The 57,671-nt window shown below is 39.9% G+C and carries 52 protein-coding genes (1 of these 52 running past the window's edge); 26 read left to right on the forward strand and 26 right to left on the reverse strand.

Features of this window, described 5'->3' with window-relative positions:
- Positions 1-157 precede the first annotated feature (157 nt).
- The 5 genes from VXK47_RS13320 (at position 158) to VXK47_RS13340 (ending at position 6,732) form a co-directional block, all read left to right on the forward strand.
- Positions 158-358, forward strand: coding sequence for a hypothetical protein (locus VXK47_RS13320; protein WP_435549275.1), 201 nt, complete (start codon positions 158-160; stop codon positions 356-358).
- Positions 359-446: 88 nt separating this feature from the next.
- A complete protein-coding gene (gene hrpA / locus VXK47_RS13325) occupies positions 447-4,421 on the forward strand; it encodes an ATP-dependent RNA helicase HrpA (protein WP_435549276.1) in 3,975 nt (1,324 codons plus the stop codon).
- An 8-nt stretch (positions 4,422-4,429) separates the two neighbouring features.
- The gene (gene miaA / locus VXK47_RS13330) at positions 4,430-5,374 is read left to right on the forward strand and encodes a tRNA (adenosine(37)-N6)-dimethylallyltransferase MiaA (protein ID WP_435549277.1); all 945 of its coding nucleotides are present in this window, start codon (positions 4,430-4,432) and stop codon (positions 5,372-5,374) included.
- Positions 5,371-5,895, forward strand: a complete 525-nt coding sequence (locus VXK47_RS13335; RefSeq protein WP_435549278.1) for a class I SAM-dependent methyltransferase — start codon at positions 5,371-5,373, stop codon at positions 5,893-5,895. The genes miaA and VXK47_RS13335 overlap by 4 nt, the downstream gene beginning before the upstream one ends.
- Positions 5,896-5,991: 96 nt before the next feature.
- On the forward strand, positions 5,992-6,732 hold the full coding sequence (locus tag VXK47_RS13340) for an RluA family pseudouridine synthase (protein ID WP_435549279.1): 741 nt from the start codon (positions 5,992-5,994) through the stop codon (positions 6,730-6,732).
- 346 nt (positions 6,733-7,078) lie between these two features.
- On the opposite strand, the gene VXK47_RS13345 is transcribed toward VXK47_RS13340, so the two are convergent.
- The 22 genes from VXK47_RS13345 to VXK47_RS13450 form a co-directional block, all read right to left on the reverse strand.
- A complete protein-coding gene (locus VXK47_RS13345) occupies positions 7,079-7,639 on the reverse strand; it encodes a MotE family protein (protein WP_435549280.1) in 561 nt (186 codons plus the stop codon).
- Positions 7,636-8,082: a flagellar export protein FliJ gene (gene fliJ, locus VXK47_RS13350; protein WP_435549281.1), complete on the reverse strand. Its 447-nt coding sequence runs from the start codon at positions 8,080-8,082 to the stop codon at positions 7,636-7,638. Before fliJ ends, VXK47_RS13345 begins: the two co-directional genes overlap by 4 nt.
- A 1-nt stretch (position 8,083) precedes the next feature.
- Positions 8,084-9,442: a FliI/YscN family ATPase gene (locus VXK47_RS13355; protein ID WP_435549282.1), complete on the reverse strand. Its 1,359-nt coding sequence runs from the start codon at positions 9,440-9,442 to the stop codon at positions 8,084-8,086.
- Positions 9,408-10,112, reverse strand: a complete 705-nt coding sequence (locus VXK47_RS13360) for a FliH/SctL family protein (RefSeq protein WP_435549283.1) — start codon at positions 10,110-10,112, stop codon at positions 9,408-9,410. The genes VXK47_RS13355 and VXK47_RS13360 overlap by 35 nt, the downstream gene beginning before the upstream one ends.
- 102 nt (positions 10,113-10,214) lie before the next feature.
- Positions 10,215-11,237 carry a flagellar motor switch protein FliG gene (gene fliG / locus VXK47_RS13365; RefSeq protein WP_435549284.1) on the reverse strand — a complete coding sequence of 341 codons (1,023 nt, stop codon included), beginning with the start codon at positions 11,235-11,237 and terminating at the stop codon, positions 10,215-10,217.
- A gap of 3 nt (positions 11,238-11,240) precedes the next feature.
- Positions 11,241-12,803 carry a flagellar M-ring protein FliF gene (fliF, locus tag VXK47_RS13370; protein WP_435549285.1) on the reverse strand — a complete coding sequence of 521 codons (1,563 nt, stop codon included), beginning with the start codon at positions 12,801-12,803 and terminating at the stop codon, positions 11,241-11,243.
- A gap of 37 nt (positions 12,804-12,840) precedes the next feature.
- Complete coding sequence (gene fliE / locus VXK47_RS13375; RefSeq protein ID WP_435549286.1) at positions 12,841-13,131, reverse strand: flagellar hook-basal body complex protein FliE; 291 nt, start codon at positions 13,129-13,131, stop codon at positions 12,841-12,843.
- Between the two features lie 3 nt (positions 13,132-13,134).
- Positions 13,135-13,557, reverse strand: a complete 423-nt coding sequence (gene flgC, locus VXK47_RS13380) for a flagellar basal body rod protein FlgC (RefSeq protein ID WP_435549287.1) — start codon at positions 13,555-13,557, stop codon at positions 13,135-13,137.
- A gap of 1 nt (position 13,558) precedes the next feature.
- Positions 13,559-13,966, reverse strand: a complete 408-nt coding sequence (gene flgB, locus VXK47_RS13385; RefSeq protein ID WP_435549288.1) for a flagellar basal body rod protein FlgB — start codon at positions 13,964-13,966, stop codon at positions 13,559-13,561.
- A 133-nt stretch (positions 13,967-14,099) separates the two neighbouring features.
- A complete protein-coding gene (locus tag VXK47_RS13390) occupies positions 14,100-15,449 on the reverse strand; it encodes a sigma-54-dependent transcriptional regulator (protein ID WP_435549289.1) in 1,350 nt (449 codons plus the stop codon).
- A 22-nt stretch (positions 15,450-15,471) separates the two neighbouring features.
- Entirely contained in the window at positions 15,472-18,120 is a 2,649-nt protein-coding gene (locus tag VXK47_RS13395) for a tetratricopeptide repeat protein (protein ID WP_435549290.1), read from the reverse strand.
- 197 nt (positions 18,121-18,317) lie between these two features.
- Positions 18,318-19,703, reverse strand: a complete 1,386-nt coding sequence (locus VXK47_RS13400; protein WP_435549291.1) for a sigma-54-dependent transcriptional regulator — start codon at positions 19,701-19,703, stop codon at positions 18,318-18,320.
- Between the two features lie 221 nt (positions 19,704-19,924).
- A complete protein-coding gene (locus VXK47_RS13405) occupies positions 19,925-20,323 on the reverse strand; it encodes a hypothetical protein (protein ID WP_435549292.1) in 399 nt (132 codons plus the stop codon).
- Between the two features lie 122 nt (positions 20,324-20,445).
- Positions 20,446-20,820, reverse strand: a complete 375-nt coding sequence (locus VXK47_RS13410; RefSeq protein WP_435549293.1) for a chemotaxis response regulator CheY — start codon at positions 20,818-20,820, stop codon at positions 20,446-20,448.
- A gap of 63 nt (positions 20,821-20,883) precedes the next feature.
- Positions 20,884-21,669, reverse strand: coding sequence for a protein phosphatase CheZ (locus tag VXK47_RS13415; RefSeq protein WP_435549294.1), 786 nt, complete (start codon positions 21,667-21,669; stop codon positions 20,884-20,886).
- 24 nt (positions 21,670-21,693) lie between these two features.
- Positions 21,694-22,743 carry a protein-glutamate methylesterase/protein-glutamine glutaminase gene (locus VXK47_RS13420; protein ID WP_435549295.1) on the reverse strand — a complete coding sequence of 350 codons (1,050 nt, stop codon included), beginning with the start codon at positions 22,741-22,743 and terminating at the stop codon, positions 21,694-21,696.
- Between the two features lie 12 nt (positions 22,744-22,755).
- Positions 22,756-23,235, reverse strand: a complete 480-nt coding sequence (locus VXK47_RS13425) for a chemotaxis protein CheX (RefSeq protein ID WP_435549296.1) — start codon at positions 23,233-23,235, stop codon at positions 22,756-22,758.
- Entirely contained in the window at positions 23,192-23,620 is a 429-nt protein-coding gene (locus tag VXK47_RS13430; protein ID WP_435549297.1) for a response regulator, read from the reverse strand. The genes VXK47_RS13425 and VXK47_RS13430 overlap by 44 nt, the downstream gene beginning before the upstream one ends.
- A 2-nt stretch (positions 23,621-23,622) precedes the next feature.
- On the reverse strand, positions 23,623-24,480 hold the full coding sequence (locus tag VXK47_RS13435) for an HDOD domain-containing protein (protein WP_435549298.1): 858 nt from the start codon (positions 24,478-24,480) through the stop codon (positions 23,623-23,625).
- Entirely contained in the window at positions 24,471-24,959 is a 489-nt protein-coding gene (locus VXK47_RS13440) for a chemotaxis protein CheD (protein ID WP_435549299.1), read from the reverse strand. Before VXK47_RS13440 ends, VXK47_RS13435 begins: the two co-directional genes overlap by 10 nt.
- Positions 24,959-27,169, reverse strand: a complete 2,211-nt coding sequence (locus VXK47_RS13445) for a chemotaxis protein CheA (RefSeq protein ID WP_435549300.1) — start codon at positions 27,167-27,169, stop codon at positions 24,959-24,961. Before VXK47_RS13445 ends, VXK47_RS13440 begins: the two co-directional genes overlap by 1 nt.
- A gap of 151 nt (positions 27,170-27,320) precedes the next feature.
- Positions 27,321-27,923, reverse strand: coding sequence for a PilZ domain-containing protein (locus VXK47_RS13450; protein WP_435549301.1), 603 nt, complete (start codon positions 27,921-27,923; stop codon positions 27,321-27,323).
- Between the two features lie 741 nt (positions 27,924-28,664).
- On the opposite strand from VXK47_RS13450, the gene VXK47_RS13455 reads away from it, so the two are divergent.
- From VXK47_RS13455 to VXK47_RS13465, 3 genes are all read left to right on the forward strand, one after another.
- Positions 28,665-29,441 carry a CheR family methyltransferase gene (locus tag VXK47_RS13455; RefSeq protein ID WP_435549302.1) on the forward strand — a complete coding sequence of 259 codons (777 nt, stop codon included), beginning with the start codon at positions 28,665-28,667 and terminating at the stop codon, positions 29,439-29,441.
- 164 nt (positions 29,442-29,605) lie between these two features.
- Positions 29,606-30,118: a chemotaxis protein CheW gene (locus VXK47_RS13460; RefSeq protein WP_435549303.1), complete on the forward strand. Its 513-nt coding sequence runs from the start codon at positions 29,606-29,608 to the stop codon at positions 30,116-30,118.
- Between the two features lie 65 nt (positions 30,119-30,183).
- Positions 30,184-31,902, forward strand: coding sequence for a methyl-accepting chemotaxis protein (locus tag VXK47_RS13465; protein ID WP_435549304.1), 1,719 nt, complete (start codon positions 30,184-30,186; stop codon positions 31,900-31,902).
- A 422-nt stretch (positions 31,903-32,324) separates the two neighbouring features.
- Here the strand turns inward: VXK47_RS13465 and flgM are convergent, their stop codons facing one another.
- Together flgM and VXK47_RS13475 are read right to left on the reverse strand one after the other, a co-directional pair.
- Positions 32,325-32,645, reverse strand: coding sequence for a flagellar biosynthesis anti-sigma factor FlgM (gene flgM, locus VXK47_RS13470; RefSeq protein ID WP_435549305.1), 321 nt, complete (start codon positions 32,643-32,645; stop codon positions 32,325-32,327).
- A 23-nt stretch (positions 32,646-32,668) separates the two neighbouring features.
- Complete coding sequence (locus VXK47_RS13475; protein WP_435549306.1) at positions 32,669-33,046, reverse strand: DVU0524 family FlgM-associated protein; 378 nt, start codon at positions 33,044-33,046, stop codon at positions 32,669-32,671.
- A 413-nt stretch (positions 33,047-33,459) separates the two neighbouring features.
- Between VXK47_RS13475 and pseB the strand changes: the two genes are divergently transcribed.
- From pseB to VXK47_RS13535, 12 genes are all read left to right on the forward strand, one after another.
- Complete coding sequence (gene pseB / locus VXK47_RS13480; RefSeq protein ID WP_435549307.1) at positions 33,460-34,554, forward strand: UDP-N-acetylglucosamine 4,6-dehydratase (inverting); 1,095 nt, start codon at positions 33,460-33,462, stop codon at positions 34,552-34,554.
- Positions 34,555-34,584: 30 nt separating this feature from the next.
- Entirely contained in the window at positions 34,585-35,724 is a 1,140-nt protein-coding gene (gene pseC, locus VXK47_RS13485; protein ID WP_435549308.1) for a UDP-4-amino-4,6-dideoxy-N-acetyl-beta-L-altrosamine transaminase, read from the forward strand.
- Positions 35,721-36,611, forward strand: a complete 891-nt coding sequence (locus VXK47_RS13490; RefSeq protein ID WP_435549309.1) for an aldo/keto reductase — start codon at positions 35,721-35,723, stop codon at positions 36,609-36,611. The genes pseC and VXK47_RS13490 overlap by 4 nt, the downstream gene beginning before the upstream one ends.
- A gap of 58 nt (positions 36,612-36,669) precedes the next feature.
- Positions 36,670-38,754: an aminotransferase class III-fold pyridoxal phosphate-dependent enzyme gene (locus VXK47_RS13495; RefSeq protein WP_435549310.1), complete on the forward strand. Its 2,085-nt coding sequence runs from the start codon at positions 36,670-36,672 to the stop codon at positions 38,752-38,754.
- Entirely contained in the window at positions 38,754-39,815 is a 1,062-nt protein-coding gene (gene pseG, locus VXK47_RS13500) for a PseG/SpsG family protein (RefSeq protein WP_435549311.1), read from the forward strand. Before VXK47_RS13495 ends, pseG begins: the two co-directional genes overlap by 1 nt.
- Complete coding sequence (locus tag VXK47_RS13505) at positions 39,805-40,254, forward strand: MaoC family dehydratase (protein WP_435549312.1); 450 nt, start codon at positions 39,805-39,807, stop codon at positions 40,252-40,254. The genes pseG and VXK47_RS13505 overlap by 11 nt, the downstream gene beginning before the upstream one ends.
- 11 nt (positions 40,255-40,265) lie before the next feature.
- Positions 40,266-40,826, forward strand: a complete 561-nt coding sequence (gene pseH, locus VXK47_RS13510) for a UDP-4-amino-4,6-dideoxy-N-acetyl-beta-L-altrosamine N-acetyltransferase (protein WP_435549313.1) — start codon at positions 40,266-40,268, stop codon at positions 40,824-40,826.
- A complete protein-coding gene (gene pseI / locus VXK47_RS13515; RefSeq protein WP_435549314.1) occupies positions 40,823-41,893 on the forward strand; it encodes an N-acetylneuraminate synthase family protein in 1,071 nt (356 codons plus the stop codon). The genes pseH and pseI overlap by 4 nt, the downstream gene beginning before the upstream one ends.
- On the forward strand, positions 41,890-42,783 hold the full coding sequence (locus VXK47_RS13520) for a class I SAM-dependent methyltransferase (protein WP_435549315.1): 894 nt from the start codon (positions 41,890-41,892) through the stop codon (positions 42,781-42,783). Before pseI ends, VXK47_RS13520 begins: the two co-directional genes overlap by 4 nt.
- Before the next feature lie 43 nt (positions 42,784-42,826).
- Positions 42,827-45,268: a glycosyltransferase gene (locus tag VXK47_RS13525; RefSeq protein ID WP_435549316.1), complete on the forward strand. Its 2,442-nt coding sequence runs from the start codon at positions 42,827-42,829 to the stop codon at positions 45,266-45,268.
- The gene (locus tag VXK47_RS13530; protein WP_435549317.1) at positions 45,265-47,178 is read left to right on the forward strand and encodes a motility associated factor glycosyltransferase family protein; all 1,914 of its coding nucleotides are present in this window, start codon (positions 45,265-45,267) and stop codon (positions 47,176-47,178) included. Before VXK47_RS13525 ends, VXK47_RS13530 begins: the two co-directional genes overlap by 4 nt.
- A gap of 206 nt (positions 47,179-47,384) precedes the next feature.
- Entirely contained in the window at positions 47,385-48,833 is a 1,449-nt protein-coding gene (locus VXK47_RS13535; RefSeq protein ID WP_435549318.1) for a flagellin, read from the forward strand.
- 194 nt (positions 48,834-49,027) lie between these two features.
- Here the strand turns inward: VXK47_RS13535 and VXK47_RS13540 are convergent, their stop codons facing one another.
- Positions 49,028-50,332: an ATP-binding protein gene (locus VXK47_RS13540; RefSeq protein WP_435549319.1), complete on the reverse strand. Its 1,305-nt coding sequence runs from the start codon at positions 50,330-50,332 to the stop codon at positions 49,028-49,030.
- 344 nt (positions 50,333-50,676) lie between these two features.
- Between VXK47_RS13540 and fliD the strand changes: the two genes are divergently transcribed.
- The 6 genes from fliD to VXK47_RS13570 are packed head-to-tail and all read left to right on the forward strand — an operon-like array spanning position 50,677 to position 57,382.
- On the forward strand, positions 50,677-53,781 hold the full coding sequence (fliD, locus tag VXK47_RS13545) for a flagellar filament capping protein FliD (protein ID WP_435549320.1): 3,105 nt from the start codon (positions 50,677-50,679) through the stop codon (positions 53,779-53,781).
- A gap of 40 nt (positions 53,782-53,821) precedes the next feature.
- Positions 53,822-54,268: a flagellar export chaperone FliS gene (gene fliS / locus VXK47_RS13550; protein ID WP_435549321.1), complete on the forward strand. Its 447-nt coding sequence runs from the start codon at positions 53,822-53,824 to the stop codon at positions 54,266-54,268.
- An 18-nt stretch (positions 54,269-54,286) separates the two neighbouring features.
- Positions 54,287-54,718, forward strand: coding sequence for a hypothetical protein (locus VXK47_RS13555; protein ID WP_435549322.1), 432 nt, complete (start codon positions 54,287-54,289; stop codon positions 54,716-54,718).
- 36 nt (positions 54,719-54,754) lie between these two features.
- Positions 54,755-55,108, forward strand: coding sequence for a flagellar protein FlaG (locus tag VXK47_RS13560; RefSeq protein ID WP_435549323.1), 354 nt, complete (start codon positions 54,755-54,757; stop codon positions 55,106-55,108).
- Between the two features lie 10 nt (positions 55,109-55,118).
- The gene (locus tag VXK47_RS13565) at positions 55,119-55,802 is read left to right on the forward strand and encodes a response regulator (RefSeq protein WP_435549324.1); all 684 of its coding nucleotides are present in this window, start codon (positions 55,119-55,121) and stop codon (positions 55,800-55,802) included.
- A gap of 17 nt (positions 55,803-55,819) precedes the next feature.
- Positions 55,820-57,382, forward strand: coding sequence for an HD domain-containing phosphohydrolase (locus VXK47_RS13570; protein ID WP_435549325.1), 1,563 nt, complete (start codon positions 55,820-55,822; stop codon positions 57,380-57,382).
- 60 nt (positions 57,383-57,442) lie between these two features.
- Here VXK47_RS13570 and VXK47_RS13575 read toward each other — a convergent pair whose 3' ends face one another.
- Positions 57,443-57,671: the 3' portion of an HDOD domain-containing protein gene (locus VXK47_RS13575; protein WP_435549326.1), read on the reverse strand. It continues 1,121 nt past the right edge of the window; 229 of the gene's 1,350 nt are visible here — the last part of the coding sequence; its start codon lies off the right edge, out of view — the gene reads right to left on this strand; the stop codon is at positions 57,443-57,445.

A 57,671-nucleotide genomic window follows, 5' to 3' on the forward strand; every position in this document is an offset into this window, starting at 1 on the left:
CTCTGACCTGATGGCTTCCAATGCAACCTTTGCTTTAAAATTCCCTGGATATTGCTTTCTCATTCTGTCTCCTTTATAATGGAGTCAATATCACAGAAAAAGCAGCTTAACCATCAGTTCAAATTTCGGGGTCCATTATAAAAAAGTAACAATAAGAATGCCCGGAAACAGTCTGTTAAACGGATATATAGTTTCATATCCTGAGACAGCCGGAAGAATCCCCGCAGAATTCTCGGGTGTATTTTCTGAAGCAAAGCAGGCAATAGAGGTAAATATTGCAACATCATCTCCTCTTCCAGGTAAGTACCAAATTGATGGCTTGCCTATAAAAGTCTATTTTGGCTTCCCTGGTTTTTAGAATCCGCCTGATCAATGCCGCTTCTTGTTCACTAATATCTTATGATAGAGTACGCAAACAAGAACCGCATTATTTGAACTTACAGCATATGAAACAACAAAATTTATTAATTAAAAAAATTGAACGCCGGATTAACAAAGCCATGCAGGCGGACAGGCCGGCCCTTTACCGGGAAATCACAAAGCTGAAAAATGCCTCTTTAAAAAATCCTGCCGTACCTGAAACTGAAAAGCTGCTTTCAGGTATTACTAAAAAACTTGATGCTTCCATTCATGAACAAGCATTAAGAAGAAAAAATATTCCCAGATTTGATTTTGATCCCGCACTTCCCATAACGGCCAAAAAAGATGAAATCATAGATGCAATTGTTAAAAATCAGGTTGTTATTATTTCAGGTGAAACCGGATCAGGCAAAACCACTCAGTTGCCAAAGTTCTGTCTTTTTGCAGGAAGAGGTGTTTTTGGTAAAATAGGCTGCACCCAGCCCAGAAGAATTGCAGCAATTACAGTTTGCGCCCGTATAGCCTATGAGCTTGGTGAAGAAACAGGAAAATCCGTAGGCTATAAAATCCGTTTTACAGATAAAACGCATAAAGACTCATATATAAAAATAATGACCGACGGCATTTTGCTGGCCGAAGCCAATAATGATCCGTATTTAAATGAATATGACACCATAATTGTTGATGAGGCTCATGAAAGAAGTCTTAATATTGATTTTATCTTAGGAATACTTAAGACTCTCCTGAAAAAAAGAAAAGACTTAAAGCTTATTATAACTTCGGCAACAATCGATACCGATAAATTTTCGAAAGCCTTTGATAATGCCCCGGTAATTGAAGTTTCAGGCCGGATGTTTCCTGTTGATATACGCTACCTTCCTGCTGAACCCGAGCCTGAAAAAAATGATGATAAAAGCTATCCGGATCTTGCAGCAGAAGCTGTGGATAAAATAATTAAAGAAAATCCCTATGGCGATATGCTTATATTCATGCCCACCGAGCAGGATATCCGGGAAGCAACCGAAACTCTTGAAGGAAGAAAATACAGATCGGTAGAGATAATACCTCTTTTTGCAAAACTTCCGGCTTCAGAACAAAAAAAGGTATTTTTCCCTCTTTCATCAAGAAAAATTATCATATCAACCAATATAGCAGAAACATCAATTACTATTCCGGGCATAAAATATGTGATAGACACAGGTCTTGCCCGCATTCCGCATTATACCCCAAGGTCCCGTTCAACTGCTCTTCCGGTGCTTCCTGTTTCAAAAAGCAGCGCAGACCAGCGAAAAGGAAGATGCGGAAGAGTGGAAAACGGTATCTGTGTGCGCCTTTATACCAAAGAAAATTATGAAGCCCGCTGCCTATATACTCTGCCTGAAATTTTAAGGTCGAATCTTGCCGAAGTTGTATTGAGGATGATTGCTTTAAAGCTTGGCGATGTTTCTTCCTTTCCCTTCATAGACAAACCTTCACCTAAAAGTATCAATGACGGGTATGATATTCTTTTAGAACTGGGAGCTATAAAACAGGAAGAAGGAAATAAGGCGCTCTATTCCTTAACTCCAACCGGCAGGCTTATGGCATCGCTACCGGTGGATCCCAGGCTTTCAAGGATGTTAATTGAAGCGCCGGACAGAGGCTGTCTGGAAGAAATAACCGTGATCGCAGCAGCCATAAGCTCTCAGGACCCAAGGCAAAGACCTGCCGATAAAACAGAAGAAGCAGACAGAGCACACAAGGTTTTTTCGGATCCGCTTTCCGACTTTATTACTCTTCTTAACATATGGAATAAATACAATGCGGTTTGTGCTGCTACTTCCGGTGCAAGAAAATTCTGCAAGGCTAACTTTCTATCTTTTAAAAGGATGAAAGAGTGGCGCGATATATACACACAGATAACAAATATCTTAGTTGAAACCGGTATGAAAAGCCGCAAACAGGAAAGATTGAAAGCTTTAAGCGATACAAGTAAATCAGACAATAAATTCAGCCCGCTTTATACCGCCATTCATAAATCAATACTCAGCGGCTTTTTATCAAATATTGCCATGAAAAAAGAGAAGAATAATTTTTGTGCAACAAGAGAAAAATCCGTTATGATATTTCCCGGCTCAGGATTATTCAAAAACCCGCCGGCATGGATAGTATCTGCCGAAATGGTCGAAACTTCGCGCTTTTTTGCAAGAACTGCTGCAGCCATCGAAAGCGCCTGGATAGAAGAAATCGGAAAAGAACAGTGCAAATACTCCTATTATGAACCGCACTGGGACAGAAAGCGCGGAGAAGTTGTGGCCCTTGAAAAAGTTAATTTATACGGACTTACAATCGTTTCAGGAAGATCGGTATCTTACGGAAGAATAAACCCGGAAGAAGCTTCGGATATTTTCATAAGGTACGCTCTTGTTGAAGAAGATATCGATACTTTCTTTCCTTTTATGGAGCATAATAAAAAAGTAAAAGATGAGGTTCTGGATATTGAAAACAGGTTAAGAAAAAGAGATATTTTTGCCGGAAATGAAACCGTGTTTGAATTTTATAAAAAACGGCTTTCTGCAATCTATGACATCCGGACGCTTTCCCGGCAGATAAAAAGCACAGGAAACGATAAATACCTTCGCATGAAAAAAGAAGATTTGTTGCGCTACATACCTGATGAAGAAGATCTGTCTCTTTATCCTGACAGTATAAACTTAGGTGAAAAGCCTTTTAAATGCCTTTATAGTTTTGATCCGGGTAAACCTGATGACGGTATAACCGTTAATATTCCACTTTCTTCCTCATCATCCGTTTTGCCTGATAAAGCGGACTGGCTAGTTCCCGGATTGTTTGAGGAGAAAATAAGCGCCCTTTTAAAAGGACTTCCCAAAGAATACAGAAAGAAATTGCTCCCGGTTTCCAACGTATTGAATACAATCATAGAAAAAATGCCGAGAGGAAAAGCTGCGCTTGCAACAGAGCTTTCAAACTTTATTTTTTATAATTTCGGAGTTGATATTCCTGCAGGTGCATGGTCGGATGACGCATTGCCCGGGCATCTTAAAATGCGCTTTTCAATAACGGATGCCAAAGGAAAAGAAATCCTTTCGGGAAAAGATAAAAGTATTTTGCTAAAAAATTTTTCAAAGCCCTTAGATAACAAAATGCTTGTTTCGGTTAAGAGAAAGTATGAAAAGACCGGTATTATAAAATGGGATTTTGGAGATATTGAAAAACAGATATTGATAAAGGAAGACGAAAATACCAGTAGAATATATTTTCCGGCGCTTGAAAAAGATCAAGATTGCGTCAATCTGAGAATATTTGAATCCGAAAAGCAAGCCCGGATTTCGCATAAAGAAGGAACTATCGCTCTTTTTTTAATATCTTTCGATAAAGAAATTAAATATGTAAAAAAACAGATCTCGCTTCCCGGAGAATTTCATAAATTTACTGTCTTTTTTGGCGGTATAAAAAGTTTTGATAAAATGCTTTTTAATGGCATAATAAAGGATCTTTTTGATAAAGACATACGGACTGAAGATGCCTTTAACACTTATTCTTTGTATGTCCTTAAAAATATATTTTCTTGCAGTCAAAAAATAATTAAACACCTTTGCCCGGTATTGGAAGCTTTTCATGAGGCCAGATCGGTTTTGCAGGATCTATCCAGAAAATGCCGTCTTAATAACAAAGAAGCTTTTTTAATGATAGAAAAACTTGAAAATGAAGTTGTCAGACTTTTGCCTGATAATTTTATTCAGTTATATGAGCCTGACCGGCTTTTGCATCTTCCCAGATATCTTAAAGCCACATCAATCAGAGCACAAAGAGCTTTAATTGATCCTGAAAAAGATAAAATAAAAGCAAAAGAACTTGAAGCTCATACACTTTCTATGGACAAACTGCTGAAAAGCATTTCCCCGTTTACATCGGATGAAAAAAGAAAAGCCATGGAAGAATACTTCTGGCTGATTGAAGAATACAAGGTCTCCCTTTTTGCCCAGGAGTTAAAAACACCGATTCCGATCTCTGCTAAAAGACTGGATAAAAAGCTTAAAGAAATCGAGCGCCTGATATAATTAAGAACATGATAAATAAAAAACCCTCAATTATCGTAATCTGCGGCCCTACAGGCATTGGCAAAACATCTGCCGGCATAGAAACCGCCCAGGCTTTCGGCGGTGAAATTATAAGCGCCGATTCGATGCAGGTTTATAAATACTTAGATATCGGAACCGCAAAACCTACAAAACAGGAAACCATGCGTGTCTTTCATCATATGATAGACATCATAGATCCTGATGAAGATTTCAGTGCTGCAAAATTTGCCTCAATGGGAAATGAAATAATAAACAGACTCGAAAAAGAAAACAAGGTTCCCTTTATAGTAGGTGGAACCGGACTTTACATAAAAGCTCTGGTTCACGGTCTGTTTGACGTCAAACCTGCTTCAGATAGCGATTTCAAGATTCATCTTAAAAAACAGGCCAAAGAATACGGAACAAAGTTTTTATACGATCAACTAAAAAAACTTGATTCCAAAGCCGCAGACAAAATACATCAGAATGACACATTCAGGATAATAAGAGCATTGGAAGTATTTGAGTCAACAGGCGTAAGTATTTCTGAACATCAAAAAAAGCATGGTTTTTCGGAAAACAGGTTTAATGTTTTAAAGGTCGGCCTTAATATGGAAAGAGAGGCTCTTTACAGGCAAATAGAAAAAAGAGTCGATTTTATGATTGAAGCCGGTTTTGAAGATGAGGTAAAGCGGCTTCTTGACATGAATTATGCAGCAGATCTTAAATCAATGCAATCTATCGGATACCGGCATATGACAGATTATATAACAGGCCGCACTACCTTAGATGAAGCTATACGCACATTAAAGCAAGACACCAGAAGGTTTGCAAAACGCCAGTTAACATGGTTTAATGCCGATCAGAATATCATATGGGTAAGACCTGATCAGGTTGAAGATATTAAAATACTTGTAGGGAAATTTCTAAATACAGGAAGTGATTTACAGTGACATCTTTAGAAAAAAACGCATCCCGCTTTCTGGTCGAAAACATAAGTCTGTTGCCCAAAGGCCGTGTCCTTGACATAGCTATGGGTGAAGGACGAAATGCCGTTTATCTTGCAAGCCGGGGTTTTACGGTGGAAGGAATAGACATATCGGAGGAAGCTGTAAAAATTGCCGAAAAAACTGCCAGGCAATCAGGGGTGAATATCAGCGCCCATTTTACCGATCTTGAAAAAACCGCATATATTATTAAAGACAGTTATGATGTCATTATCTGCTTTAATTACCTGCAAAGATCGCTCATACCACACATAAAGGCAGGCCTGCACAAAGGCGGTTTTGTTGTGTATGAGACATATATAATTGATCAGATTCGGTTCGGAAAACCACGAAATCCTGATTTCCTTTTAAAGCACAATGAATTGCTTGATATGTTTTACGATTTCAGGTGTCTTAGATATCATGAGGGAATTTTTGAAAACAGAAAGGCATCGGCGGGGATAATTGCACAAAAAACGGTTTCGTAATAATTTGCTACGGCAGGGTCAATCATAGCTTTAATCTTTTTTCCACTGATGCCGGGCTTTTCTTTTCAGTATTTTAAAATGTTACCAGGAAATAATATGATCAAATCGAAAATAAAAATAAGAACTAAACATGTGCCTGCAGGTCTCCGGATTCTTTATGAGGACAGAGACATAATCGTGATTGATAAAAGTTCAGGGCTCTTGAGCGTTGAAGCTAATTACGAAGCAGAAAATACGGCTCATAATCTGCTTACAAATTATGTCAGAAAAGGAAATCCAAAGGCAAGAATCAACCTGTTTGTTGTGCATCGGCTGGATCGTGAAACCTCCGGAGTATTGATCTTTGCTAAAAGCCTGGAAATTCGTGAGAAATTTGCAGCGCAGTGGAAAAATGTTGAAAAAAAATATATAGCTCTGGTCTATGGCAATTTAACTAAAAAAAGCGGCATTATAGAGTCTTATCTTGCTGAAGGAGACAATTATAAAGTTCAATCTGTTAAGAATCCAATAGAAGGAAAGCTTGCCATAACCAAATATAAAGTAATAAAAGAATCTAAAAATTATAGTCTCCTGGAAATTGATCTTTTGACTGGTAAAAAAAATCAAATTCGTGCTCACCTGTCTGAAAATGGGCATCCAATTGTCGGTGATACAAAATATAGAGAAAATACCAAGGGGCGCTTAGCTTTACATGCATTTTCGATTAAGTTTAAACACCCATTTAATAATGAAGAAATGATGTTTGAAGCGAAAATACCGGAATATTTTTTGACTTATTTTAAGCTCAATGGCAAGTCTCCCTTTGAGAGCGCTGATAAAACCGGCAGGAAGCAGTAACCCAAAGGGCAACTATAATGTACATCATTATATCATATTAGGCAGTTATTCTTGACATATAAGGATTTATTTGGTACAGAAGTAAAAGAGGCTTTTGGAAAAATTCAGGATATTTGATATTACTGAAAGATTAACAGGCTTAAATTGATTAATAAAATAACAAATAATTGGCCGATCGTTTTGGCGCAGAAAACGGATATGTCCGTTATGCAGAATTGTTACGGACCGGGTATTTCTGCGCAAAGTCAAAACGATGAAATTATCCTTGAAAAAAAAATTTCGCACCCTGTTGTACATACATATGAAAAAGGCACACTTATAAACATTTATGCCTGAACCTGCTTTGCTATTTTCCCGCAAGACTTACTGTTATTTTTGCCGCTTTATCTTTATCTATGTATGATAAAATCGTGCCGACTGCTTCTCCTTTCATTTGTGAAAGCAGTTCGACAGCAAAATCATTATCAAGTTTTCCTATCAATTCTGCTGCAGTTTGAGGTTTCATCGTAGAATACGCTTTTATCAGGTGTTTGATTTTCTGAGCATCGATGGTATCTTTTTTTGCGAAATCAAGTTTTATCTCTTCTCTTAACCGCGTCAGTTGTTCAATTTTTTTGTTAATATCATCCTTTACAGCTGCAAGCTCCTCCTGCTGTAATTTAAGCTCTTCCTGCCGTGCTTTAAGCTCGGCTTTTTGTTTTAAGATAAAAGGCAGATTGTCCTGTTTATTTTCTTCGGCAATTATCGGGCTGGCTTTGATTGCATCTGAGACATTTTTGTTTTCCGATGCAATTGCATTTTTGGCAAAAAACAGATTATTTGATTCCGTTTTGAAAACGAAACATGACATAAATATTATTTTAAGAACAAGCAAAGATACTAATGCAATATAAGCAATTGATTTCATGCTGTCAGCCTTTTGCTTCTGATAATTACGGTTTCATCGGATAGTTTCTGTTCATCTTTTTCTGCATATTCCTTGTATCTTACACTCTGTATATCCTTTAATTTTTCAAGCATTTTTCTTCTGATCAATTCCTTTTTAAGCAAGCTTCTGTGCAATTGAACTTTTTCCTGTGTTTCTTTCAGGGCAAGGCTTTCTGATTTCTGGTCATCGCTTAATTTATTAAAATAATGATTATAGCACTGAAATCTGAATGTACTTATTCCTTTGGACTTTTCTTCGCTGCATTTTGCTGAAAGCTCGGTCTGTTTATTTTCGATATCCTTAATTGCATTTTCCCTGCTTTGATATTCATGTATGGTATCGCCAAGTCTTTTTTGGGCTTTCTTTTCAAGATACTTCCTGTAGCGCAATACTTTTTCAAGCCTGAAGGAAAATCTCTTCATTTCAACCTGCTGCCATCAACTGGTTCAGCCGCTGAACACTTTCATCAAACCCTGAGTTTTCATCAATTTGCTGCTGTAAAAAAGTATTGATCCTTCCAATCATTTTTTTTGCAAAATCTATCTCAGGATCACTGCCGCTTTGATATGCGCCAATGTTAATCAAATCTTCTGCATCTTTGTAAACGGCAAGGATTTTAATCAATTTCCTTGAGCGGTTATAGTGATCGGATGACACAATGTCTTTCATTACTCTGCTTATGCTTGCCATAACATCAATTGCCGGATAGTGTCCTTTATGCGAAACAGCTCTGGAGAGTACGATATGTCCGTCTACAATGGAACGAACGGTATCTGCCACAGGCTCGCTCATGTCGTCTCCTTCGACCAGTACATTATATATGCCGGTTATACTGCCCTTCTTCTCAAGATTACCTGCCCGCTCAAGAAGCTTAGGCATCTGAGTAAAAACGCTGGGTGTATATCCTTTTGATGTCGGTGGCTCTCCGGCAGCCAGACCGACTTCTCTTAAAGACATGGCTACTCTGGTAACAGAATCCATAACCAGAAGAACATCTAGGCCCTTATCCCTGAAATACTCGGCAAGCGCTGTTGCAAAATAGGCAGCTCTTATCCTTATAAGGGCGGGTGTATCTGATGTGGAAGCAATCACTATTGATTTTTTCATTCCGGCCTCGCCCAGTTTTTTTTCGACAAACTCTTTTACTTCCCTGCCACGCTCTCCGATCAAAGCAATTATTGAAACATCTGCGGCGGTATTTCTTGCCATCATGCCCATTAATACGCTTTTACCTACACCCGATCCGGCCATAATAGCAATTCTCTGCCCTTTTCCAACGGTTATCATGGAATTTATAGCCCTGATACCGACGTCCATAACTTCACTTATAATTCCTCTTTGCAACGGGTTGATAACCTCTCCATATACAGGATATTCGGTGTCGCAAGTTATTTCACCTTTTCCATCTATTGGCTGCCCCAGCCCGTCAATCACTCTGCCGATATAAGCATCACCAACGGGAACTGTTGAACGGCTGGTAATTTCAATAACTTTGCTGCCAGGCTTCACGCCTCTGAGTTCTCCAAATGGCATCAGAATCAGTTTGCTGTCTTTAAAGCCAACAACTTCAGCACGTATAAAATGTCCCGGGGTAGTTTCAATATCACAAAGACTTCCGATACAAAGCCCGGGACCGTTTGCTTCAGCTATAATCCCGGAAAGTTTTACTATTCTGCCTTGAAGCTGCATTGGACGGCATTTATCCAGAGATTCAACATATCGGTTCCAATTAATCTCTTTGCCAAGGTCAATCAATGATGTTTTCCCTAAATGCTTCTTCAAGGCATTTGCTGATTATTGAAAGTTGTGTTTCCATTCTGGCATCTACATCGCCGCATGGAGTTTCAAGAAAACACCCACCTCTTTTTATAGATGAATTTGAAATTACTTCCACCGATTCCAGCTCATTAAACCGCTGGAAAATTTCCGGCCTCAAGTTGTCGATGTAATCAAAATCTTCCGGGTTTACTTTCAGGCGGATAGATTTTTTTTCCGTTGCCATATTAATAGCATTTATGACTTTTTTGCCGATAACAGTGCCGTTTAATTCAACCTTATGATCAATAATTTTTTCGGCGACAGCACAAATAAGACCTAAAATTTCCTTTTCATAAAACTTTAAGATGTCTGCTCTTAAAAGATCAATTCCTTCCAGAAGACTTTCTATATTTTCAACAATTTTTTGAGCCTTTGCATTACCCAGCTCCAGACCGTCTTTTTCACCCTGCTCAAAGCCTTTCTCATATGCTTCCTGCTCCAGCAAAACGGCTTTTTCCCGGGCCCTTTTTATAATTTCTTCAGGGTCTTCATCTTTACGGTACTTACCGTTTATATCTATAGGGTAGAAAACGGAGTTTTTTTCCGTTTTGTTTTTAATCACCGTAAACGGCTCTTTTTCTTTCTTAGGGCCAGTGGCAAAAGAATCAAATGGCTTTATTTCATATTGTTTCAAGACTTCTCCGCTTGTGTGATGATTAATTTGCATAAAGCTCTGTATCTACCCGGTCAGCAATTATACTTATACTTTCATGTAAGTATCGGACTCATGCCCCGATCAAACAAAAACATCTTCTTTGCCTTTACCCGAAATAACGATTTTGCCTTCGCTTTCCAATTTTTTTGCAACCCTGATAATTTCCTGCTGATTCTTTTCAACCTCTTTGAGACGAACAGGGCCAAGCACCTCAAAATCCTCTTTGAGCATACTAGATGCTCTTTCTGATAAGTTGCTGAATATTTTCTGTTTCATCTCTTCAGAAGCGGTCTTTAAAGCTCTGACAACTACTTCATTGCCGATATTTTTTAAAATATCTCTGAAGCTCTTGTCGTCAATTTTTATCAGGTCTTCAAAAACAAACATCTTCTGCCGGATTTTTTGGGCGAGTTCTCCGTCTTTTTTTTCTATATGCATCATTACGTATTCTTCAGTTGTACCGTTTACTCCGTTTAAAATATTCGCAAGAGCCTCAACCCCGTCAAATTTTCTTTTTGCACCTGTTCCCATACCTGAAATTTCTTTTTTTAATAAATCGTCAAGATCTCTTATTACATCATCCTGTACATCACCGATGTTCAATATTCTGTATGCTATATCGGCTTTTTGTTCGTCAGGCAGTTGGCATAGTATTTCAGCTGCTTTATCCTGCGGCAGACTTGATAAAACAAGTGCAATAGTTTGTGGATGCTCACCCTTAAAAATATTTATTATGTTTTCTGCAGAAAGATAAGCAAGCTCAGCAAAAGGAGTATTTTCGTTTTCCCTTTCTATGGCTTTTACAACCTCTTTTACCGGAGATTCCCCTGCAGACTTATCTGCGACCTGCTTTAAAAAAGATTTGCCGGATACTCCAATAGACTTTTCACTTTCGTAACTTTTTAAAAAGTCATTCATAACCGAATTCAAAACATCAGCAGGAACATAGGATATTTTGGACATATATTTGCCTATCTTCTTGATAGTGTTCTGATCCGTATTTTTGAAAAAAGAAGCGGTAAATTCTTCGCCCATTGCCATCAAAAAAATTGCTGCTTTCTGGAGTCCTGTTGTTTTATCGGTATCATTGGTGTCTAAGTTCATTTTCTACTCGTTCATCCATCCCCGGATAAGTTGTTCGGTTTTCTCGGGATTGCTCTTGCTTATTTCGATAACCTTTTCAATCTGGCCTTTTGTTTTTACACCGGGAAGCTGTGCGTTTGACTGCACCGCGGCCGGAATCTCCTTTACATTAACAAATTGTTCCTTTGGCATATTTTTTAATGTATTAATCAGCGGCTTTACCAGAACAAAAAATACTGCGATCAGCAAGCAAAAATTGATTAGAGAGTTTTTGTAATCTTTTAAAAGTGCCATGAAATCAAATGGCTCAGATGCCATCTGAATGTCACCTGGTAATGATTCGGAAAAAGGTATGGAACTTACGGAAATCTTGTCTTCACGATCTTCATTGTAACCCATTGCACCTTTTACTATATCTTCAAACTTTTTTAATTCCTCATCCGTTCTCGGGATATAATTTCTTTTATCGGTGCCGTCAGCCGACTTAACCGTTTCGTAACGCCCATCAATTACTGCAGCTACAGATAAGCGTTTAATTGTTCCGGCAGGCTTTGATATTACCCTCGTAACTTTATTAATTTCATAATTTGTGAGGGTATCTTTTTTTCTTTTTCCGTTTTGGTCTACCGATTCCGCAGGAATTACACCTGCTCTTTGATTAATTAATGACGGGGCACTCTCTGAAGAAGCATTGCCTGCCCGAAAAGATTCTTCAATATCCCTTTTGCTCCTTACAACGGCAGCCGCAGGATCATATTCTTCTTCGTTCATGCTTGTTTTATTAAAATCTATATCGGCGGTTACCCTCACAATTGCATTGCCTGATCCGATGATTCCCTCCAGCATACTTTGAACATTTCTGCTGATTTCACTTTCAATTTTCGATTTATAATCCAATTGAGAATTATTTAAAAAAGTATTTGTCTGGTTACCATTTCCACCTTTAAAAATCACCCGCCCTTTCGTATCAACAACTGTTACCTCTTCAGGCTCAAGTCCTTCAACAGCACTTGCAACAAGATGAACAATAGCGGAAAGACGTTCCGGCGGCAGGTTTGACTTTAAGTCTAAAAGTACCGAAGCTGAGGCCGGTTTTGTATCTTCTGCAAACAGCGTCTCTTTTGGAAGAACAATAAATATCCTTGAACTTTTAACTTCATCAAAACAGTTTATTGTTCTTGCCAGTTCCCCCTGCAGGGCTCTCTGGTAATTCAGGCTCTGTACAAATTGAGTGGTTTTATAATCTGTTTTATCGAATATTTCAAAACCGATCTGGCCATCTCTGGGAAGCCCGTCCCCCACCATTTTAAGACGTAGCTCATATACCTGATCAGAAGGAACAAGTATCAGAGATCCGCCGCCTTCAATCTTATAGGGGATGTTTTTTTCTTTAAGTTTTTCTATGATTGCGCCGGCATCCTGTGCTGAAAGATTATTAAAAAGAACCCGGTAATCAACCTGATTAGACAACATAAACATAACTGCAAAAGCTGCTATCAGCAGTAAAACTGTAACGGAAATTGTGATTTTCTTTGCAAGCGGTAACGACTTTATGAAATTTAAAAACTGAACTGCGGAATCATTCATTTTTTATACTCTGCTTATGCCTGGATGTTTAAAATATTTAAAACTGCATGTGCATTATTTCTTTGTAAGCTTCAAGAGCCTTGTTTCTAACGGACAGAAGCATTTTCATGGATATTTCGGCTTTTTGAAGATTAATCATAGTTGTGTGAACATCTTCCTTTCCCTGAAGAAGATTAACAATTGATTTATCCCCTTCTTTTTCCGTGCTGTTCACATTATCAATTGCATTTTTTATGACCTCTTTAAATCCTGTTGAGTTGTTCGATGTTATCCCTTCACTCTTATCGAAGCTGATCGGATTAAAATTTTGAATTTTAAGATCGTTCATTTTTTATTTCCCTATTTCAAGTGCTTTTAAAACCATTTGTCGTGTTGATTTGATAGCCGATAAGTTTGCAGAAAAAGCATTTCGGGCCATCAGCATGTTTGCCATTTCAACCGCAAGATCCACATTTGGTTTACTGAGGCAACCGTCTTTATCTGCATCAGGATGGCTTGGATTATAAACAATTCTAAAGGGTGATTCATCCTCAACAATTGCGTCAACCCTTACTCCTTCAAGTTGTGAATCAAGTACTTCGTCAAAACTATCAATCGGCTCAGAACCAATAGCTATCATTTTCCTTCTATAAGGGCCGCCTTTTTCTGTGCGGGTGGTTTCGATGTTTGAAAGATTTTCAGCAATAATGTCCATTCTTTTTCTCTGAGCATAGAGCCCTGAGGAACTGATTTTCAAAGATTCCATAAAATTCATTCTAACGCCCTCCTTCTCTGATAACTTCTTTTATAAGAGAAATTTTTCTTAACATTACTTCCGCTGCTGTTTTGTATATCAGGTTGTTCTCTGTCATCCTGTTTACCATTTTATCAATACTTACATAGTTTACGCCATTCCAATCGGATTCTTCCTCAAAAGCTTCTGCCTCCTGATTGGCTTCGTTATATAAGTCAATATGACCGGCATTCGTTCCGGATAAGCTTATTTGTGATTCTGATCCGATTGCCTTAGCCATAGCAGCTTTAAAATCAATGTCTTTAGGTCTGTACCCCGGAGTTTCCAGGTTGCTTATGTTGCTGGAAATAGTATTCTGACGCTGATAAGCAACGCCTATGGCATTTTCAAGTATATTAAATATGTTGCCGAATGATAAGTTTAAAGGCATTAAATTACTCCTTCCATATGGCCATAAAGAGTATTGAGTTAGATTAGAAAGTTTAAAAAGTTTATAATTGTAAATTAAATTTATAAAATATTTCTATCTTATTTTTTTAGATTGAAGCAAATTGCGTGCCTCTTTACTGCTCATCCATTTTTTGTCTGTACTCATTAAGCTTATTTCTCAGAGTTCGAACACTGATGCCAAGTATATCAGCCGCATGTGTCCTGTTTCCCTTCGTTTTATCCAAGGTCTGAAATATCACTTTTTTCTCAAGTTCTCTTAAGGAAACTTCCGGAATTACAGATTGCAGCAAAGATCCGGGATGAAAGGCAGGCACTGATCGACCGTTTAATGACAGCAGCTTTTCGTCTATTAAGTTTCCTTTGCACAGCAGAACCGCCCTTTCCATCACATTTTCCAATTCTCTTACATTGCCTTTCCATGATCTTTCCGTTAGCGCTGTAATCGCATTTTCCGTCATACCTTTGACAGCTTTATTTTCAAGTTTGTTATACTTTTTTATAAAATAATCGGCCAGCAAAGGTATATCGTCTTGTCTTTCTCTTAAAGGAGGTAAATGGAGAGGGATGGTATTTAAGCGATAGTAAAGGTCCTCCCTGAATTTTTCTTCATGTATCAGATTATCAATATTTCTGTTTGTAGTGGCAATAATTCTCACGTCAACCGGGACGGATTCAGTTCCGCCGACTCTGTCAATTTCCTTCTCCTGAAGCACTCTTAATAATTTTGACTGAAGCTGATAATCCATCTCACTGATCTCATCCAGTAGAATAGTGCCCTTATCAGCTGCTTCAAACTTTCCTTTCTTTCTGGCGATTGCTCCTGTAAAAGCACCCTTTTCATAGCCAAAAAGCTCGCTTTCCATAAGTGTTTCCGGAAGAGCTGCGCAATTTAGTGCTATAAAAGGTTTATCTTTACGGGCACTATTCTGATGTATATGTCTTGCAAATAATTCTTTTCCCGTACCTGATTCACCATGTATGAAAACAGAGGCACGGCTGTTTGCAATCTCTTCTGCATAATTCATGAGATGGTTCATTTCGGAGTTGTTCGTAATTATTGCATATTTGCCATTCATAGATGGTTGCTCCGCAACAACCGGCGCCCGGTATATCCCGGACACAATACATTCAACTGTTTCAGCGGCCAGCGGTTTCAAAAGAAAGTCATAAGCGCCGTTTTTCATAGCTTCAACAGCTTCCTTCACACAGACATCCCCGGAAATCAGAATTACCGGTAAATTTGTGTCTATTTCCTTTATCTTCACCAACAGTTCAATTCCGCTCATCCTGGGCAAATTCAGTTCGGAAATTACCATATCGTATTGATTGCCAGATATTATATCAAGTGCAGCATATCCATCGCTGACAGCAGATAAGCGGTAACCGGCTCTGTTAAAGAGACTGGTCATTGCAGCCGTTTCGTTTTTGTTGTTCTCCACAAGCAGCACACATTTTTCTTGCATAGCAGATGTCTATCTCCTGTGATTATTTAACTCTGTCCCGCTTGCTCAGCAGCTCCTTAAACATTATTGCTTCCAGCCTTTCATTAGCAAGCTTGCTCCATAAAGGATCGCCGCTCTTGGCAATCCGATTATATGCGGAAATATAATCGCTTTTCCTGTTAAGTGCTTCATAACATTGAGCGGCTAAATACCTTATTTTCATATTTTCAATGGCATCTTTTTTTAAAGTTAATGCATTGTTAAACAATAAAAGAGCATCTTCAGGTTTGCCGAGATGAAGAAAAATCTCCCCGACCTTCAGGTAAACAAATTGAGGTTGTTTCGGATTAGCAGATAATAATTGTTCTGCTTCCAGTGCCGATTTAAGGCTATCGTTGTTTAAACCCGACGCTGCTAAAACCCGGGCTTTGTCTGCAAGGAGCATTATTCTATCCTCAACTTCAGGTTCACTTTTTAGTGCTTGCGAAAACATTTCAATTGCCTGCTCATATTTTTTATTTTTTTCGAAGAAGATTCCTTTAAAACTGTATGCTTTTGCGACGAATTCTCCTGACTGATATTGTGCCGTCAGTGAATCCAATTTTTTCAATCCTTTTTCCTGCTGCCCATTTTCAAAATAATATTTTCCAAGATAATAAAAAAGCTTCCCGGGTTTTTCTTTTTCCGGAAGAACGGATTCTGCCTGCAAAAACAGTTCAGCAGCCGTATCTTCCAGCCCCAGTCGTATGCAGGCAGACGCAATTGCTATTAAGGTTTTTGGAGGAGCAAGCCGTTTAATAATATTTTTTTTTCTAAGATACATATTTACCACATCTATGTATGCTTCTTTATCATCCTCGTCATTTTTCCTGTCTTTTAAAATCGCCTCAATATTGTCAGTCAATGCATATATGATTTCAGGGTATAATTTTGATAAAGGGTAATTATGCAGTAAACTTTCTAATACTTGCATACTCTTTTTGTAATTTTTTTCTTTTTGGTAAATTAGAGCAAGTTTGAGCCGAGTGTACTCAAGCATGGGGTTTTTATTGTCTTTACTCAGGTATTCACTGGTAATCTTTTCATAAATTTTGCGGGGTGAAGACAGATCATTTTCGATAGTTGCAGGAGAAATAAAATTATTCCCATTTTTAAGTTCTCCGTTTTCCTGTTGTTCCGCCAGACGGGTCAGGCTTATCTGTGCCCCTTCCGTATGCGGAAATTGTTCAAAGACCAGCATATAAATTTTCGATGCGGATTCGGATAATTTATCTGCCCTATATGCGTCTCCGATTTTACTTAATACCAGATGATTCACCTTGCTATCAGGATATATATTATAATATTCAAAAAGGTTTTTTATTGCTGCATTATAATTTCCCAACTGGTAGTAATTATAACCGAGATAAAGTGCAATATCAGGATATCTATATATATTTTCATGGTTTTGCCCTAATTTGTTAAGAAGAGCCATTGATTTCTGAAAACTGTTCATCTCAAAAAGCGTTTTTGCAATGCCAAGTTCCGCTTCAGTATTTCCTGAATCAGTATTATGAGCTTGAATTATAATCTCGTAGATAGAAAGTGCTTCCGGGTATTTGCCTTTTTGGAAAAGCGCCTCGCCTTTGTTTAGCAAAGCTCTTACAGTAGTATGGGGAGAAATGTGTTTTTCGATAACACGGTTATAATATGCCATAGCTTCACCAATATTATTGGTTTTCAAACAAAGATTTCCTGCTGACAGCAGGGCATCGGGAGTGAATGCTGAAGAGGGAAATTTATAAATTGCATCATCATAACTGTTTTTAATTACAGAAAAATAATCGGAAGAAGTTTTTGCGTAAAGTCGGTCAAAGGATTTTGCCAGCAAAAAATGCGCTTTCTCCGAATACTTTCCTTTTGGGTATGACTGTATTAGATTGTTGAGGCTATCAACCGATTCTTTAAAATGACTGTCTTTAAAAGCATTAGCTCCGCTTAAAAACAGAGCTGCCTCTTCGCTGCCGTCATTAGGTTCGAGTTCGGTCATTTTTTCCAGTAATAATTTTCCCGGATCAATTTGCGGTTTCTTTTCCGGGACTATATTTTCCGGCTCAGGTTTTTGAGCAACTGTTTCTTCATTTCCTTTTGGATTGTTTTCAGATAAATCTTTAGTTGAATTTGTAAGATTATTATTTTCAGATAATGATATCCCGGAAGCTATTGTCTTATTCTGTCGGCCATTTTCCTTTGCTTTTACTTCTTTGCCATCACTCTTTTTGTCTGTTGCAACCAGGATAATTAACTCATGCTTGCTTACGCGATGTGAAAACTTTGGTATACTTGCCCCGTTTATATCTAAGACTATCCTGATATTACCCGAATGGTATCCCGCTCGTATGCTTTTTATATTTGAATATTTTAAGGCATTCTCTATGGATCTGAATGAAGCCCCGTCATACGGGATGTCATAAATAATTCTTGGTGGTGAATCCATAACCGAAGCGTTCTTCACCGTCATTATTTTGCCGCTTTGGACGGTAAAGCTTGTTTCTTGATCGTTGCCTGTTGCAGAAATTGAAACAACTTCTTTTCCTGTGTAATCCATAATGGGAATAAAATTATTGCCTGAAACTGCAAATGAATACGACAAGCCTGATAGTGTAAGCAATATAATAATAAACAGGATTTTATAAATAAGAGGAGTTCGCATAGCTCCTGTTAGAAGCAATTATTATGCCAGTAGATAGCAACTGATTTTTAGTGTTTACAGTTCAATATTATAGAATTATTTATGATGGTTGAAATAAGGCTTTTCAAATGGTGAAATTTAACAGGTGCCATTATTTTGACGAGAAAGATGAATCCTCAGATAGGCAGGAAAATATATAAAAATGATCTTTAACCGGTTTAAGCGCAGACTGAATTGGAAAAATTCTGTTTTTTCATTTTTTCAACAAGGGTTGTTCTCTTAATATTTAAAAGCTTTGCGGCCTTTGCCTTGATCCCGTCGCTCTTTTCCAGAGCTTCCATTATAAGCCTTCTTTCGTAATCCTGAACGGCAGTATCAAAGGAAACAACTCCGTCAAGCGCCGGAGCAGTGTCGCCTTTGGGAAATGATACCTCAGCCTGCTGTATGTATTCCGGAAGATCTTCAAACTCAACTACCTGTTTATCGCAAAGGACAACTATGCGCTTAATCGCATTTTCCAGTTCTCTCACATTACCCGGCCAGCTATAGCCAAGCATTGCATCCATTGATACAGGGTCGAACCCGGTTATTATGTTGTTCTCTTTTTTTTGAAACTTTTTTAAGAAATAGTTAATAAGCAACGGTATGTCGGTTTTTCGCTGTTTTAATGTAGGCACCTTTATTGAGATAACATTTAACCTGTAATATAGATCTTCTCTGAAGGTATTGTTGTTGATTGCTGCGGACAAATTTTTATTGGTGGCCGCAAGGATACGCACATCAGTATGAATTGTTTTGGTTCCGCCAACTCTTTCAAAGCGCTGATCCTGAAGCACTCTTAACAGCTTTACCTGTAATGCCGGACTCATTTCACCTATTTCATCCAAAAACATAGTACCGCCGTTCGCCATTTCGAAACGGCCGATCCTGCTTTTATAAGCTCCTGTAAATGCCCCTTTTTCATGTCCGAAAAGTTCACTCTCCAGCAAAGCTTCCGGAATAGCGCCGCAATTAATAACAACCAGGGGCTTTTCGCTCCTATAGCTGTCATAATGGATAGCCCTTGCTATTAATTCTTTTCCCGTGCCGCTTGGACCTTGAATGAGAACCGAAATGTCCGTATCGGCTATTTTATCAATCAGGCTGAATATATTCTCCATAGCCTTACTGCTGCCGATAATATTAGTGTATGAATATCTTTTTTTCAGTTGTTTTTTCAGCCGGATATTTTCTTCCTCAAGAGATTTAAATTTAACGGCTTTCTCGACAACAACAAGGAGTTCAGCCGATGTAATTGGCTTTGTTATGTAATCAAAAGCACCCTGCTTAATGGCCTCAACAGAACCTTTGATGGTTGCATGGCCTGTTAAAATGATACATTTTGTTTTAGTAAGTTTTGACACAACATGGTTAAGTACAGCCATGCCATCAACGCCCGGCATCATCAGGTCGGTTAAAACAAGATCAAAATGATTGGTTTCAAGCTCTTTAATTCCCGAAGCCCCATCAGGAGCAAACACCGATTCATAGCCTTTTTCCTGTAAGATATTTGCTATTAATTCTGCTTCAACAAGATTGTCATCTATGATCAAAATTTTTTCCATATCATAATGCCTTTCTGATATAAAAATAAGACAAACTAGTAGATATTATTATTTAGACGACAAAAATATAACGTCGCGGCAGGACATCAAAATAAAAATCCATTTTGATATTAACTGAGCCTTTCCTTAAGTATAATAGAAGGGATAAACAAAATACAATTAAAATATGAACTTTTTTATAAAGCCACCTTGTAAACATAACATGTGCATGATGAAATTAACTACACATAATCCCCACGCTGAAACTTCATCATGGCAACATGTGTTGTAACCGAAAGGGCTCTTACAAATTGCTCAATTTCCCGGTTCTTGGGAACAATATCGGCGGTCTTTGATTCAACAAGGCTCATCTCTTTTTCTATACGGGTAACAATGGGCTCAATTTCTTTTAATGTTTTTTGATGATTACTCAATTCGTTAGCATAATCATCAAGAAGATTAAGCACATTATCACTATGATTAATTACATCCGTTTCATGATCTGATATAGCCGGTAGAGAAACCTTGTCGATTTCGGAAAGTTTGCTATTAAAGACTTGCTTAAAACCTTTATCGTTCGTAATTCTGTTAAGGGCTGGCTGCCGCAAATGATCCGTCTGTTCTATTCTTTTTATATCCATTGTTTGACCTTTCTCTGTCACAAATATTTAAAAAAATCAACCATAGAAACTTTATTTATTCATTTTGATATAATAGCTTTCCGTTTTTAATGCAGAATAACAAACCCGACCGGATAAAAGAATCAATTAAAAATCTTTTTTAGTTTCTGGTCGACGGTTTCAGCAGTGAAGGGTTTAACGATATAGCTGCTCACGCCTGCTTTAACAGCACAAATAATGTTATTCTTCTGTGCTTCTGCCGTAACCATCACAAAAGGTATCTTCTTTAATTGTTCATCGGACCGGATCTTTGCCAATAGCTCTATCCCAGGCATTCCCGGCATATTCCAATCGCACATGATCAGATCAAATTTATCATTCTGCAACATCTTCAAAGCGCTTTTCCCGTCTTCTGCTTCGATAATATTGCTAAATCCGATCTTCTTTAATATGTTCTTTACAATTCTCCTCATCGTGGCAAAATCGTCAACAACAAGAACCTTCATATTTAAATCCATGATTAATCAACCTCCATATTTCATTATAATTTAATATATATCCATAATACCTTCAGTATAGTTTTAAATATTTGCCAGAATATTATCTATATCCGTCTGATCCAGCCCCAGACCTTCTTTCTGCGGACCCGCCAGTTCGGAAACTTTTTCATCGACAAATTTCTGTAATTCCTCATTCGAAATGTCAGGGTTATTTTCCTTTGCGGTCAATTTTATTCCAAAGCGTACAAGCATGCTTTTCAGTTTTTTCTCCATCTCTTTTACAAGCGCCATTATTTTTTTGATCCGCTGGCCGGTTAAATCCTGAAAACTCATATGAACAAAGATATCTGCCGTCAATGTTTCGTAGTTCTGAATGCTTGATTCCATATAGTTGATTAGAGGAGTAAGCTTTTCTATAGTTTGCCTGTCTATTTCTATATCATCGGTTTTACCTGCCTCCTCCGGCAATTTAAGTTTTCCTGATTTTAAGGAGGTGATAGCTTTTTGAATTTTTGAAGTCTGTTCCTGTAGCACCTCAAGATTATCCATAATCTTGTTAGCCGCTTTTTCGGTGGTTTCAATGATACCTTCAAGCTGATCGGATGCTTCAGGTATATGTTTTGTTGCAACTTCTGTTATTTCCGGATCAATTTTAGATCTTAAGTCCGTCCTGAAGTCAACAATAAGCAATGCCAGCTCTTTCATTGCACCACGCATTCCATATGCAATATCCTGAAAAAATTGCTCATCTCTATATAAAATGCCCTCAGATAAATAAGTAATAAACTCTATGATTTGTTTTATTTCATCGACGGAAAGCTTTCCGCCGACAATCTCATAAATTTTATCTTCCAGATGCTTTGTCATTTAGTTAACCTCTCTTTTACTATTCTATTTTTTCCCTACTATCATATTCAGCACAGTATTTCCGATATCATTTAAAGGAACCACTTTTTCAGCGGCACCTAATTTGATCGCTTCCTTGGGCATACCAAAAACAATACAGCTGTTTTCATCCTGTGCAATGGTTCGCGCTCCGGCTTCACGCATTTTCAACAAACCTTTTGCGCCATCATGGCCCATACCGGTCATGATTACTCCCGCTGCATTGCCACCGGCATATTCGGCTACGGAATAGAATAAAACATCGACAGATGGCCGCTGATGATGAACCAGCGGGCCCTGTTTTACCTGGACATAATATCTTGCGCCGCTCTTTTTAAGCAGCATATGATAATTTCCCGGCGCAATTAATGCGGTTCCGTTTACCAATGAATCTCCGTCAGCGGCTTCCTTTACTGTAATAGAGCTTAATTCATTTAACCTTTCGGCAAAAGAAGTGGTGAAATGTGCCGGCATATGTTGAACAACAAGAATTCCGGGTGCATTTGGCGGCATTGATGTCAAGACAACTTTTAATGCTTCGGTTCCACCTGTTGAAGCGCCAATAGCTACGATCTTGTTGGTTGTTTCGGTTAGTGCTTTAGAAGTATTTTTAACTTGTATGCTGTTGTTTTCGGAAGCAAATTTAGATGGATTTACCTTTATTCTGGCTACAGCCCTGATTTTGTCAACCAGCTGAACGCTCATCTCTCCAACCGAATAGGCGCCGGATGGTTTTGAAATCACATCAAGAGCACCGAGAGATAAAGCCTCCAAAGCCATCTTGCCGCCTTTTGGGGTTAATGAACTTACGATTATTACGGGAATTGGATAATAGCGCATTAATTTTTTCAAGAAGCTAAGTCCGTCCATTCTGGGCATTTCAATATCTAACGTAACAACATCGGGGTTCAATTTTACGATCTTATCCCTTGCCACATAAGGATCAGGAGCCGTACCTACAATTTCTATATCGGCTTCTTTCGAAAGTTCTTCCGAGAAGACTTTCCTGACCACAGCCGAATCATCGACAATTAATACTTTTATTTGGTTTCCCATAGTATAATGCCTTTAATTTAAGGGCGTATTTATTATAAGCCCGGCTGCAATATAATTATCATCAGTCTCGATGGAAAAAGAGCTGTTCTGCCCATCTGCCGGACGCTTGGCCAGAAAGTCATTTCCATTTGCATATTGCGGGATACCAATCTTATAGGCATCTTTTTTATCAAATTGCGATAGCATATAACCGACAATCATGTTGAGGGCTTCCTTTACTGTATCCCTCTCATGTTTTTCGCTTATAGTATCTTCTGAAAATCCTAAAAAGTTGGCCGTTATTTCTCTGGCGAATCCTGCCGGCACAAAAAGATATGAGAAACCTGCCTGAGGACCGGTAAAATCCAGAGTAGCGCCAACCAGTGCTTTTTCACTTAAAAACCATTCGCTTAAAGCTGCCGGCTTCTCATTGATCCGCACGGGCATAAAAAACATTTTATCCATTACTTCAGAAATCGCCTGCTTCATCGCCATCATCATTTCCCCTGACATCGGAAACCTCCTCTTCCATTAATTTGCTAAGAGTATTCTTTATATCCGCCGGGAAAAAAGGCTTTTTAATATATCCGCTCGCCCCCAGCTTTATCGACTCCAGGATTTTTGTTTCACTTCCTTCAGTTGTGATCATTACAACCGGAATTGAACTGAATAGCTCATTTTTTTTCATTTCGGATAGAAACGACATGCCATCCATATTTGGCATATTTATGTCGCTTAAAACCAGATCTATCCAATCGTTATCAAGTATTTTCAAGGCTTCAATGCCATCTTCAGCCTCAAAATAATTACCCACATTAAAGCCGGAAACTTTAATGATCTTTTTTATAACTGCCCGCATTGACGAAGAATCATCAACGATCAGAACATTAAATGCCATTTTCAACGCCCTCCTGACAAATTAACCATCTCTTCAACAGCTTTGGTTTTTTCCCAGAAATCAGCGATGGTTTTTTGTAGCTCCACATCAGTAAAATTCAGCCTGTCCACAACTTCCTGATAATACCTGTAAGCGAGTCCGTCTGCCCCCCCGCCTATTCCTATCATCATGCATATTGAATCTGCCAGATAAATAATTGGAATTGATAGATTATCCTGTATCAAAATATTTATCGGGTTGTGATGGTTCCTAATGATAAATACCATTTCAGGATTAAAACTCCATCTTTCAGCTACCATGGCTCCTAATTCGGCATGATCAATTCCAAGAATATCTTTTTCGGCCTCCAAAAAAGTCATTCCATTTTCTTGCACTCTTAATTCAATTTGCTTAAACACATCTTTGATATAATTGCTTAATACTACCTTGCCGATATCTTTCAATAATGCCGATGTAAACAGGCGGGGAATATTTTTAATATTGCGTTTTTCCGCCAAATTCTGGGCTATCAGAGCCGAAGAAACAGAATACTTCCACAATTCGCCTTCATTCAGATCATACCCGTCCTGGGAAGACCTGAAGTTCTTGGAAAAATTTCCCATTATAACTATATTTGCTATATTATTCATTCCTAAATAGGAAACCGCCTGTCTTACCGATACAACTTTTTCTCTTAAGGAAAAGAAAGATGAATTGCATATCTTCAAGAGATTGGCGGTCATACTTTGATCGTATTTGATAACATCCACAATCTCCCCAAGTGAGCTGTCAGGGTTGGATATTATCTCCATAATTTTAGTCCCTGTCGAGGAAACAGGACTCAGAGAATCAATATTATTTATAATTTTTTCTAAATCCATGGTATTTTTCTCACTTCTGTTCCGGATACTTTCATGATGGCTTCGCCTGTTTTTATCTCAAGTTTTATAGTCCTGTTCACTGTTCCGCCTACCTCTTCGAAATCTACTATTATATTATTTTTCCAGAACATTTTTCTAAGAACAGTGTGGTTACGCTTTCCGATATTAAAAAGCCCGTTTTGATCCAGAATCTGGGCTCCACCTAATACAAGAATTTTCAAGCGCTTTTTTACAGCTCCAAACCTGTATGTTTCCTTAAATAGAAGCGGAATGCCGGTATTGCCGAACATAAAAGGATTCTTCACAGCTTTTACCGGATCAATCTCAGACTCGGGTAACATATAATGAAGAACCCCGCCCACTTTTGCAACAGGATCATATATTCCAACTCCTATACATGAACCCAGAGCGTATGTAACCAGCACTGCATCAGGATCATTGCTTACTTTCATGTCACCGACGCCGACAACAATATTCATTATGATTCCCTCGATACCATCTGAAATATACTTCCTATATCAAGAATAAGTCCGACTCTTCCATCGCCCATAATCACTGAACCGGCTATTCCTTTGATGTCTTTAAGCCACCCACCCATGCTTTTAATAACGACCTCTTCCCGATTAATCAATTCGTCCACCAGCAGGCATTTTTTCTTCTCCTGATTTTCCACAACAACAACTAGTTTTCCCCATAGCTCTTCTTTTGTTTGTTCGGAAGTACTTTCTGCGTTTAGCCCAAGCAAGCGATCAAGCCTGATCAGTGGAATCAGATTATTTCTTACTTTTATAACCTCTCCCTCTCCCTTTACAGTAAAATATTCTTCTTTCCGGGGTCGAAATGATTCCTGAATATTTAATGTGGGAATAATAAATCTCTCATTTGCTACTTTAACTATCATTCCGTCTACGATCGCCAGAGTCAGAGGCAAGCGGATGTAAAATGTTGCACCTTTATCAGCAAATGACCGGACATCAACTCTACCTCTTAATTTTTCTACTTTACTTTTTACAACATCAGTGCCTACGCCTCTTCCCGAAATATCCGTTACCTTATCTGCAGTTGAAAATCCGGGATGAAATATCAGATTGTCTATCTCGGCTTCAGTCAGCTTTTCACCCTCTTTGACTAAACCGCTTTGGAGAGCTTTTGACATGATTTTTTCTCTGTTCAATCCGCGTCCGTCATCTCCTATTTCAATAACTATATTGCCACCTTTATGGTATGCTTTAAGATATACGGTTCCCTGCCTGGGTTTATTCTTTGCAATTCTTTCATCAGAAAGTTCCAGGCCATGGTCAATTGAGTTTCGGATCATATGAACCATAGGCTCATAAATTTCCTCAATAAGATTTCTGTCTATTTCCGTTTCTTCGCCGGACGTGACTAATTGTATATCCTTACCCGCCTTTTTGGCCAAGTCCCGAACGAGTCGGAGCATTTTTTGAAAAGTATTTTTTATGGGAACCATTCGCATCGACATTGCGGTATTTTGCAGACTTGATGTAATCAGATTCAATTGATTGGTTATTTGAATAAGCTTTCTGTCTTTGTTGTTTAGAACAGCTTCATGCTGTCTTAGCATTGACTGGGCAATTGCCAATTCTCCGACCATATCAACAATATTATCAAGCTTTATCGTATCTACCTTCACCTGAAGCGTTTCAGGAGCATCCACGCGCTTCTGCTCTCTTAATGATAAAACAACCGCCTTGGTTTTAACTTTTTCCTGCGCAACCAGTATTTCGCCTAATTTCTTTTCAGGTTCCGTCTGCTGAATTTCCAGCGCTTTCTCGATATCTGATTCGCTTACCGTACCTGAAGCAACAAGCATTTCACCCAAACGTTTTTTCTTATTCTTTGCTGTCGGAGAAATTAGCTCATCTATCCTTTTCTTAAAGTCTTCAAGATCTTCGTTGCCCTCAAAAAGCATTCCGCTATCAAGAGAACTTCTGACGTTTTCAATCATTGCCTTTAAAATATCCACACTTTCCAAAACAACATCTATTATATCGCCATTAATAGTTAATTCGCCGTTTCGTGCCTTATCCAGCAAGTTCTCAACTGTATGAGCAAATTGATGGATATTATTAAAATTGAGAAATCCCGAAACACCTTTAACTGTATGAAATGGTCTGAAGATAGCATTGATTGTCTCAACATCGGAAGGATCCTGTTCAAGATCCATAAGCTTGACTTCAATGGATGCCAGATTGTCAAGTGATTCGGCAACAAAATCGGAAATAATTTCCCTGTCTTCATTGTTTATTTTTGCAGGCGGTGAGCTTTCCGCAGAACCATCTTCTTTATCAGTTTCAATGCTCTTATTGCCTGACGATTCTTTATTATCCTGAAACTGCAGCCCTAAGCCGGCTTTCAGCTCTGATATATCACCTTCAAAGCATTTGCCTTTTGCGATATCCTCTACTCTTTTTTGCATAAAAGAGACACCCCGCTCAAAAGGTCCCAAGTCGGTTATTTCCCTTAATATGACTGCTTCAATATTATCTTTCATTGCTTCGGTGATTGCTATCAGGGCTTGTTCTTCTAATATTTTGGATAGTTCTATGATAGACTCGATTGATTTTACGGTATTTCCAAGACTTGGCACATCTTCTGAATCCAGCATAACCGTTTCAAGCGCGAGTGATTCAATCTCTCGTTTTATTTTTTCTAACGTCGTTGTCATCAATCATATCCTTCATATCCTTCTGCTCTTTGTTAATAGCTTAATAAAATATAGTTCCAATGAAGGCGGCTTGTTTTCTTTGTATGTTTCTTTGCGATTCACACTCACCCCGGGACGATACACGTTTGCCTCAGGTCTGTGAATTAATTTTTTACAGCTCCATCAGATGTTGGTTTGATTCTATTTTTCCGTTTCTGATGGCTTTTCGCTGTTTACTGAAAACATAAGTTATAATTTTTTCCTTGTCCTGTTCATCAAGGTCTATAAATTTTATGCCTAAATCATACATTGAAATATCGTTTTCATGAAAACCGGTTACCCGGATAATTTCACCATACGTGTCAATGAAAACCGGTGGTAATTTGAATAAATTTATATTGACATGAACAATCTGCCCTATACTAGCTGATCCGGATGTAACTATACTGATTCCGGATGCACTGATATTATTGCATATCCCCTGATTGGATAAGCTTGAATTTAAAGCTTCGGACCGGGCTTCATTTATTGACAATCTGGATAAAATACTATCCAGTTTTTCATCCATTTTAAAAAGAAACTTCACCAAGGCATCATCATAGTTATCATATTTAAAATCAGAATCTGTGTTGCTCTTATTATCGGAAAGCAAAGGAGCTATCTTTAACTTTTTTCTTGCAAGATAATATTCTTCGGAAGAAATAATTTCATATTTAACGGCATATGATACAGCTGTCCTCACATCCGAACGTGATTCTCTTCTTTTTATAATCATTTTTATCTCCATAAAGATTAACATCACATAACTTGATACTTGCGTTTGACGGCTTCGTAAAGATCCCACTATCCCTCATCCCAGCCCATCCAAATGCTTAGCCTGCTATTGTGCTTTTTCCGGTTGCATTGTTTTTAACAGCGGAAACAACCCCTGACTTTTCAGAAGGTATCAGCAATTATTATGCCATAGTATAGTCGATACTTCCAATCACTCAAAAGGCAATTAATACCATAAAGGATATGCAGTTAATGTCCCTGTATAAATGCAATGGAAATGGGGTTTTTGGCGTGCTTGTCAAATTATTGACGTCAGAACTACCCCGGTTAAGGAACCCGGTGAACCGGGAAAAAAATTCCTTATGCAAAGTACTGGCGAACCCGTAAAAAATCCATTTGAAGATCGGGGACAATAAGTTCTAACCTGCTGTTGAGGCGAAACGACTTAAATATCACCTTTCAGCAAAGTGATATACTGACAATACGATATTGATGGCATAAACATTGCAAATGGTGGGTTTTAATATTTCCGTTTCAGATACCATAAAAAACATATCGACGATCATAGTATCTGGCATTACATACAATATATTAAAAATAAATAATATTAAAGAATTATAAACCTGTATGTTAACCAAATAGGGTATCATTACAATTTTTTTAAAATAATAATTTAAAACAATTAAATTTTGTTACCAAATTTAGCCATACAAAAATTATCAAGAAATCAGAGTTCAGTTATATGGATTTATCAACCAGGCAATTCGAAAGACTAAGCAAAATTGTTTATAGTGAATGCGGAATAAATCTTCATGAAGGAAAGAAGGCTCTTTTACAATCCCGTCTTGCCAAGCGCTTACGTTCTACAGGTATTAAATCCGTTAAGGAATATTTATCAGTTCTGGAAGAAGATTCAGTTGAACTGATAAATTTTCTCGATGCCGTATCTACCAATCACACTTATTTCTTCAGAGAAAGCCATCATTTTAAACATCTTACTAAAGACCATATTAATATATGGTGTGCTGCTTCATCCAGTGGGGAAGAGCCATATTCAGTCGCAATTTACTGTCTTGAAAATGGCTTTAAACCAACCATAGTTGCATCAGATATATCAACACGAATGCTAAAGGTAGGACAAAACGGGATATATCCTATAGAAAAAGCCAAAAACCTTCCCCCTGATATACTTAGAAAATATTTTCAAAAAGGCATGAATTCATGGAGTAATCATGTACGCGTGAAATCAGAGATTAAGCAAATGGTGAGCTTTAAGAGGTATAACCTTATATCAGATCCTTTACCACCGCAAAAATATGACATTATCTTTTGCAGGAATGTTTTTATATACTTTGATAATGAAACGAAGTCTCATGTAGCATGCAAATTGTACAACGCTTTGAAAGCTTCCGGTTATCTTATAATAGGCGGCGCGGAGAGTTTAAATGCTATTAATCACCCCTTTAAGTATTTACAACCAAGTATTTACAATAAAACCTGCCAGCCTGATAAATTATAGAAGATATTTTTGCATCAATATTTATAGGTTGCAGAAAATGAGCATATATATTTTTACATTCTAAACTAAAATCAGCCTAAAGCTATCTTTGTTTAATACCGACAATAGAGATTGGAAAGTATAATTAAAGTTTAGCTTTATTCAAAGAAAGGAGGGGAAAGCATATGGCAAAATTAGCTGAAAAAATAGGTCAGGCAATAAATGCAATGGCCGACAGGGAGGGGAAATATCTGACTTTTGCATTAGCCAATGAGGAATACGGTATAAGCATTTTAAAAATTAAAGAGATCATCGGAATGATGCCGATAACTCCGGTTCCACAAACACCTGAGTTTGTTAAAGGAGTTATAAACTTACGTGGTAAAGTGATTCCTGTGATAGATTTAAGGCTCAGGTTCGGAATGAGCAAAATCGATTATACGGAACGGACCTGTATCGTGGTTGTGGAAATATCAGGCGAGTCTGAAACCGTTATGATCGGAATTGTTGTTGATTCCGTGTCGGAAGTATTAAACATAAAAGCGGATGATATTGAAGAAACACCGACATTCGGCACGAAACTTAAAACGGATTATATACTTGGAATGGCAAAATTTGAAGGCGGAATCAAAATTCTTCTCGATATCGATAAAGTTTTAAGCCGTGATGAAGTGGCAATGATCGAAAAATCAGTATAACTTTTATTATGTTTAGCATAATGATTTATAGCGGCTTAAAGCATGAATTATAAGGAGGAAAGGTTATGTCTTTTAAAAATGTAAATTTAGGTACACGAATAGGTGTAGGTTTTGGAGTCATTTTGCTTTTACTATGCGTTACCGCATTGATTGGACTTTCCAGAATAAAGGCTATTAATTCTTATATGGAGGATATTGTCCGGAATAAAAATGCGGCGGTACTATTGGCCAATGATTTAGAGAAACAGATGAATGTAGTAACTCAATCTTTAAAAAATGCGGTTTTAAGCATCGGAAGTGACAGCGTGCGTAATGAGAGGAAAAAGATTGATGAGGCCCGCGCCAAATACAGTGAAACATATCTTAAGCTGGCTGCTAAAATCAAAGATGAAAAAGGCAAGGAGATTATAGCTGATATAGTTAATCAGCAGCAAAAGGTCGACTCTCTGGTAAATAAATCCATGGAATTTAGTTTGGCCGGATATTCTAACTCTAATACTACTGATACTACTGGCTTTGGGACTGCGATGGCCGGAACTTTGAATTCAACCGAAGACAATGCCAGAGCAGCCGATGTAATCACATTAGAAATGCTCACGCCTCAAAAACAACTGGTTGAGGCGATCGATTCAATGATTGCTTATCAGGGTGAACAAAGCGACCAGGCATTCAATAAGGCCGAAAGCGCCTATTCCAGTGCCCGTATCATGATAATTGCTTTGGGTGTAATTGCTCTTGTTCTGGGAGCTATGATTGCTCTTTTTCTGACCCGCAGCATAATTAAACCGATCAACCATGTAGTTAATGGACTTATGGAAGGATCGGAACAGGTCGTTGCAGCTTCGGCACAGGTGTCATCAGCCAGCCAGTCATTGGCTGAGGGCGCATCCGAGCAGGCCGCATCAATAGAGGAAACATCTTCATCTCTGGAAGAAATGTCTTCCATGACCAAACAGAACTCAGATAATGCAACGCAGGCAGACAATCTTATGAAAGAAGCTAATCAGGTTGTCCAACAGGCAGATAACTCTATGGAAGAATTAACCAAATCCATGTATGATATCACATTGGCAAGTGATGAAACATCAAAAATCATTAAGACCATTGATGAGATAGCTTTCCAGACTAATCTTCTGGCTTTGAATGCTGCGGTGGAAGCTGCCAGGGCAGGTGAAGCAGGCGCAGGTTTTGCTGTAGTTGCCGATGAGGTAAGAAATTTAGCAATGAGGTCGGCAGATGCAGCCAAGAATACGGCAAAACTGATTGAAGGAACCGTTAAGAAGGTAAGAGAAGGATCTGAACTGGTAGCACGAACCAACAAGGCCTTTCAGGATGTGTCAAGCAGCACCTCAAAAGTCGGGGAGCTGGTAGGAGAAATTGCAGCTGCATCAAAAGAGCAGTTTCAGGGTATTGAACAAATAAATAAAGCCGTAGCGGAAATGGATAAAATAGTACAGCGGAATGCAGCCAATGCGGAAGAATCTGCCGGTGCATCCGGGCAGATGAATTCCCAGGCAGAGCAACTTAAGAAGTATGTGGGAGATCTTGTGCTGGTAATAGGAGGAAATAACACAAATGGATTTCACAGCTCAAATACATTACCAATAAGTGGTGGAAATGGAAGCAAGAAAGCTGACAGGCGCAATAAATATGAAGAGCAAAATGCTCTTTTAACCTCTGATTCAAACAACCGTGAAATAAAACAGGGTTCCGGCAGAAACAAAAAAGAATTAACACCTGAACAATTAATCCCTATGGATGATGATGGATTTAAAGATTTTTAAGTAGATAAAATTAACAATTGCCAGGTTATTTCCAGCAGATAAGTTCTTTGACGGTTTCATAAAGAGTAACATGAAATCGTCAAAGAACATAAAGTTTAAAGAGTAAGACTCCTTCCTTAGAACGACAGGCCTCAGAAAACCCTCTGTAAGGGGGCAACTCATGGCATGGTACGCTTCACTTTACCCCGTTTATATTAAATATTTCTTACCGAATTACCAGAAACCTCTCCGGGCCCTCCACCTCAGGTGGTGGGTTCAGAAACTAAAAGAATATATTTGATTGCATGTTTTATGAAGAGTCAAGGGCTGGCAGGTCAACAGGAAAAGGCCGGTAAGGCTCCGGCTAATAAGCAGGCTGTTCATGGCATACCTGATTGATTTATCTGCTTTTATGTTGTTTATAAAAAGTTGTTCTTTGCGTTTTAGAGGATATCATCCATAAAAGCATCAGCAAGTTTTGCTGCAACTGCCTGATGGTTGATCTCATAAGTTCCGGATGCTATCTTATCTTTTATTTCCGAAACTTTGTTCTCTCTTATATCCGGAGTCAGTGATATGACTTCATTTGCCATTCTGACTTCTTTTGAAGCACGGGAAAGATTGACAATAGCATCTCTGCTTTCAGCTTTTGTTTCGTAATTTTTATTGCCGTCCGTAATCTGCTGTCCTTCCTGAATATTAGACATTGATTTTGACAGCTGTTTATTGATCTCGTAATTTGCTATCTTATCTTCAATTTTCATTTATTACCTCTTCTTTCAGCTCATTATGCGGCAGAATTATCAGAATGTTTAATATCTTCAATATTAAACATTTTTATTGTTTCTCCATCATCATCAATCATTTTGAATACAAGATCGGCAGGAATGTTTTGGGAAACGCTCTGCTGAATTTCCGGGTCTTTTTCAAATTTATTTAATGACTCATTCCCTATTTCGTCTTTTGTGCCATACTGATTGATTTTATTTGCAATACTTGATGCAATTTTATCACTGACAGCTTTTTGTTTAGCATTTGTAGATATAGTGACTCTATCCGGTGATAGAGCCGAATTATTGACCTGTCTACGCGATGCTCTGCTGTTTCGAAGCTGATCATGGTAAACCCTTAATACATTATTAACCTGGTATGCTGAAATAACCATAAAAATACCCCATATTCAGAATATTAACAAATAAAACCCATTCAAACATAGTATCGGCTATAAACAATAAAACTTTAGCAAAAAAATAGTTTTTTTATTTATTTCAATATGACAATTATTTGACACACCTTTCAGCATACAAGAAACAATATTTTAAATTTTATTGTTTGCAGTTTTCATAAAGAAATTGTCATGAAAGATTTCCGGCGTAAGCCATTAAAGTGTCCGCAATAAAATATATCAGCAGAAGATTCCCTGGCGATAGCGTTGTCTTTATATGGCACATCTTTTGCTTAAATAAACTTAAACGATATATTAGCATCAACCGTTTCGGTTAATATGAATAAATATCTTTTATGCTAATAACAAACCCTTTCTTATGCAATAGTTATAACTGAGAAAATAATTAATATATGAAAAATATAAATTGGGAAAAACAGACAATTCTTTTGACAGGGGGAACAGGATCTTTTGGTAAACACTTCTGCAAGGTGATGCTCGAAAAATACCACCCCAAAACGATAAGGGTATATAGTCGCGATGAATTAAAACAGCATGAAATGCGTCAAATATTTGGCGAAGATATTATCAGATATTTCATCGGGGATGTTAGAGATTCAAACCGGCTGAAAAGAGCTATGGAAGGTGCTGATATGGTAATTCATGCTGCTGCCCTTAAACAAGTTCCTTCCTGTGAATACAACCCTTTTGAAGCAATTAAAACAAATATTCATGGTGCTGAAAATATTATTGATGCTGCAATAGACACAGGCGTTAAAAAAGTTGTTGCATTAAGTACCGATAAAGCCGTCAATCCTGCAAATCTTTACGGCGCGACCAAGCTTTGTGCTGAAAAAATATTTATTCAGGGAAATTCCTATTCGGGATCTCGTGGAACCCGCTTCTGTTGCGTCCGATATGGAAATGTTATCGGAAGCCGCGGAAGTGTGGTTCCTCTCTTCAATGAGCAAAAGAAAACAGGGAGGATTACCATAACGGACGATAGAATGACCCGATTCTGGATAACTCTGGATCAGGCGGTTGAGCTGGTTATTAAGGCGATTACCCACATGCAGGGCGGCGAAATTTTTGTTCCGAAAATTCCCAGCATGAGAATTACCGATCTTGCTAAAGCCGTAGCACCGGAATGCGAGATAGAAATTATCGGCATCCGCCCAGGCGAAAAACTTCATGAAGCCCTTTTGATGGAAGAAGAAGGAAGAAATACTGTCGTCTACGACGGTATGTTTGTAATTATGCCAAATTATTCCTGGTGGCAAAGGCAAAATTATAATAATGGCACCCCTCTACCCGAGGATTTTACCTATGTAAGCAACCTGAATGATGAATGGTTGAGCATAGAGGATTTATCGAAACTCATCGCAGATTCTGCGAAATCGCAAGATGACGAATACAATAATTTCCTCAGCACCATCCATCGGCTGAATGAAAAATTTGTCTTAAATCTTCTTAACTCAGAAGAAGGATTCGTACATGACCATAATTAGATCTCAAGTATGGCCGTGTGAGGAAAACGTATGATGGATATTCCCTACGGTTGTCAATATATTGATGCTTCAGACATCGCTGCCGTTGTTGAAGCTCTGCGCTCCGAATGGCTGACCACTGGTCCAAAGGTGCCCGAATTCGAGGAAGCATTCGCCGATTTTACCGGCGCGAAACACGCCGTAGTGGTCAGCAATGGAACTGCAGCGCTGCATGCAGCTATGCATGCCATAGATATAGGACCAGGTGATGAGGTTATTGTTTCTCCGATGACCTTTGCGGCTACAGCCAACTGTGTGGTGTATCAAGGCGGCAAGCCGGTGTTTGTGGATGTGGATTCAGATACACTCCTGATCGACCCGGACAGAATTGAGGAAAAAATCACACCCAGCACAAAAGCCATCATCGCTGTTGATTATGCCGGCCAGCCCTGCAATTATGACAAAATAAGAGCTATCGCAAGGAAACACAACCTATCATATGTTGCTGACAGCTGTCATGCCCTGGGTGCGGCATACAAGGGCCATAGGGTAGGTGCGCTAGCCGATATGACCGTTTTCAGCTTTCACCCGGTCAAACATATCACCACCGGCGAAGGAGGGATGATCACAACGGATAATCCAATACTTGCGGAGCGGATGCGGGTGTTCCGCAGTCATGGTATTGCCACCGACCACCGCCAACGAGAAAAGCAAGGTTCCTGGTACTATGAGATGGTTGAACTGGGTTACAACTATCGCATCACCGATTTCCAGTGCGCATTAGGCATCAGTCAATTAAACAAATTGCCAAAATGGCTTGCACGGAGACAAGAAATAGCCAGGGTTTATGACGAGGCGTTTGCGGGATTTCCTTATGTAATGCCATTATCTGTCAGTAAGGATGTTCTCCATGCCTATCACCTGTATGTCGTCAGGATAATGGACAAAGAGCCGTCGAAAAAACGTGAATCCGTCTTTAAACACCTGAGAGAAAAAGGAATCGGGGCCAATGTGCATTACCTGCCTGTGCATCTTCATCCCTTTTATAAAAAGCGTTTTAACACAAGTGCGGGTCTTTGCCCGGTAGCGGAACAGGCTTATGAGCAGATTTTAAGTCTTCCCATATTTCCTAAGCTGGAAAGTTGCCAACAGGAATACGTCATTAAAACAATTAAGGATATCTGGTCATGAAGCTTGGTATTGGTGCTGCCCAATTCGGGTTAAATTACGGCGTATCGAACGCCGAGGGCATTACGCCGATTGCTGAAGTAGCAAAGATCTTACAGCAGGCTGAATCGCTGGGCATAGAAATGATAGATACGGCCCCGGCTTATGGGAATAGTGAAACAGTTCTGGGATCGTGCATTCAGGATAGGCATCGATTCAAGATCATAATAAAAACACCCTTTTTCGACAAGGATGTTATCCGGGAACAAGATGTCGCGCTTTTAAGAAAGACTTTTATTTCGTCCCTCCACAAGCTCAGACAAGCTTCAGTCTACGGATTATTGATTCACCATGCATACGACCTTTTTGCGGTCAACGGTCAAAAGCTCTGGAAATCAATGGAGGCTCTGAAAGATGAGGGATTGGTTAAAAAGATAGGGGTATCCGTGTATGATACTGAACAGATCGATGAAGCATTGAAGAGATATTCTATTGATCTGATACAGGTCCCCGTCAACATCTTCGATCAGCGCTTACTGAAAAGCGGTCATCTGAAAAAATTGAAAGATCGGCATATCGAGGTCCATGCCCGTTCTATATTTCTGCAGGGTCTGTTGTTCATGGAACCATCCCAGATACCCCCATACTTAAGCCATGCAATACCGTATCTTCAGAAATATCACGATATAATAAAACCGATAAATTTATCAGCCTTGGATGCCGCTTTAACTTTTGTAGATCATTTGAAGGAAATAGACACTTATATTGTGGGGCTGAACAATTATCAACAATTAGAAGACATATTAAGTCATCTAACCAAAAATATAGATAAAACATTTGATTTAGATTATTCAAACTTTGCGATTACAGACGAAAGCATTATAAATCCATTCTTATGGGGAAAGATGTGATTCAATACGATATTGCTAAACTTATACGCACATTTTTTTTAAAAGGATATTATTCACAATGATCTTATCGATCTTACAAGCAAGATGTTCGTCGACACGACTTCCTGGAAAAGTTATGAAACCAATACTTGGCGTGCCTATGCTTATCCACCAATTGAGGCGTGTTCTGGAATCAAAACGAATTGATAAATTGATTGTTGCAACCAGCATTGATTCCAGTGATGATGCCATTGAACAGGTGTGCCTTGCCGAAGGTATTGATTGTTTTAGAGGAAGTTTAGATGATGTCCTTGACCGGTTCTACCAGTTAACAAGATCCTGGCAGCCATCGCATGTTGTAAGACTCACTGGCGACTGTCCTTTAATCGATCCCAATATTATTGACGCTGTTATCAAATTCTGTCTGGATGGAAATTATGACTATGCCACGAATGCGCTTTCGCCCACCTTTCCGGACGGCCTGGACGTGGAAGTGTTCCTTTTGTCTGCTTTAGAAGAGGCGTGGAAAGAAGCAACGCTGCCATCTCAAAGGGAGCATGTTACCCCCTTCATTCATCAACACCCGGAAAGATACCGGATCGGCCATTACCAAAACACAGAAGATCTATCTCATCTTCGCTGGACGGTGGATGAACAGGAGGACTTCGAGCTTATTAATAAAATTTATAACGAGCTTTACCCTGTGAAACCTGATTTCCGTACATCGGATATCCTCAATCTTCTAAAACAAAAACCGGATTGGTCAAACATCAACCAGCAATTTAAACGAAATGAAGGGTTGAAGAAGTCCCGCAACGAAGACAGGCGGCATAAGTCTATGCAAAGATTGAATCTTAAAAAATCACTTGCGTTACAGGAACACGCGAAAGGCCGGATCCCCGGCTTAAGCCAGCTTTTATCCAAACGGCCCGATATGTTTTCCTATGGTGTTTGGCCGGGATATTTCAGCAAGGCAAAAGGGATTGAAGTCTGGGATCTGGATGGCAATCGGTATCTTGATATGAGTATAGGAGGCATCGGGGCTAATGTCCTTGGTTATGCGGACCCTGATGTCGATGCTGCGGTAAAATCAGCAATTGACAAGGGAAGCAGCTCTTCGCTGAATTGTCCCGAGGAAGTGGAACTTGCAGACCTCTTGTGTGAATTACATCCATGGGCGGAAAAAGTTCGTTTTGCGAGGACCGGTGGAGAATCAATGGCTGTGGCCGTTAGGATCGCTCGGGCATTCACGGGTCGCGACAAGATTGCCTTCTGCGGTTACCACGGCTGGCACGACTGGTATTTGGCGGCCAACATAGGTACGGAAAACGCCCTCGGCGAGCATCTTCTTGCCGGCCTGGAACCGGCAGGCGTTCCTAAAGCGCTTGCGGGAACTGCATTCCCTTTCCGCTATAATCAGTTGGACGATCTCAAACAAATTATAGACATTAATAAAGGTGAAATAGCGGCAATCGTCATGGAACCCGTCAGGAATGAATTCCCTGTTTCCGGATTTTACGAAGGCGTCAGACGACTCGCATCTGAGACAGGCGCTGTATTGATCATCGATGAAATTTCGGCGGCCTTCCGGATGAACACAGGAGGGGCACATCTTGTCTTGGGTATGGAACCGGACATGGCCGTTTTTTCAAAGGCATTGGGAAATGGTTATCCGATGGCGGCTATTATTGGAAAGAGTTCTATCATGGATGCAGCTCAACGGAGTTTCATCAGCAGCACCTACTGGACTGAAAGAATCGGGCCGGTAGCGGCTCTTGCTACCATCAAGAAACACCGTAAATATAACGTTGGAAAGCATCTCATGAAAATCGGCCAAATGGTTCAGGACGGATGGCATGATTTATTTTCTAAACATGAAATAAAGATACATACAGGCGGAATTCCTCCCATGAGTCATTTCACATTCGATCATAAAAAGGCTCTTGTCCTGAAAGCTCTGTTCGTGCAGACCATGCTTGAGAAAGGATTTCTGGCCACGACAGGGTTCTATGCCATGTTTGCCCATGAAGAGGAACATGTAAAAAAATATCTGGATGCCGTTGACCAAGTTCTTCCTTTACTAAATGAAGCAATTGGTTCAGGCCACCCGGAAAGTTTTCTTATTGGGCAACCTGCCATATCCGGTTTTAAGAGGCTAAATTAATGCACTTATACATCAGGACAGACGCAAACGGGAAAATCGGCGCTGGCCATATAATGCGGTGCATAGCACTCGCCCAGGCTTGGCAGTACCAGGGAGGAGAAGTAACGTTCATCAGTTGTTGTGAAAACGATCCGATTAGAGAACGCATTACTCAAGAAGGGTTCAGCTTTGTTTCTATCGTACGCCCGCATCCTCACTCGTCCGACCTGACTCAAACACTTAATATTATTGAGAGCAAAAGACCAAACGATCCGTCATCTGTCTGGCTTGTTCTGGACGGATATCATTTCACCCCTGAATACCAGAAGGCGATACGTGATACGGGCAATTACCTTCTGGTAATTGACGACATGAACCACCTGCCCCAGTACCACGCCAATATCCTTCTCAATCAGAATATTCACGCTCCTGATTTGAACTACCACTGCGATGAAGACACAGCTCTTCTATTAGGAACTCGTTATGTCCTCTTGCGCAGGGAATTTCTGAAATACCGGGGGTTCAAACGCCAAATCCCAGACCAAGCGAAAAATATACTTGTAACCCTTGGAGGAGCCGACCCGGATAACGTAACGTTAAAAGTTATTGAGGCATTGAAACTTCTGGATTACCCTGAAATTGAAGTCAAGATAATCATCGGACCTGCTAATCCCCATCAAAACTTATTGTCGCAAACTTTATTTTCATCCTTTTCAGCGTTTGAACTTTTAATTAACCCACCTGATATGCCCGAACTGATGGCATGGGCTGATCTGGCTATTTCTGCTGCCGGAAGCACATGCTGGGAGCTTGCGTTCATGCAGTTGCCATTTGTGGCTATCGTCGCAGCAGAGAACCAATGTCAATCTGCACAAAAGCTTGCAAATAGACTTGTCACCGTCTTCAATGTTGCAGACAATATGTTTATTAAAAACATAGTTCATTCTCTTAAATCTCTGCTTAATAACAAAATAATAAGAGAGAAATTGTCGGGAAGCATACAAAATCTAATTGATGGTGCAGGTGTAAACAGAACTATGCAAGCATGTAATGGAAATAGGGGTTATGCTAATGGCTTATAAAAATGCAAAGAACAAGTTTGGAAAAATTAGGATTGGAGCAACAGAAAGTTTCACGAAAACGATCGGGGAGGCAGATTTGACTCTTTTTTGCGGAATATCCGGTGACTTTAACCCATTACATGTGGATGATTTGTATGCCTCAAAAACGCTTTTTAGAGGACGAGTAGCTCATGGCATGCTAGTGGCGAGTTTTATATCGAATGTATTGGGAACAAAATTGCCCGGACCAGGAACGATATTTCTATCTCAAAATATTAAATTTTTAACTCCTGTATATATTGGGGACACAATTACGGCAATAGTTGAGATTGTTTCAAAAGATCCTCAAAAAAGACATATTGTATTAAGGACATTTTGCATAAACCAAAAAGGGGTAAATGTAATAGATGGAGAAGCACAAGTCTTGTTTGATCCTGACAATATTTTTGTAAAGAAGTAGGACGAAAAAATATGGAATTTAACAAACTATTTATTTTAAGAGATATTCTGCCAGATGACAAAGATGTGATTTTCCGGTGGCGAAATCTTCCCGAAGTAGCCGAGTACATGTATACGGATCACAGAATCTGTTATCAAGAGCATGAACAATGGTTTGATGAAATTAAACATAATACTACCAAGAAATACTGGATTATAAATTTCGATTCTGAAGATGTAGGAATTGTGAATCTTTACAACATTGATTATCACAATATGAGATGCCATTGGGCATTCTACCTGGCAAGTCCAAATATCAGAGGTAAAGGAGTCGGTAGTTTTGTGGAATATTCCATTTTGAAATACGTGTTTGATGAACTTAAGTTTAACAAGCTCTGCTGTGAAGTATTTGAATTTAATAAAACTGTTATAAATATGCATCAAAGTTTTGGGTTTGAGGTTGAAGGACGTTTCAGGGAACATGCCCTTAGAAAAAGACAATACTTAAATGTCATTTGCCTGGCAATGTTAACAAGTGTGTGGAAAGTGCATAAAAAATTAATTAAAGAAAAAATTGAGAAAAAATTGATATGACATGTTCGATTGAAATTAATTCCAGAATTATTGGGCTACTCAACCCCGTTTATATTATTGCAGAATTATCCGCAAATCATAACCAAAATTTCGACCAGGCTGTTCAGCTCATAAAAGCAGCAAAAGAGGCCGGGGCAGATGCTATCAAATTACAAACGTATACGCCGGATACCATTACTATAGACTGTGGTAACAAATATTTTCGCATCGGTAAAGGCAGCATATGGGAAAGCAGGAACCTTTATGAACTCTATATGGAGGCTTACACTCCCTGGGAATGGCAGCCGAAGCTGAAGGAAATCGCCAATGATCTCGGCATGGATCTTTTTTCAACACCTTTTGACAAGACTGCCGTCGATTTCCTCGAAAAGATGGGAGTGCCGGCTTACAAGATCGCATCCTTCGAACTGGTTGATATACCGCTCATTAAATATGTGGCCAAAACAGGAAAACCAATGATCATATCCACAGGCATGGCTTCATTGGCTGAGATAGACGAGGCAGTAACGGCCGCACGAGAAGCGGGCTGCAAGGAACTTGCCCTTTTAAAATGCACGAGTGACTACCCAGCCGACCCAGCGGAAATGAACTTGCGAACCATTCTGCACATGACGGAAGCATTCGGGTTACCCGTTGGCTTGTCGGATCATACCCTCGGTATCACCGCTGCCATAGCCGCTGTGTCCTTGGGTGCCAGCATTGTTGAGAAACACTTCACTCTATCCCGCAGCATCTCTGGCCCCGACAGCGCCTTTTCCCTGGAACCTCATGAATTCAAGGCAATGGTGGAGGCAATCCGAACTGTAGAGAAAGCATTGGGCACGGTTCACTATGGCGTGAGTGAGCGTGAGGCAAGGAGTCGCGTTTTTCGTCGGTCATTATTTGTGGTTAAAGATATGAAAGCGGGTGAACCTTTTACAGAAGAGAATGTGCGCTCTATCCGTCCCGGCTATGGCTTGCACACCCGTGACCTTGATGAAGTGGTAGGAAGAGAGGCCGGTTACGATATTGAACGCGGGACACCGTTAACTTGGGATCTGGTAGTAAGGAGAAATATAGTTTTATGATGAAACCGCAAGCTCCTATCAAAGAAGTTTCTATGCAAAGACAGAATAATCAAATGACAACCACATGGAACACTGAATTCTACAAAACCGGCTATGAGGGTTTTGAAAGCCCGGAAAGTTTTCCAACAAGAAAGTCACTCCAAGACTATCACAGTTTGTTACTTCAAAAGACTGAAAAACAAGTAGCATTCATCGCTCGTCACTTGGGTCGGCGAAATCTGCGCGTAATCGATTTCGGCTCCGGCAACGGCCGGCTACTCGTGGCATTGGCGCTTGAGGGAATGCTTGACCTGGGCATAGGCGTTGAGATTTCTCAATCTCGTGTGGCATTCGCTCAACAATGGACTGCTGACCTGAATCTAAGTTCAATCGTTCACAATATCGCCGCCGATGCATTAGAATTTGCCAATTTTGAGCACGGCATGTTCGACATAGCGACCTGCATTACCGGAGCTTTCGGTTATTTTAAGCCGATTCGAGAGAGCGCACCGGTGGAGCTATTGACCAAGATGCGTGCAGCAGTTAAGTCCGGCGGTCACTTGCTCATGGAACTATATCAAATGCCGGAAAAACGAAAGCGTATGTTGACACTCAATGAGGGTAAACTCAGAACTTGGCAACCGCTTCCAGATGAAGATCGGTTTGCTTATTACCTTGATGATTTTGAATACTGCGAAGATCGGCGTATCTTGCGTCATGATAAGATTTTTATCGGCCGAAACGGGAAGATTGATACCGGGCGTGTTGAAGTAGTCGCATTCTATACTGACGTTGAGTTGGTATGTTTATTGGGTCAAAATGGATTTTATAGCACTCAAATATATGAAGGCTTCGAAGATATGCCATATTTTGAGGGACAATCGCCGTCAATGGTTGTGCTGGCAAGGTGAAGTTTTGATAGATTGGACGGAATATGAAGGCAATAGGAGTAATATGAAAAAGCAATTGAGCACAATTCTATCAATATGTGTTTTTGGGAAAAACCATATCTCAAAATTGCATGAATGTATTCAATATGCAGCCGAATTGACTAATAATTTATTTTTTATCGATTTAGGTTTAGCAGTTGAAGACATTGCGCAAATAAAAAACTTGGGTATTCAAGTTGTGAATTTGGATTCCTTTATATCTGAAATAGAAACCGACTGGGTTCTTTTTATTAAACCGGAGGAAAGAGTCATTATATCCTCTGCTAAAAAGCTTACAAAAATGCTTACGAGCAAACAAGCTCCGGGATATGGAGTTCATACTAAAACCACAAAAGACAGACATTTGCTTGAAAATTATCAATGGATTAAAAAATTAGAACAATTCAAAGATATCGGCTGTTCAGACTTCATTGTAAGAATAGAACCCCGTCTGGTAATAAAATCTCATACAAAAATCTGTATGAAAGGTTTAGCACAGGAAAATACGGATGAAGTATCATGGATTTGCGGAATAATCGCACATGGTCTTAAAATCGAATTAATCCATCAGGAAAATGAAACCGGGAATAGCGATGGAAATATCCGGGAACATGACACCCGCTGCCTTAAAGGTGAATTGGTCTATGACGTTACACCTGAAGAAGATATGGTTGAGCTATCCGAGATGTATACAGGCTTTCGGATTCTAACCAATAGTCAGTTAGATGGCTTTATGGAGGGTGCCCGCTGTGGTTTTGGGCATTATAAAATGTATATCCCCATGTTAGAGTTTCTTGTAAAGGAAGGGTTTTTCACTGAAGCAAAAGAGCTTTTCGAACAATGGACTGATCACAGACCGGATGACAAAGAAGAATATAATACCCAATTAATGGGAGCAATGATTTACTCCAACCTTCTTGAGTATGATAAGGCCATTGAATGGTTTAAAAAGATTACTGAAAAAAGCGAAAGCGCCCTGGCCTTTGCAAATCTGGGCAAGCTTTATCTGATAAAGGGCGATAAAAACAAGGCAATTGAACACCTCGAGATGTCAAAAGATACAGAGGGTGATATTTTTCTAAAGAAAAGAATCCTTTCGATCATTAAAAATGAAGAGTGGCGACCATTGAAACTAAGCCTTTGTATGATTGCAAAAGATGAAGAGGATCAAATCGGCAAGGCTCTGCAATCTGTATGTGATCTGGTAGATGAAATCATAGTAGTTGATACGGGTTCGACAGATAAAACCATGGAGATTGTAAAAGAGTATGGAGCAAAACTTATAGAATCCAAATGGGAGGATGATTTCTCACAAGCAAGAAACCTTGGTCTTAGCAAAGCAACAGGCGATTATATTTTATTCATGGATGCCGATGAATACATACATCCGGGAGATAGATTCGGATTGGCTCTTTTTAAGATGCTCTTGCCGATAGGAAAGAACATCGCCTTTGGACTCAAGATTGAGCCGGCCAAAGAAGCCAGGAAAATGTCAATGGCTCAGAGCGACCTGCTCACAGATCAGAAAGAAGATAACTATCAGATAAGAGTTTTTCCCAAAAAAACGGGGGTCCGGTTTCAAGGGAAAGTATTTGAGGACCTGGATGAAGCACTTAACGAGAAACAAGTGCGGGCCTTAAGGTACGATGTGGTTAAAATAACCCACAGCATGGAGGGAAGAGAAAAGAGGGATAAAAGGAAAATTCCTGCAATTGCAAAAGCCTTCGGCTCAATTTACGATTCTCAAAAGATCTTGAAAGCCGGGATTCTTTTTCTTCGATTAGGAGATATTGAAAGCGCATACCCATGGTTAATAAAAGCCGCAGGCGTTGATCCAAATCTTTCAGCAAAGATTGGCATGTTATATTCCAGGCAGAATAAACACGAAATGGCTAAAGAGATACTCACAAATGCCATAGCGCAATTTCCTGAATCATCCGAACTTGTTCTTTCTCTGGCCGGGGTATATCATAGAGAAGAAAATTTTTGTAAGGTGGTTAGTATTCTTGGTGAACGGATTCTAAACATCGAAAAAGAACTTATATCTGAAGAAACGGCATTGGCCAGGTACTACCTGGGGATTGCATCGATAGAAACAGATGATGTGGCTTATGGTATTGAACAACTCGCCATAGCTCATGAGATTGATCCGGCTAATATTTCTTATAAAATTGCCGGGATATATGCATTTGCCAAGGTCGAACAGTGGGAAGAGGCTCTTCAAACAGCCGGGCAAATTTCCGATAAGGAAGAAATTGACATTCGATGCGAGGTTAATGACTTTGTGGATGTGGTACAGATTTTTGTGGATTTGAATCGTCACTTCAACAGGAAAGGCCGGATGGAAGAGGCAAATCTCTGCCGTATGATTATAGAAGTCATAATAAAAAGTAAATTGTCAGGAAGTGAAGATATGGATAAAATGTCAGCCATGATTGAAGGCGTTGCAACAGGAGGCTGTATATGACGACAATTTCACTGTTCGATAAAAACATGGAAGCTATAGGAAAGAGATATCCTGATCTTGCGAAAAGAATCAGCGGAACAAAAAATAATCCTTTTTACAAGCTTATTCAAACCTCAAAGGGAAAACCCAATCTCATTATTAAAAAGGGATCTGATTTATTTATTTTATATGACAATGATGATCCCGTAACATATTGTGATAACTATCTTGAAAAACTGGATCTAAAATATGCCCCGGTTGTTGTTTTTATGGGTTTGGGGCTCGGCTACCATTTAGATAGATATTTTAAGTTACTCGGAGAAAAGGTGGGTACAAGACAAATTGTGGTTTTTGAAAAGGATATTGAAATTTTCCGTCTTGCGCTAACTGTCGGTGATTTCTCGCAGATTATCTCACAGCCTGATATTCATTTTTTTGTAGGAGAACCCCCGGAAGAAATATATGTAAGACTAAAAACGGAAATCCTTTCCAAAAGGGATATATTAATAGCTCTTAAATCCTTGAAAATAATACCTATCCCTGCTAATATCCATCTTGAAAGAGAATACTATGAAAAAATACTGGCAGTTTTTAAAAATGCGGTTCAACAATTAATGGTTTTAACCGGAAACGACTCCCTTGATTCCTTTGTCGGGCTGGAAAATATTTTTCATAATATCAAACATATTTATTCAAATCCTGGCATTGATACGCTTTATGGCAAATTTGCAAAAAGACCGGGAGTGCTTGTGGCTGCCGGGCCTTCGCTCAACAAGAATATGCACCTTCTTGAAGGATTGCAGGATAAAGCTCCCATTATCAGTTGTGATGCAAGTTTTATCCCTCTTATTAAGAAAGGAATACGGCCGCATCTTGTTACCTCTTTAGAAAGAACGCCTGGCGTTGATCTTTTTTATTCAGGTGTGGATAATTTTAGCGGCGTATATTTTGTTGCTTTGCCGATTCTCATGCCCGAAACTATTGACGCTTTTAAGGGCAGAAAATTTATTGGCTACAGGGGTTACTCTCATTTCAATTGGCTTGAAGAGGAAAAGGGTACTTTGAATGTGGGAATTTCTGTAGCAAATCTTGCATTTAAGATTTTAATAGAACTCGGATGCGATCCTATTATACTTATCGGCCAGGATTTAGCCTATGCAGAGGATGGAGATACGCATGTAAAAGGCGATATATTCGGCAGCCGTTGCGAACATATCAGAAATCAGCCTGTTATCGAGTTAGAAGGAAATAATGGAAAGCCTGTAAAATCAGAAAAATCCTGGGCGATCATGAAAAATACTTATGAAGAGGACATTGCCGCATATAAAGGTACATGTATCAACGCAACCGAGGGTGGCGCAAAGATTTTCGGAGCTGAGGTAATGCCTTTTAAAGATGCGATAGATAAATACTGTATGGAGGTGTTTAAACCAAATTTAATTTTAGATGAGGCTTATTCAAGCTTTTCCGAACATGTTGATATGCCGGGAAAAATTAGCCGGATCAAAAAAAAGCTGAAAGAAAGCAAAGAAATGCTGTTTGATTCCATTATAGAGTTTCAGGAAGCGCTCGAGATGACCAGCCAGGCAGAAAAAGAAATAACTCAACCTTTTCTGGAAAAAGATCCGGAAAATATTAATATGGAGCGGCTAACATCCATAGAGCAGAAATATCTTGATCTGTCCGATACTTTCGGAAAAAACCGAATTCTCTGGGATTTGCTGTCTCATACCATGAACGCTTACGATGTTTGTTTTTCAAACGAATTAGGCTTTTTGCGGGATGTTTATTCAGACAAACAGTGTCTTGCGATGGCACGGGTTAAGAAGCTAAAAGACTGGTTTTCAGTTGTAGGCATGTTTTTAACGCTCACCAGGGATCTTCTGGAAAAGACTGAAAAGAGTTTGGATGAGAAGACTGCATACAATTAATTCTCATAACGAAAAAATCCTCTAAAGTCCCTCACACCATTTGCCGATAATATAATCAAAGCTTGAAGCGATCCGGTAAACCAGGAAAGGAGGCGATAAATGCAAAATTTCTAGGTAGGGATTGCAAACAACAATGGGCATGGAAGCCCGAATATATCAAGCCGAATAATCGGCAATATTAACAAAAAATCAAGGAGGATTAGATCATGGGACTTAGAATTCAAAACAACATCGCGGCAATGAATGCTCACAAGAACCTGCAGATTTCAGATTCGGCAATGAGCAAATCACTTCAGAGACTTTCATCCGGTTATCGTATTAACAATGCAGCCGACGATGCGGCAGGTCTTGCCATTTCTCAGGGCTTCAGGGCCGATATCGCCAGCTTTAAAGTAGCATCCAGGAATACCTCCGAGGCCTCAGCAATGTTGCAGGTGGCTGAAGGCGGTATGGACCAGATCGGAAACATGCTTACCCGTTTGAAGGAACTGGCCACACAGGCTGCTTCGGCAAACGTAGGCAGCTCTGAACGAACCAAAATCAACGCTGAAGCTACGGCATTAACTTCGGAAATTGACCGGATCGCCAATTCCACCAAATACGGGAGCACTGCGCTGCTTACCGGCACTTTTGGGGCAAGCCAGACCGGGGCGCTAGGAGCAGCGGCTGTGGCTAATCATGTAACTGGGATAGTTGATGACAGCGCTGATAATGTAAGCTATGATTTCGTGGATAGTGGTGCTGGATCAATAGCAACTTCAGTAAAGGTCACCGCTCTTGGTGCCGGTGTTACGGAAGGCACTTATACTATTAGTCAGACTGCTGCCGGTATAATAAAAATTGTTAATTCGTCAGGAACAGTAAGTGAATCCTATTCAGGCGCTCTAACCGGGGATACCCTGACCTTCGCGAACTTGGGGATTACTATCACAGTTACAGGCTCCACTCTTGATGTTGCCGTTGGTTTCAGCGCTGGGGCCGCTGCTACAACCCTTACGCTTAATCGAACTGGCCTAACATCGCTTAACATCAGCCAGGCTAAAGCCGGTACGTATAATATAACCCAAACAGCTGCAGGTGTTATTGGAGTTACAAATTCTGCTGGCACTGCCAGTCAACTTCTTTCTTTCCAATCATCTGATACAACTCTGGACTTTAATGTTTTAGGTATTTCATTTAAGCTTGGTGCTGGTTTCAGCAATACAACAATGGAACTGAATGGCATGCAAATGACAGTTGCGGCCAACACTTCCGCAGCCGGCAACGTCTTCCAGGTCGGTGCACAAAATAACTCAGATAACCAGATATCCCTCGCCATTGGCGGGGTTAGAACAGCATCTCTGGGCCTTACAGGGTTAGACCTCTCTACCGCCACCGGCGCCCAAACAGCCCTCGATACGATAGATAGCGCCGTTAGTACGCTGTCAGGACTTAGAGGTGATGTGGGAGCGTCCATGAACCGACTGTCTTATGCGGCAGCCAACCTGGCGACTACCATAGAAAACACCCAGGCTGCGGAGTCGGTCATCCGGGATGTGGACATGGCCTCTGAAATGACAGACTTTACCAAGAACCAGATTCTGCTTCAGGCTGGTACAGCAATGCTGGCGCAGGCGAACATGGCGCCTCAGGGTATCCTGTCGCTGCTTAAGTAAACTCTTTATAATTGGATTTGTAATAATATTTAAAAACCCCGTTTCCGGATTCCCGGAACCGGGGTTTTTGTATTATTTCCATCAAGCAGGTTATTATCCCAAGTTGCATTCAAAAAGATAGCAAGGCGGCAAGGAAGTTTTCCCGCAGGCGTATATGTAATACGCCGAGGACAAAACCGACGTAGCCAACGCAGCTATAATTTGAATGCAACTTGGGATGAAAGGAAAGCGGCTATAACAGGATTTTTCTGTGCAGACCACAAAAATTTCCATAAAGGGGCAACATGAACTGCAACGTTATTTACAGAGGTTGTAAGTTCTACGCTCTTTGTAATCAACAGAATATTTTTAACGTTTGGGAATCGATTCAGAAAAAGTCTGACACCGTCAAATCTTTTATCCTTCCAGTCAAAAGCGGTTATATATTTGACCTCGATCGGCATTGGATCAGTCGCTGAACCGATGACAAAATCCACCTCTCTTTCGCTTTCCGCATAATAGCCGCAGGAAATGTTATTTCTTTGCAATTCCAGGAAAACTGCATTTTCTGCCCGGTTGCCTTCATCGCCATAGCCTGTCAGAAGAGTTTTGACACCATTATCCCAAAGATAAATCTTTTTCTGTGAATAAACTTTTTCGGAATAGGATGTGGTCCACTTTTCCACAGGCTTTACGAGAAAGGCCATTTCAAGATAACCGATATATTCCTTGACCGTATCAACAGAAAGGCCAAGGATTTTGGATAATTTATTGAAACTGGTTCGCGATCCTGTGGAAGCGCCGATCAGCCTCAGCAAGTCCTTCAGGATATAAGACTTCCTGATGGAATGAATCCGGGTCAGGTCACGGGCAAGAATGTCTTCCAGCAGATTGGCCATGTACTCCTGAGAAGGATTCAAAACCTGCTCCGGATACCCTCCGATACTAAGGTAATCTTGCACTAATTGTTCATATTTATAATCCTCCGCAAGAGACGAAGGTTCTCCCCTGAAGGCAACAAACTCCTGAAAACTTAAAGGAAATACCGTGCTGACAATTTGCCTGCCGGTCAGTTTACCCGCCTGTCTTGCAATCAGCGACGATGTGGAGCCTGTGCAGAATATTTTAAGGGATTCTATGTCATAGAGGCTTTTGAGTTCCGCTTCCCACTGAGGGCTTTCCTGAACTTCATCGAGAAACAGAAATAATTTCCTGTCACGATCATGCATAAACAGTTTGCGCATATTCCTGATGTGTTCTGATATCGGGACGCCGGACAAAACGGGGTGATCCAGAGCAAGGTAGAAGATCTCCTTCTCAGAAACGGCTTTTTCCAAAAGGGTTTTGATAAACTGTTTCAGAAGGGTGGTCTTGCCGGTGCGTCTGCTTCCGATAAAGACTTCGATCTGTTTTCTGGCGAGGTAAGTCGAAATTTTTTCAAGATAAGCATCACGGCTTATGCCGGTATCAATTTCTTTGCCTTCCCACCAGGGATTTAAAGCGTAATAAATAGTGTCCATGTGAATATATTTAGGTTAAATCGAAGCTATTGTCAAATAGTTTCGATTATAGTCGAAACTATCGAAGGCGCCGGCATGAATGAGTGAATTCCATTCTCAATTTATAGCAGATATATATAGCAAATAGTCCGTACAGAATAAAAGCCCCGCTTCCGGGAACCCGGAAACGGGGCTTTTATGTTTGGCAGGCATTTTGCTTTTATTCCGGTATTGGCGGAATTTGTTATATCAGAATATAAAATATTCAAGTTTTGGACAAATATTTCCGATAAACAGTGTAAGAGAAGGAATTATTTTCCGGCTTTTATTCAGGGGGATAACAGTTTAATAAATTTGAGGGAGATATGTCTTCAAGCACAAATCTCATATCAGGACTTTCGAGCGGGTTTGACTGGCGGACGATGGTTGACCAATTGATAGCCATTGAGCACAAAAAAGTTGATTTGGTTACCACCAAAAAGACGGACACACAAACCAAGCTTAGCGCGTGGCAGGGCGTCAATACCATGTTGCTTGCGCTCAAAACAGCCTCCCAGGCTATCAGCAATCAAAGCGCCTTTAATGCATTTAAAGTCAGCACCACCTCTAACACGAGCACCTCGGCCTCAAACCTGGTGAATGTTACCGCCAGTTCCTCGGCATCCCCTGCTGTACACAACATTAAAGTGAACAATGTTGCCCAATCGGAAAAAATCTCTTCAAAAGATTATTCAGACACCGCAACATCCCTGGGTTTGACCGGAGATATCCTGGTTTCGGGAAAAATTGTGAGCATCGTTTCCACCGACAGCCTGACAGACGTCAAGGAAAAAATAAACGCTGTCAATACCGGGGCAAACCCTTCCAAGGTAACCGCCAGCATTGTTTCGCACGCCGCCGACAATCACCATCTGATATTGACCAGCGACACAACCGGCGAGGACGGGCTCAGCGTGCTCGAAGCGGCTCATAGCGGCGGAAACAATATCCTTCAAAGCATGGGTTTTATCAGCGCTGCCACCACTATCAAAACTACCACCAGTGATGGGGCCAAAAGCGACTTGTTCGCCGGCTCTAACGTGGCAGTAAAAACCTTGTTGGGATTGCCCAACGCACCGGGTGCCACCAATGTTACCATCGGCGGGAATTCTTCGGTATTCATTGATCTTTCCAGCCCCGACGAGTCCCTGACGACCATTGCCCAAAAGATAGATGCCCTTAACGGGATATCAGCCTCCGTTGTTTCTGAAACCATTGACGGGGAAACAAAGTACCGGATCGATATCAGCGGCACGACCTCCTTTACAGATAACAGCAATGTGCTTCAAACCTTGGGCATCTTGAAAGGGACATACGGAACTACACAAGCAATACAGTCCCAGGAGTCGGCACTTAATACAAACGGCGATGGCTCTACAGTAATTACAGCAGGGACACTGTTAACCGACATCTGGTCCAACGGCTCAGATTCGAATGTTGTTAATGGTGATACGATTACCATAACAGGAACCAGGGGAGATGGCACCCGGATCGGCACAGATGTAAACGGTTATAAAATTACCTTTACCGTCGGAACCGATGGAAGTGTTCAGGACCTGTTAGATAAAATCAATAATGCTGCCGATGGGTTCGGCACAGGCCGGACGGCTGTGGCCAGTATTTCTTCCGACGGGAAGATTATCATTACCGACGGCACGGCCGGTGACAGCCAACTTTCGCTATCCCTGATCGCCAACAATGAAGGCCACGGCACTCTCGACTTCGGTGATATCTCCGTATCCACCGAAGGTCGTTCCATGCAGGTGGCAGCTGGAGAGGACGCCGAGATTGTGGTTGACAATGTAACCATAACCAAGGCATCCAATACGATTACCGATGTTATTGAAGGTACAACCCTGAATCTTGTAGGAGCAGACCCCGATACCACGCTCAGTGTAGCGGTGGAGCGCGACCTGAGCACGATAAAAAGCAAAATCAATAGCCTGGCGGACAACTTTAACAAGATCATGGATTATATCAGTACCCAGTTTACATATGATGAGGCGAATAAAAAGACCGGCGGGATACTGTTTGGCGACGGCACCCTTTCCTCCGTCAAGTCCGAACTGATCAATACGGTCACCAAAACCATAACCGGCCTCTCCGGCAACTTTAACCGGCTCTCGCTAATCGGAATTACCCTGGATCTGGCGAAAGACGAAGAAGGCAAAAATAATAAAATCAACCTGACTATTGATGACGAAAAGCTCACCAATGCCTTAGAAACGAATTATGGAGACGTCAGAAACCTCTTTTCAGCCTATGGGGCCGGTTCCACCCCGAATCTGTCCTATATCAGCCATACCAGTGCGACCCAGGGTGGGACCTATAACGTCGAAATTACACAGCCGGCCACCAAGACTACGGTTACCGGATCAAAGTCTCTTGCCGGCACCCTCTCCGAGCCGGTCGCGGTGAATATTGAAGAGTTTTCCACCGGTAGAAAAGCAACCGTCAGCCTTGACAGTACCATGAACATTGATGATGTGGTTAATGCCCTCAATTCCGAGTTTACCCAGGAACATACCGAAGTGCTTGCAGGAGACGGCGCCACCGGTAAGTCCGCGTCAACCTTATTCAGTGCGGTCAGCGGCGCCGACAATGGGGATGTGATCACCTTTTCAGGCACAAGAAGAAATGGGCAAAATGTTTCGGGAAGCTATACCATTAGCGATACGGCTACCGCGACAGTCGGCGATCTCCTGAAAAACATTGAAGATATGTTTAATGATGAGGTCACCGCTGCCTTAGACGGCAGCGGTAAGCTGGTTATAACAGACAGGCTGGCCGGGGACAGTCAGCTTTCCTTTGCGATAGACACACAGACAGCCGGGTTGAATGGGCTGGATTTTGGAACGGTCAGCGCCACCACCGAGGGCCGGTACGCCATGAACATTACCGCTTCCAAATCCGCATCAAACGAACTCGTTTTGACTCATAACACCTATGGTACCGGTCAAGTCCTGGTGGTGTCCCAGACCAGTGCAGGCGACCCCCTGGGATTAACTAACGCCGCTCAGGTTTACGGCAAAAATGTTGCCGGCACTATCAACGGTATTGCCGCTGTCGGGAGCGGCCAAACCTTGAGTGTTGACAGTGACGGTAATAACGCCGATGGGCTTTCCATCAACTATACCGGATCAACCGCGGAGTCGGCCACATTCAACCTGACTCTGGGCGTTGCCGAATTGCTGAATCGTCAACTCGGTTTTATTACCGATACCTCTGACGGATATGTAACCTATAAGCAAACATCCCTTCAGAACAACATCAATGGCTTTACCACCCAGATTGAACAGATGGAAGCCAATTTGAGCCAGAAGCAGGAAATGATGATCAACCGGTTTGTGGTTATGGAAACAGCTCTTTCCAAGATCAAGAGCCAGAGCGACTGGCTTGCCAGCCAGATAACTGCGCTAAACAACGGATAGGAATGAAATAAGAGAGTTAATAAAATTTGAGGAGGGCTAAATGTACAATAACGGTATACAGACTTATCGCAAAACAACCGTAATCACCGCAGATCCTGGAAAATTGGTATTGATGTGTTACGAAGGAGCTATAGATCAGCTTAAAATCGCAAAACAGAAATATAAGGAAAATAACTACGAGAGTAAGTGTAAAGCTTTGCAAAAGGCCATGAATTTTATTGATGAACTTTTATGCTCACTTAATTTCGAAAAAGGCGGTGCCATTGCCAAAAATCTGGCGGAGCTCTATAAGTACATGAACACAAAAATTCTTCAGGCGGATATAAACAAAGATATCGGTGGATTTGATGAAGTTATAGGAATATTGTCGGAACTTTTATCGGCCTGGGAAGAAATCATAAACGGACAGCGCAAGAAAATTCAGCCCGGATCAATTGAACTTGACAGAGAAAGAATGCGTCAGGCTTCCAACTATATGAGTGCATGATATTGGAGTAATAAACATATGAACCATTCCGGTAAAGAAAATGATATTGAACTGCTCCTGGAAAAAAAATTCATTCTTGCTAGTCAATACCTTTCTGCTACGAGGGAAATGCAAGAGACATTGATACAGAAAAAAGAGAAACATATTATTGATTTTATCTCTAAAAGACAGGACTGTATAAACAAGATTAAAAATATAGATATATCTGTTCAGAAATTCATACGCCCTGGTTCTGGTAAATTTAAGGAAATATTTCACAATTATCTCGAGAGTATAAAAAATATATTCGAACAAATTGCGCCGATTGATGAAAGTATAACGATAATGGTTAAAGAAGAAAGCAGGAGCATTAAAGAAGAGCTTCTTAAAATAAATAATGTAAGACATGCTGCTAAAGGATATGGGGCAAAAGGGAATAAAATTCCAAGATATCTGGATGCCAGAAGATAAGCTCTGATGATTTAGCAAGAAAAGGAGGTGATGGGGATGTTGTCAGAATCTGTTTCATTAGCAGGAAAAAATCTAAATTCTTTATCACGGTCAAATGTTTCAGTTCAGGATCAGATTCCTGTGGAAGAAAACAAAAAATCCGCAGAAGAACAAAAGTCTGCAAAAATAACAAATACTGATGGAATGCTTGCAGACCTGCAAAATAAAATGAAAGTCCTCCAGAATATTGATTTATCATTTTCAGTTCATAAAGCTTCCGGTAAGATCTTGATATCAGTTGTTAACGAGGATACCGGTGAAGTTATAAGAGAAATTCCTTCTTCGGAAGCACTTGATTTGTCTGCAAAGCTTGAAGAAACAATAGGTCTTATTCTGGATAAAAAGGTATGATGCGGCTGCTATGTCCGAATCTGAATTAACTGAAATATATAATCCTGTTAAAATACTTATTATCGATGATGATAAAGTAATCGCTGATATATTAAAGGATCTGGCTTTAATGGATGAACAGGAAAGATCGGTTTCGGTATGTTATGACGGAGCTGAGGCTATAAGTATGATTAAAAATGAATCTTTTGATCTGATTATAACCGATCTTATTATGCCAAATATCGGCGGGCTGGATGTTTTAAAGCATGCAAAGAAAAAAGATCCGGATACTCTTGTTATTATTGTTACCGGTTATGCCTCTCTGGAAACTGCAATAGCGGCTGTAAGAGAAGGCGCCTATGATTATATAATGAAGCCATGTAAAATGGGAGAGATCAAAATAGTAATCAACAGAGCTTCGGATAAAATAAAACTAAACAGAGAGAATAAAGAGCTGACAAGAAAATTGAAAGAAGTATATCAGGAATTAATGCTTTTAAATAACCGGAAACATAAGTCTGAAAAGATAAAAAGTCTGAATTTTTTCTCTTCCGGTATGGCAGGCCTTCATCACCTTTACAATGATTCCATGCCAGACAATTATATAGATAAATTACAAGCACTTTCATCTTTGATGGAAAAAGGCCTGCTGACAGAAAGTGAATTCAAGACATTCAAAAATCATTACCTGAATTTGTTGAGCAGTGAAAAATAACATAAAAAGAGCTATCTATGAAAGAATGTCTAAATATAATAATTGTTGATGATGAATATTCCATACTGCATATTTTTAAGGAATACCTTGAAGCTACTACCAGTTACAGAATAATAACTGAAACCAACGGACTTATTGCCCTCGAAATTATCAAACAGCAAAAGATCGACTGTTGTTTTTTAGATATTTCAATGCCTGAAATTGATGGAATAGAGCTTGCCAAACAAATCCATCTTTATGACAATACTATACCAATTGTAATGATCACCGGACATCCTACAGCAGATAATGCTATAAAAACATTAAAAAACGGGGTTGTTGATTTTTTAACCAAACCGTTTGAAATGTCTAAAATTCCGCAAACTATCCAGCGGGTGATGAAAGAAAGGGAGCTGTTTGTTAACAGTATATTGCTGAAAGAGGCCACTGAAAAAAACCGGGAAATTGTAAAAATAAACCTGGAATTACAGCAAAAAGTTAAGGAAGTTGAAGTTATAAACCTCATTCTCCGGAAACTGGAAAATCCACAGGGAACAAGTGGTCTTTTAAATACTCTTGTTGAGCTGGCAAGTGAAATTACTAAATGCGATGAAGCCTATTTTTGTTTCTTCGACAAAAACCATAATGATCCGACCATTCTTGCGTTTTATCCAAAAAACGATAATGGTCATACTGCGGGAATTGAAACTATTGTAAAACATAATATCAAAAAGGTTGCAGATGAAGGGATACCTCTTATTATCAAGAGCAATAATAAATACAACAGTACTATGGCTATTCCTCTCAAAATCAAATCAAACGTATTCGGCATTCTTGTATTGTTTAACAAAGATAAATCGCGTTATTTTATAAAAAAAGACCTTTATTATATGAATTTTCTGTTGAATAAAGCATCGTCTCTGGTAGAAAATCAGGTTCTTTACGAAAATATATTTGAAAATCTTTTTTCAACACTTTATGCATTTGTTAAAATTATCGAGGCAAAAGACCCTTACACAAAACAACATTCATACAGGGTGTCTTTGTATGCAAGATCGATAGGCAATACAATAGGATGCTCACAGGAAGATATTGAAAAACTGAACATTTGCGGCTTACTGCATGATATAGGTAAAATTGGAACCCCGGACAGTATTCTCCTGAAACCGGGAAAGCTGTCGGATGAAGAGTATGATATAATTAAAAAACATCCCATTATCGGCAGCAATATTATAGGGCAACTATGCATGTGGTTTGACGAATGCAAAATAATTCACCACCATCATGAGCGATTTGACGGCAAAGGATATCCTGATGGTCTTAAAAAAGAAGATATCCCGATACTTTCGCGCATTCTGTCTGTAGCGGATGTTTATGATGCACTGACTTCAGATCGTTCTTACAGGAGAAAAATGGAGGATTATGTTGCATTAAATATTATCAGGGAAAATTCGGGCAGTCAGTTTGACCCAACAGTAGTGGATGCATTCTTCGAGAGCTATAATCGAAACGATTTTCAAACTTTACTAACTGAAGTAAATAACGACCCCATAGAGCAGGAACATTATCTGTCCTTCTACAGAGAATTACACAAAAACTAGTAAAAGGGCGAGCTGTTTACGAGCCAGTCGGAAAAAGCATAAAGCCAAAAAAGACAGCAATTAGTGAGTAAAGGCAGGAAGATTTATTGTTCCTTCCAGTACGTGCTGGGGAATCAGTCCGACAATGGCGGGAAACTGTGAAGATGTTAACCCTATATTATTCAGTCTTAAGGGAATATCCCCTTTATCAAGAGATGCTAATTCCTGTCCTGCCTGGAATTTTGTCATCAACAAATCCGCCAGATAAACCACGTGGGCCAATTCGGGGCTCGCAGTTGCAAATTCCGGC

The organism is Desulfobacterium sp. N47 (assembly GCF_051233685.1).
GTDB lineage: Bacteria > Desulfobacterota > Desulfobacteria > Desulfobacterales > RPRI01 > RPRI01.

What these genes read in the sequence shown, in the direction of transcription:
- VXK47_RS13320 (WP_435549275.1), top strand. Translation starts at nt 158, where the DNA reads ATGCCCGGAAACAGTCTGTTAAACGGATATATAGTTTCATATCCTGAG.
- hrpA (WP_435549276.1), top strand. Translation starts at nt 447, where the DNA reads ATGAAACAACAAAATTTATTAATTAAAAAAATTGAACGCCGGATTAAC.
- miaA (WP_435549277.1), top strand. Translation starts at nt 4,430, where the DNA reads ATGATAAATAAAAAACCCTCAATTATCGTAATCTGCGGCCCTACAGGC.
- VXK47_RS13340 (WP_435549279.1), top strand. Translation starts at nt 5,992, where the DNA reads ATGATCAAATCGAAAATAAAAATAAGAACTAAACATGTGCCTGCAGGT.
- VXK47_RS13345 (WP_435549280.1), bottom strand. Translation starts at nt 7,639, where the DNA reads ATGAAATCAATTGCTTATATTGCATTAGTATCTTTGCTTGTTCTTAAA.
- fliJ (WP_435549281.1), bottom strand. Translation starts at nt 8,082, where the DNA reads ATGAAGAGATTTTCCTTCAGGCTTGAAAAAGTATTGCGCTACAGGAAG.
- fliG (WP_435549284.1), bottom strand. Translation starts at nt 11,237, where the DNA reads ATGAACTTAGACACCAATGATACCGATAAAACAACAGGACTCCAGAAA.
- fliF (WP_435549285.1), bottom strand. Translation starts at nt 12,803, where the DNA reads ATGAATGATTCCGCAGTTCAGTTTTTAAATTTCATAAAGTCGTTACCG.
- fliE (WP_435549286.1), bottom strand. Translation starts at nt 13,131, where the DNA reads ATGAACGATCTTAAAATTCAAAATTTTAATCCGATCAGCTTCGATAAG.
- flgC (WP_435549287.1), bottom strand. Translation starts at nt 13,557, where the DNA reads ATGAATTTTATGGAATCTTTGAAAATCAGTTCCTCAGGGCTCTATGCT.
- flgB (WP_435549288.1), bottom strand. Translation starts at nt 13,966, where the DNA reads ATGCCTTTAAACTTATCATTCGGCAACATATTTAATATACTTGAAAAT.
- VXK47_RS13390 (WP_435549289.1), bottom strand. Translation starts at nt 15,449, where the DNA reads ATGCAAGAAAAATGTGTGCTGCTTGTGGAGAACAACAAAAACGAAACG.
- VXK47_RS13395 (WP_435549290.1), bottom strand. Translation starts at nt 18,120, where the DNA reads ATGCGAACTCCTCTTATTTATAAAATCCTGTTTATTATTATATTGCTT.
- VXK47_RS13400 (WP_435549291.1), bottom strand. Translation starts at nt 19,703, where the DNA reads ATGGAAAAAATTTTGATCATAGATGACAATCTTGTTGAAGCAGAATTA.
- VXK47_RS13405 (WP_435549292.1), bottom strand. Translation starts at nt 20,323, where the DNA reads ATGGATATAAAAAGAATAGAACAGACGGATCATTTGCGGCAGCCAGCC.
- VXK47_RS13410 (WP_435549293.1), bottom strand. Translation starts at nt 20,820, where the DNA reads ATGGATTTAAATATGAAGGTTCTTGTTGTTGACGATTTTGCCACGATG.
- VXK47_RS13415 (WP_435549294.1), bottom strand. Translation starts at nt 21,669, where the DNA reads ATGACAAAGCATCTGGAAGATAAAATTTATGAGATTGTCGGCGGAAAG.
- VXK47_RS13420 (WP_435549295.1), bottom strand. Translation starts at nt 22,743, where the DNA reads ATGGGAAACCAAATAAAAGTATTAATTGTCGATGATTCGGCTGTGGTC.
- VXK47_RS13425 (WP_435549296.1), bottom strand. Translation starts at nt 23,235, where the DNA reads ATGTCAGGGGAAATGATGATGGCGATGAAGCAGGCGATTTCTGAAGTA.
- VXK47_RS13430 (WP_435549297.1), bottom strand. Translation starts at nt 23,620, where the DNA reads ATGGCATTTAATGTTCTGATCGTTGATGATTCTTCGTCAATGCGGGCA.
- VXK47_RS13435 (WP_435549298.1), bottom strand. Translation starts at nt 24,480, where the DNA reads ATGGATTTAGAAAAAATTATAAATAATATTGATTCTCTGAGTCCTGTT.
- VXK47_RS13440 (WP_435549299.1), bottom strand. Translation starts at nt 24,959, where the DNA reads ATGAATATTGTTGTCGGCGTCGGTGACATGAAAGTAAGCAATGATCCT.
- VXK47_RS13445 (WP_435549300.1), bottom strand. Translation starts at nt 27,169, where the DNA reads ATGACAACGACGTTAGAAAAAATAAAACGAGAGATTGAATCACTCGCG.
- VXK47_RS13450 (WP_435549301.1), bottom strand. Translation starts at nt 27,923, where the DNA reads ATGATTATAAAAAGAAGAGAATCACGTTCGGATGTGAGGACAGCTGTA.
- VXK47_RS13455 (WP_435549302.1), top strand. Translation starts at nt 28,665, where the DNA reads ATGGATTTATCAACCAGGCAATTCGAAAGACTAAGCAAAATTGTTTAT.
- VXK47_RS13460 (WP_435549303.1), top strand. Translation starts at nt 29,606, where the DNA reads ATGGCAAAATTAGCTGAAAAAATAGGTCAGGCAATAAATGCAATGGCC.
- VXK47_RS13465 (WP_435549304.1), top strand. Translation starts at nt 30,184, where the DNA reads ATGTCTTTTAAAAATGTAAATTTAGGTACACGAATAGGTGTAGGTTTT.
- flgM (WP_435549305.1), bottom strand. Translation starts at nt 32,645, where the DNA reads ATGAAAATTGAAGATAAGATAGCAAATTACGAGATCAATAAACAGCTG.
- VXK47_RS13475 (WP_435549306.1), bottom strand. Translation starts at nt 33,046, where the DNA reads ATGGTTATTTCAGCATACCAGGTTAATAATGTATTAAGGGTTTACCAT.
- pseB (WP_435549307.1), top strand. Translation starts at nt 33,460, where the DNA reads ATGAAAAATATAAATTGGGAAAAACAGACAATTCTTTTGACAGGGGGA.
- pseC (WP_435549308.1), top strand. Translation starts at nt 34,585, where the DNA reads ATGATGGATATTCCCTACGGTTGTCAATATATTGATGCTTCAGACATC.
- VXK47_RS13490 (WP_435549309.1), top strand. Translation starts at nt 35,721, where the DNA reads ATGAAGCTTGGTATTGGTGCTGCCCAATTCGGGTTAAATTACGGCGTA.
- VXK47_RS13495 (WP_435549310.1), top strand. Translation starts at nt 36,670, where the DNA reads ATGATCTTATCGATCTTACAAGCAAGATGTTCGTCGACACGACTTCCT.
- pseG (WP_435549311.1), top strand. Translation starts at nt 38,754, where the DNA reads ATGCACTTATACATCAGGACAGACGCAAACGGGAAAATCGGCGCTGGC.
- VXK47_RS13505 (WP_435549312.1), top strand. Translation starts at nt 39,805, where the DNA reads ATGGCTTATAAAAATGCAAAGAACAAGTTTGGAAAAATTAGGATTGGA.
- pseH (WP_435549313.1), top strand. Translation starts at nt 40,266, where the DNA reads ATGGAATTTAACAAACTATTTATTTTAAGAGATATTCTGCCAGATGAC.
- pseI (WP_435549314.1), top strand. Translation starts at nt 40,823, where the DNA reads ATGACATGTTCGATTGAAATTAATTCCAGAATTATTGGGCTACTCAAC.
- VXK47_RS13520 (WP_435549315.1), top strand. Translation starts at nt 41,890, where the DNA reads ATGATGAAACCGCAAGCTCCTATCAAAGAAGTTTCTATGCAAAGACAG.
- VXK47_RS13525 (WP_435549316.1), top strand. Translation starts at nt 42,827, where the DNA reads ATGAAAAAGCAATTGAGCACAATTCTATCAATATGTGTTTTTGGGAAA.
- VXK47_RS13530 (WP_435549317.1), top strand. Translation starts at nt 45,265, where the DNA reads ATGACGACAATTTCACTGTTCGATAAAAACATGGAAGCTATAGGAAAG.
- VXK47_RS13535 (WP_435549318.1), top strand. Translation starts at nt 47,385, where the DNA reads ATGGGACTTAGAATTCAAAACAACATCGCGGCAATGAATGCTCACAAG.
- VXK47_RS13540 (WP_435549319.1), bottom strand. Translation starts at nt 50,332, where the DNA reads ATGGACACTATTTATTACGCTTTAAATCCCTGGTGGGAAGGCAAAGAA.
- fliD (WP_435549320.1), top strand. Translation starts at nt 50,677, where the DNA reads ATGTCTTCAAGCACAAATCTCATATCAGGACTTTCGAGCGGGTTTGAC.
- fliS (WP_435549321.1), top strand. Translation starts at nt 53,822, where the DNA reads ATGTACAATAACGGTATACAGACTTATCGCAAAACAACCGTAATCACC.
- VXK47_RS13555 (WP_435549322.1), top strand. Translation starts at nt 54,287, where the DNA reads ATGAACCATTCCGGTAAAGAAAATGATATTGAACTGCTCCTGGAAAAA.
- VXK47_RS13560 (WP_435549323.1), top strand. Translation starts at nt 54,755, where the DNA reads ATGTTGTCAGAATCTGTTTCATTAGCAGGAAAAAATCTAAATTCTTTA.
- VXK47_RS13565 (WP_435549324.1), top strand. Translation starts at nt 55,119, where the DNA reads ATGTCCGAATCTGAATTAACTGAAATATATAATCCTGTTAAAATACTT.
- VXK47_RS13570 (WP_435549325.1), top strand. Translation starts at nt 55,820, where the DNA reads ATGAAAGAATGTCTAAATATAATAATTGTTGATGATGAATATTCCATA.